The 55,479-nt window shown below is 64.2% G+C and carries 55 protein-coding genes (2 of these 55 cut by a window edge); 39 read left to right on the forward strand and 16 right to left on the reverse strand.

Going from position 1 to position 55,479, the window contains the following annotated elements; all coding sequences use genetic code 11:
* A protein-coding gene (locus ACFQX9_RS18650) for a SlyX family protein (protein ID WP_007606917.1) crosses the window boundary here: on the reverse strand, positions 1-176 show its 5' portion. It extends 43 nt beyond the left edge of the window; only the first 176 of its 219 coding nucleotides appear in the window; its start codon is at positions 174-176; its stop codon lies beyond the left edge, outside the window.
* Complete coding sequence (locus ACFQX9_RS18655) at positions 166-948, reverse strand: rhodanese-related sulfurtransferase (RefSeq protein ID WP_018455015.1); 783 nt, start codon at positions 946-948, stop codon at positions 166-168. Before ACFQX9_RS18655 ends, ACFQX9_RS18650 begins: the two co-directional genes overlap by 11 nt.
* 184 nt (positions 949-1,132) lie before the next feature.
* Here ACFQX9_RS18655 and ggt point away from each other — a divergent pair, with 184 nt between their 5' ends.
* From ggt to ACFQX9_RS18680, 5 genes are all read left to right on the forward strand, one after another.
* On the forward strand, positions 1,133-2,719 hold the full coding sequence (ggt, locus tag ACFQX9_RS18660) for a gamma-glutamyltransferase (RefSeq protein ID WP_018455014.1): 1,587 nt from the start codon (positions 1,133-1,135) through the stop codon (positions 2,717-2,719).
* Between the two features lie 169 nt (positions 2,720-2,888).
* Complete coding sequence (locus ACFQX9_RS18665; RefSeq protein WP_085349950.1) at positions 2,889-3,503, forward strand: (2Fe-2S)-binding protein; 615 nt, start codon at positions 2,889-2,891, stop codon at positions 3,501-3,503.
* Between the two features lie 4 nt (positions 3,504-3,507).
* Complete coding sequence (locus ACFQX9_RS18670; RefSeq protein ID WP_377790018.1) at positions 3,508-4,524, forward strand: FAD binding domain-containing protein; 1,017 nt, start codon at positions 3,508-3,510, stop codon at positions 4,522-4,524.
* Between the two features lie 2 nt (positions 4,525-4,526).
* Positions 4,527-6,818 (forward strand): xanthine dehydrogenase family protein molybdopterin-binding subunit, encoded by a 2,292-nt coding sequence (locus ACFQX9_RS18675; protein WP_377790020.1) that lies wholly within the window; start codon positions 4,527-4,529, stop codon positions 6,816-6,818.
* Between the two features lie 60 nt (positions 6,819-6,878).
* Positions 6,879-7,343 (forward strand): FKBP-type peptidyl-prolyl cis-trans isomerase, encoded by a 465-nt coding sequence (locus tag ACFQX9_RS18680; RefSeq protein ID WP_026232858.1) that lies wholly within the window; start codon positions 6,879-6,881, stop codon positions 7,341-7,343.
* Between the two features lie 58 nt (positions 7,344-7,401).
* Here ACFQX9_RS18680 and ACFQX9_RS18685 read toward each other — a convergent pair whose 3' ends face one another.
* A complete protein-coding gene (locus ACFQX9_RS18685) occupies positions 7,402-7,620 on the reverse strand; it encodes a CsbD family protein (protein WP_007606928.1) in 219 nt (72 codons plus the stop codon).
* A gap of 127 nt (positions 7,621-7,747) precedes the next feature.
* Here ACFQX9_RS18685 and ACFQX9_RS18690 point away from each other — a divergent pair, with 127 nt between their 5' ends.
* From ACFQX9_RS18690 to ACFQX9_RS18700, 3 genes are all read left to right on the forward strand, one after another.
* Positions 7,748-8,260 (forward strand): cupin domain-containing protein, encoded by a 513-nt coding sequence (locus ACFQX9_RS18690; RefSeq protein ID WP_085349946.1) that lies wholly within the window; start codon positions 7,748-7,750, stop codon positions 8,258-8,260.
* Positions 8,261-8,391: 131 nt separating this feature from the next.
* Positions 8,392-8,820, forward strand: coding sequence for a VOC family protein (locus ACFQX9_RS18695; RefSeq protein WP_026232857.1), 429 nt, complete (start codon positions 8,392-8,394; stop codon positions 8,818-8,820).
* 42 nt (positions 8,821-8,862) lie between these two features.
* Complete coding sequence (locus ACFQX9_RS18700; RefSeq protein WP_247372609.1) at positions 8,863-9,351, forward strand: VOC family protein; 489 nt, start codon at positions 8,863-8,865, stop codon at positions 9,349-9,351.
* Between the two features lie 155 nt (positions 9,352-9,506).
* Here ACFQX9_RS18700 and ACFQX9_RS18705 read toward each other — a convergent pair whose 3' ends face one another.
* Together ACFQX9_RS18705 and ACFQX9_RS18710 are read right to left on the reverse strand one after the other, a co-directional pair.
* Positions 9,507-10,667, reverse strand: coding sequence for a hypothetical protein (locus ACFQX9_RS18705; protein WP_377790022.1), 1,161 nt, complete (start codon positions 10,665-10,667; stop codon positions 9,507-9,509).
* Positions 10,668-10,669: 2 nt separating this feature from the next.
* Positions 10,670-11,368, reverse strand: coding sequence for a FecR family protein (locus ACFQX9_RS18710; RefSeq protein WP_346731706.1), 699 nt, complete (start codon positions 11,366-11,368; stop codon positions 10,670-10,672).
* Between the two features lie 51 nt (positions 11,369-11,419).
* Between ACFQX9_RS18710 and ACFQX9_RS18715 the strand changes: the two genes are divergently transcribed.
* Positions 11,420-12,850 (forward strand): phospholipid carrier-dependent glycosyltransferase, encoded by a 1,431-nt coding sequence (locus ACFQX9_RS18715; RefSeq protein ID WP_377790023.1) that lies wholly within the window; start codon positions 11,420-11,422, stop codon positions 12,848-12,850.
* Positions 12,851-12,907: 57 nt separating this feature from the next.
* Here the strand turns inward: ACFQX9_RS18715 and ACFQX9_RS18720 are convergent, their stop codons facing one another.
* Complete coding sequence (locus tag ACFQX9_RS18720) at positions 12,908-13,549, reverse strand: OmpA family protein (protein ID WP_247299603.1); 642 nt, start codon at positions 13,547-13,549, stop codon at positions 12,908-12,910.
* A 512-nt stretch (positions 13,550-14,061) separates the two neighbouring features.
* Here ACFQX9_RS18720 and ACFQX9_RS18725 point away from each other — a divergent pair.
* The 13 genes from ACFQX9_RS18725 to ACFQX9_RS18785 all read left to right on the forward strand — a co-directional run bounded on the left by ACFQX9_RS18725 (position 14,062) and on the right by ACFQX9_RS18785 (position 30,186).
* Positions 14,062-14,307 carry a hypothetical protein gene (locus ACFQX9_RS18725; RefSeq protein WP_018455000.1) on the forward strand — a complete coding sequence of 82 codons (246 nt, stop codon included), beginning with the start codon at positions 14,062-14,064 and terminating at the stop codon, positions 14,305-14,307.
* A gap of 119 nt (positions 14,308-14,426) precedes the next feature.
* A complete protein-coding gene (locus ACFQX9_RS18730; RefSeq protein WP_007595197.1) occupies positions 14,427-14,675 on the forward strand; it encodes a hypothetical protein in 249 nt (82 codons plus the stop codon).
* 108 nt (positions 14,676-14,783) lie between these two features.
* Entirely contained in the window at positions 14,784-15,947 is a 1,164-nt protein-coding gene (locus ACFQX9_RS18735; protein ID WP_018454999.1) for a winged helix-turn-helix domain-containing protein, read from the forward strand.
* Between the two features lie 145 nt (positions 15,948-16,092).
* Positions 16,093-17,424, forward strand: a complete 1,332-nt coding sequence (locus tag ACFQX9_RS18740; RefSeq protein WP_018454998.1) for an MFS transporter — start codon at positions 16,093-16,095, stop codon at positions 17,422-17,424.
* 216 nt (positions 17,425-17,640) lie between these two features.
* Positions 17,641-18,747 (forward strand): efflux RND transporter periplasmic adaptor subunit, encoded by a 1,107-nt coding sequence (locus ACFQX9_RS18745; RefSeq protein ID WP_377790025.1) that lies wholly within the window; start codon positions 17,641-17,643, stop codon positions 18,745-18,747.
* A 179-nt stretch (positions 18,748-18,926) separates the two neighbouring features.
* Positions 18,927-22,064, forward strand: coding sequence for an efflux RND transporter permease subunit (locus ACFQX9_RS18750; RefSeq protein WP_204513810.1), 3,138 nt, complete (start codon positions 18,927-18,929; stop codon positions 22,062-22,064).
* Positions 22,065-22,098: 34 nt separating this feature from the next.
* Entirely contained in the window at positions 22,099-22,698 is a 600-nt protein-coding gene (locus ACFQX9_RS18755) for a TetR/AcrR family transcriptional regulator (RefSeq protein ID WP_377790027.1), read from the forward strand.
* Between the two features lie 178 nt (positions 22,699-22,876).
* The gene (locus tag ACFQX9_RS18760) at positions 22,877-23,500 is read left to right on the forward strand and encodes a flavin reductase family protein (protein WP_026232855.1); all 624 of its coding nucleotides are present in this window, start codon (positions 22,877-22,879) and stop codon (positions 23,498-23,500) included.
* A 176-nt stretch (positions 23,501-23,676) separates the two neighbouring features.
* On the forward strand, positions 23,677-25,944 hold the full coding sequence (locus ACFQX9_RS18765; protein ID WP_377790029.1) for an acyl-CoA dehydrogenase: 2,268 nt from the start codon (positions 23,677-23,679) through the stop codon (positions 25,942-25,944).
* On the forward strand, positions 25,944-27,227 hold the full coding sequence (locus ACFQX9_RS18770; RefSeq protein WP_377790031.1) for an acetyl-CoA C-acetyltransferase: 1,284 nt from the start codon (positions 25,944-25,946) through the stop codon (positions 27,225-27,227). Before ACFQX9_RS18765 ends, ACFQX9_RS18770 begins: the two co-directional genes overlap by 1 nt.
* A gap of 2 nt (positions 27,228-27,229) precedes the next feature.
* Positions 27,230-29,326 carry a 3-hydroxyacyl-CoA dehydrogenase NAD-binding domain-containing protein gene (locus tag ACFQX9_RS18775; RefSeq protein ID WP_377790033.1) on the forward strand — a complete coding sequence of 699 codons (2,097 nt, stop codon included), beginning with the start codon at positions 27,230-27,232 and terminating at the stop codon, positions 29,324-29,326.
* 36 nt (positions 29,327-29,362) lie between these two features.
* Positions 29,363-29,773: an acyl-CoA thioesterase gene (locus tag ACFQX9_RS18780; protein WP_018454990.1), complete on the forward strand. Its 411-nt coding sequence runs from the start codon at positions 29,363-29,365 to the stop codon at positions 29,771-29,773.
* Between the two features lie 221 nt (positions 29,774-29,994).
* On the forward strand, positions 29,995-30,186 hold the full coding sequence (locus ACFQX9_RS18785; RefSeq protein ID WP_018454989.1) for a hypothetical protein: 192 nt from the start codon (positions 29,995-29,997) through the stop codon (positions 30,184-30,186).
* Between the two features lie 230 nt (positions 30,187-30,416).
* Here ACFQX9_RS18785 and ACFQX9_RS18790 read toward each other — a convergent pair whose 3' ends face one another.
* Positions 30,417-30,893 carry a nuclear transport factor 2 family protein gene (locus ACFQX9_RS18790; protein ID WP_026232853.1) on the reverse strand — a complete coding sequence of 159 codons (477 nt, stop codon included), beginning with the start codon at positions 30,891-30,893 and terminating at the stop codon, positions 30,417-30,419.
* A gap of 154 nt (positions 30,894-31,047) precedes the next feature.
* Between ACFQX9_RS18790 and ACFQX9_RS18795 the strand changes: the two genes are divergently transcribed.
* Together ACFQX9_RS18795 and ACFQX9_RS18800 are read left to right on the forward strand one after the other, a co-directional pair.
* Positions 31,048-31,722 (forward strand): HAD family hydrolase, encoded by a 675-nt coding sequence (locus ACFQX9_RS18795; protein WP_377790035.1) that lies wholly within the window; start codon positions 31,048-31,050, stop codon positions 31,720-31,722.
* Positions 31,723-31,813: 91 nt separating this feature from the next.
* Positions 31,814-32,656, forward strand: coding sequence for a DeoR/GlpR family DNA-binding transcription regulator (locus tag ACFQX9_RS18800; RefSeq protein ID WP_018454986.1), 843 nt, complete (start codon positions 31,814-31,816; stop codon positions 32,654-32,656).
* Between the two features lie 2 nt (positions 32,657-32,658).
* Here the strand turns inward: ACFQX9_RS18800 and ACFQX9_RS18805 are convergent, their stop codons facing one another.
* Together ACFQX9_RS18805 and ACFQX9_RS18810 are read right to left on the reverse strand one after the other, a co-directional pair.
* Positions 32,659-33,084: a type II toxin-antitoxin system VapC family toxin gene (locus ACFQX9_RS18805; RefSeq protein WP_018454985.1), complete on the reverse strand. Its 426-nt coding sequence runs from the start codon at positions 33,082-33,084 to the stop codon at positions 32,659-32,661.
* Positions 33,081-33,359: a type II toxin-antitoxin system Phd/YefM family antitoxin gene (locus ACFQX9_RS18810; RefSeq protein ID WP_085352665.1), complete on the reverse strand. Its 279-nt coding sequence runs from the start codon at positions 33,357-33,359 to the stop codon at positions 33,081-33,083. The genes ACFQX9_RS18805 and ACFQX9_RS18810 overlap by 4 nt, the downstream gene beginning before the upstream one ends.
* A 229-nt stretch (positions 33,360-33,588) precedes the next feature.
* On the opposite strand from ACFQX9_RS18810, the gene glpD reads away from it, so the two are divergent.
* The 7 genes from glpD to ACFQX9_RS18845 all read left to right on the forward strand — a co-directional run bounded on the left by glpD (position 33,589) and on the right by ACFQX9_RS18845 (position 41,291).
* Entirely contained in the window at positions 33,589-35,139 is a 1,551-nt protein-coding gene (glpD, locus tag ACFQX9_RS18815; RefSeq protein WP_247391640.1) for a glycerol-3-phosphate dehydrogenase, read from the forward strand.
* On the forward strand, positions 35,136-36,275 hold the full coding sequence (locus tag ACFQX9_RS18820; RefSeq protein WP_018454982.1) for an ABC transporter ATP-binding protein: 1,140 nt from the start codon (positions 35,136-35,138) through the stop codon (positions 36,273-36,275). Before glpD ends, ACFQX9_RS18820 begins: the two co-directional genes overlap by 4 nt.
* Positions 36,276-36,287: 12 nt before the next feature.
* Complete coding sequence (locus tag ACFQX9_RS18825; RefSeq protein ID WP_247391643.1) at positions 36,288-37,373, forward strand: ABC transporter ATP-binding protein; 1,086 nt, start codon at positions 36,288-36,290, stop codon at positions 37,371-37,373.
* Positions 37,373-38,275, forward strand: coding sequence for a carbohydrate ABC transporter permease (locus ACFQX9_RS18830; RefSeq protein WP_085384914.1), 903 nt, complete (start codon positions 37,373-37,375; stop codon positions 38,273-38,275). Before ACFQX9_RS18825 ends, ACFQX9_RS18830 begins: the two co-directional genes overlap by 1 nt.
* Positions 38,275-39,081 carry a carbohydrate ABC transporter permease gene (locus ACFQX9_RS18835; protein WP_018454979.1) on the forward strand — a complete coding sequence of 269 codons (807 nt, stop codon included), beginning with the start codon at positions 38,275-38,277 and terminating at the stop codon, positions 39,079-39,081. The genes ACFQX9_RS18830 and ACFQX9_RS18835 overlap by 1 nt, the downstream gene beginning before the upstream one ends.
* A 10-nt stretch (positions 39,082-39,091) precedes the next feature.
* Positions 39,092-39,421, forward strand: coding sequence for a DUF2160 domain-containing protein (locus ACFQX9_RS18840; protein ID WP_377790038.1), 330 nt, complete (start codon positions 39,092-39,094; stop codon positions 39,419-39,421).
* 127 nt (positions 39,422-39,548) lie between these two features.
* The gene (locus tag ACFQX9_RS18845) at positions 39,549-41,291 is read left to right on the forward strand and encodes an ABC transporter substrate-binding protein (protein WP_039799251.1); all 1,743 of its coding nucleotides are present in this window, start codon (positions 39,549-39,551) and stop codon (positions 41,289-41,291) included.
* A gap of 202 nt (positions 41,292-41,493) precedes the next feature.
* Here the strand turns inward: ACFQX9_RS18845 and ACFQX9_RS18850 are convergent, their stop codons facing one another.
* From ACFQX9_RS18850 to ACFQX9_RS18860, 3 genes are all read right to left on the reverse strand, one after another.
* Entirely contained in the window at positions 41,494-42,594 is a 1,101-nt protein-coding gene (locus ACFQX9_RS18850) for an alkene reductase (RefSeq protein ID WP_085361306.1), read from the reverse strand.
* Between the two features lie 183 nt (positions 42,595-42,777).
* A complete protein-coding gene (locus tag ACFQX9_RS18855) occupies positions 42,778-43,281 on the reverse strand; it encodes a DUF1993 family protein (protein WP_018454975.1) in 504 nt (167 codons plus the stop codon).
* 256 nt (positions 43,282-43,537) lie between these two features.
* Positions 43,538-44,839, reverse strand: coding sequence for a lytic murein transglycosylase (locus ACFQX9_RS18860; RefSeq protein ID WP_377790040.1), 1,302 nt, complete (start codon positions 44,837-44,839; stop codon positions 43,538-43,540).
* Between the two features lie 186 nt (positions 44,840-45,025).
* On the opposite strand from ACFQX9_RS18860, the gene htpX reads away from it, so the two are divergent.
* Positions 45,026-45,958 (forward strand): zinc metalloprotease HtpX, encoded by a 933-nt coding sequence (gene htpX / locus ACFQX9_RS18865; RefSeq protein ID WP_377790042.1) that lies wholly within the window; start codon positions 45,026-45,028, stop codon positions 45,956-45,958.
* A gap of 134 nt (positions 45,959-46,092) precedes the next feature.
* A complete protein-coding gene (locus ACFQX9_RS18870; protein WP_377790044.1) occupies positions 46,093-46,728 on the forward strand; it encodes a tetratricopeptide repeat protein in 636 nt (211 codons plus the stop codon).
* A gap of 194 nt (positions 46,729-46,922) precedes the next feature.
* On the opposite strand, the gene ACFQX9_RS18875 is transcribed toward ACFQX9_RS18870, so the two are convergent.
* Positions 46,923-47,264, reverse strand: coding sequence for a hypothetical protein (locus ACFQX9_RS18875; RefSeq protein WP_018454971.1), 342 nt, complete (start codon positions 47,262-47,264; stop codon positions 46,923-46,925).
* A gap of 164 nt (positions 47,265-47,428) precedes the next feature.
* Entirely contained in the window at positions 47,429-48,235 is an 807-nt protein-coding gene (locus ACFQX9_RS18880) for a hypothetical protein (protein ID WP_377790046.1), read from the reverse strand.
* A gap of 229 nt (positions 48,236-48,464) precedes the next feature.
* Between ACFQX9_RS18880 and ACFQX9_RS18885 the strand changes: the two genes are divergently transcribed.
* Positions 48,465-48,758: an antibiotic biosynthesis monooxygenase gene (locus tag ACFQX9_RS18885; RefSeq protein WP_007607017.1), complete on the forward strand. Its 294-nt coding sequence runs from the start codon at positions 48,465-48,467 to the stop codon at positions 48,756-48,758.
* 138 nt (positions 48,759-48,896) lie between these two features.
* On the opposite strand, the gene ACFQX9_RS18890 is transcribed toward ACFQX9_RS18885, so the two are convergent.
* Positions 48,897-50,342 (reverse strand): short-chain fatty acyl-CoA regulator family protein, encoded by a 1,446-nt coding sequence (locus tag ACFQX9_RS18890; RefSeq protein WP_018454969.1) that lies wholly within the window; start codon positions 50,340-50,342, stop codon positions 48,897-48,899.
* 222 nt (positions 50,343-50,564) lie between these two features.
* Between ACFQX9_RS18890 and ACFQX9_RS18895 the strand changes: the two genes are divergently transcribed.
* The 3 genes from ACFQX9_RS18895 to ACFQX9_RS18905 all read left to right on the forward strand — a co-directional run bounded on the left by ACFQX9_RS18895 (position 50,565) and on the right by ACFQX9_RS18905 (position 53,186).
* Complete coding sequence (locus ACFQX9_RS18895; RefSeq protein WP_018454968.1) at positions 50,565-52,196, forward strand: isocitrate lyase; 1,632 nt, start codon at positions 50,565-50,567, stop codon at positions 52,194-52,196.
* 29 nt (positions 52,197-52,225) lie between these two features.
* Positions 52,226-52,432, forward strand: a complete 207-nt coding sequence (locus ACFQX9_RS18900) for a hypothetical protein (RefSeq protein WP_007595122.1) — start codon at positions 52,226-52,228, stop codon at positions 52,430-52,432.
* Between the two features lie 199 nt (positions 52,433-52,631).
* Complete coding sequence (locus ACFQX9_RS18905; protein WP_018454967.1) at positions 52,632-53,186, forward strand: hypothetical protein; 555 nt, start codon at positions 52,632-52,634, stop codon at positions 53,184-53,186.
* Between the two features lie 39 nt (positions 53,187-53,225).
* Here the strand turns inward: ACFQX9_RS18905 and ACFQX9_RS18910 are convergent, their stop codons facing one another.
* Positions 53,226-54,107, reverse strand: coding sequence for a metallophosphoesterase family protein (locus ACFQX9_RS18910; protein ID WP_377790049.1), 882 nt, complete (start codon positions 54,105-54,107; stop codon positions 53,226-53,228).
* An 80-nt stretch (positions 54,108-54,187) separates the two neighbouring features.
* On the opposite strand from ACFQX9_RS18910, the gene ACFQX9_RS18915 reads away from it, so the two are divergent.
* Positions 54,188-54,679 carry an NUDIX domain-containing protein gene (locus tag ACFQX9_RS18915; RefSeq protein ID WP_018454965.1) on the forward strand — a complete coding sequence of 164 codons (492 nt, stop codon included), beginning with the start codon at positions 54,188-54,190 and terminating at the stop codon, positions 54,677-54,679.
* 62 nt (positions 54,680-54,741) lie between these two features.
* Positions 54,742-55,479 carry the 5' portion of a glycosyltransferase family 2 protein gene (locus ACFQX9_RS18920; RefSeq protein ID WP_026232850.1) on the forward strand. The gene runs 210 nt beyond the window's last position, so the window shows 738 of its 948 coding nt (coding positions 1-738); the start codon lies at positions 54,742-54,744; the stop codon falls past the right edge of the window.

Raw genomic sequence — 55,479 nt, forward strand, 5'->3', positions numbered from 1 at the left:
GCCTCGGCCTCCTGCAGCCGCTCGCCGAGCTCTGCGATTCTCCGCGTCAGCGCGTCGATCTGCTTCCACTGCGCGGTGATGGTCTGGTTCAGCGTCTCAATCGCGTCGTCCTGATAGGCGAGGCGGGTCTCCAGCGTGTCGATGCGCTCGCCGAGCGTCTTGATCTCATTCGTCACGTGCCGCGTCCTTGTCCCGTTCGCGCAATCCAAATTCTTGCAAACCAAGTTGTTGCAAACCGTGGCCGAGCGCGACACGCTCATCGAACACGAAGCATTCGCCGCGCCAGCGACTCTGAGCCTCCGGCACCTCTTCCAGATATTTGAGAATGCCGCCCTTGAGGTGATAGACCTCGGCAAAGCCGCGCGCGAGCAGGTGTGCGCTCGCCTTCTCGCAGCGGATGCCGCCGGTGCAGAACATCGCGATTCTGCGGTGTCTGGCGGGATCGAGCTGCTCGGCCGCAAAATCTTTGAACTGGCCAAAGCTCCTGATGCCGGGGTCGAGCGCGCCCTCGAACGTCCCCATCGCCACCTCGAAGGCGTTCCTGGTGTCGAGCACCAGCGTATCCGGCGCTTCGATGAGCGCGTTCCATTCGGCCGCATCGACATAGGTGCCGACCTGCCGCGTCGGGTCGGCGCTTTCGTCGCCGAGCGTGACGATCTCCTTCTTCAACCGCACCTTGAGCCGGCCGAATGGCATCGTCTCGGCGGTCGAGAACTTCAATTCGAGATTGTTCAACCTGCCGCCGAACATGTCGCCGTGAGCGAGCTCTTGGGTGAGCGCGTCGATGGCCTCGCCCGCGCCCGCGACCGTGCCGTTGATGCCCTCCTGCGCGAGCAGCACGCTGCCCTTTAGCTCCAGGCCGGCGCAGAACGCGCGCAGTGGCTCGCGCAGCTCGCGGTAATCGGGCAGCGCGGCGAATTGGTAGAAGGCGGCGACCTTGTAAATCATGGCGCCCGTTTAGCAGGCGGGGCTCGCCCGGAAAACCCGCATCGAGCAGCTCTATTCCCGGCGGATGGCAGCCATTTCCCTGGCATGCCAGCCTTGCCCCGGCCGGCCGGAATGTGTCATGTAGGCCCGGTTTTTCCGAGATGGCGCGCCATCCGCACCAGACGCCCAATGAGAGCAGAATTCGATGAGAAACTTCCATTTCCCCGGCAGGTCCACGGTCCACGCCACCAACGCGATGGTGGCGACCTCGCATCCGCAGGCGTCGCTTGCCGCGATCGAGGTGCTGCGCGAGGGCGGCACGGCGGTGGACGCGGCCGTCGCGGGTTCGGCCATTCTCGGCGTGATCGAGCCGCAATCGACCGGCATCGGCGGCGACTGCTTTGCGCTGATCCAGCCGCGCGGCGAGGGCAAGATCATCGCCTATAACGGCTCCGGCCGCGCCCCGAAGGCGGCGAACGCCGATTGGTATCTCGAGCGCAAGATCAACTCCGTGCCGCTGACCTCGGCGCATGCGGTCTCGATCCCCGGCGTGATCGACGCCTTTGCAACCGTCTTGCGCGATCACGGCAAGTTCGGCTTCGACCGGCTGCTTCAGCCCGCGATCAAGGCGGCCGAGGAAGGCTACGTCGTCGCCCCCCGCATCGCCTTCGACTGGAAGAACCAGTTCGAGAAGCTGAAGGCCGGCACCAACACGGAGCGGTATCTGCTGCCGCACGGCAAGCCGCCGGTGGCCGGCGACGTCATCCGCCAGGCCGAGCTCGGCAAGACGCTGCGGGCGATCGCCAAGGACGGCCGCGACGCCTTCTACAAGGGCCCGATCGCGGAAGACATGGTGGAGACCCTGCGCGGGATCGGCGGCCTGCACACGCTCGACGATTTCGCCGCGCACACCACTGAGACGACGACGCCGATCGGGACCATGTACAAGGGCTATGACGTCTGGCAGTGCCCGCCGAACGGACCCGGCCTCACCATGCTGCTGATGCTGAACATCCTGTCGCGTTTCGACCTGACGAAATACGCGCCGCTCAGCATCGAGCGCTTCCACCTCGAAGCCGAGGCCGCGCGCATCGCCTACATGCATCGCGAGCTGCATGTCGCCGATCCCGAGCATATGCAGATCGAGGTCGCCAGGATCCTCGCCAAGGAATACTGCAACGAGCACATCGACAAGATCCGCATGGACGGCATGCTCGACCTGCCGAACGTCGCGCCGCCGATGAACCCGTCGACCATCTACATCACCGTCGTGGACAAGGACCGCAACGTCTGCTCCTTCATCAACTCGGTTGCGCATTCCTTCGGCTCGGCGATCGTCTCGAACAAGACCGGCATTTTGCTCCAGAACCGCGCCGGCGGCTTCCGCATCCAGCCCGGCCACCCGAATTGCATCGCCGGCGACAAGCGTCCACTGCACACGATCATGCCAAGCCTGCTCACCAAGGGCGGCCGTTCCGTGATGCCGTTCGCGGTGATGGGCGGACAATATCAGCCGGTTGGCCAGACCCATGTGGTGACCAACATTCTCGATTATGGCTGCGACGTGCAGGAGGCGATCGATATGCCGCGCGGCCTGCATTATGAAGGTCAGTACCAGCTCGAGGACAGCGTGCCGGCCGCCATTGTCGAAGGCCTGAAGAAGCTCGGCCACAAGACCACCAGCGTCGTCGGTCCGCTCGGCGGCGCGCAGGCGATCTGGATCGACTGGGACAAGGGCACGCTCACCGGCGGTTCCGATCCGCGCAAAGACGGTTGCGCGCTCGGATACTGACCACCGCGCACGGAGTTCCCCGCGCGAGATCAGGAAAAGTTGACGAAGGGCGACGCGGCATTTGCTGCGTCGCCCTTTCTCGTTCGGAACGGAGCTCATTGCTTCAGGTTAAGGGCCGATGAGCGGTGCAGGCGTGCGCTGCTCTTTCTCGAAGCGGCGGAGGCCCTCCATGTCCGAAAAATCAGGTTCCGGACCGTCCGGATTCGATCGGCGCGCCTTCATGGCCGGCGTTGCCGGCAGCGCGCTGGTCCCCATGACGGCGCGTGCGGCCGCGCAGGATGCGAGCGTGTCGGCCGCCCAGGATCCGGCGCTTCCTGTCGATGTCACGCTGCGGGTCAACGGCAAGGACAAGCGCCTGCGCATCGACGCCCGCACGACGGTGCTCGACGCGCTGCGGGAGCATCTCAAGCTCACCGGCAGCAAAAAGGGCTGCGACCACGGCCAATGTGGTGCCTGCACGGTACTGATCGACGACCGGCGCGTGGTGTCGTGCCTGACGCTCGCGCTCGCGGCCGAGGGGCAGGAGATCACCACGATCGAGGGCCTTGCCACCGACGATCATTTGCACCCGATGCAGCAGGCCTTCGTCGACAACGATGCGTTTCAATGCGGCTATTGTACGCCGGGCCAGATCATGTCCGCCGTTGCCTGCGTCAAGGAGGGGCATGCGGGCAGCGAGGCCGACATCCGCGAATACATGAGCGGCAACATCTGCCGCTGCGCCGCCTATCCCAACATCGTCGCCGCCGTGAAGCAGGCCGCGCCCGAGATCATGAAAGGCTAGGCGCATGCGACCGTTTTCGTATCAAAGGGCAACAGACCCCGACATGGCGGTGCAGGCGCTCAGTGCTGCCGCAACTGCGAACAATCCGCTGACGAAGGCTACAGCACAGCCGCTCGCGGGCGGCACCACGCTGATCGACCTGATGAAGCTCGACGTGATGCGGCCCGCCGCGATCGTCGATATCAATCCGCTGGCGCGGGGCTGGTCGGCGATCGAGCCCGGCAGTGACGGCTTGCGGCTCGGCGCGCTCGCGAAGATGTCCGACGTGGCCGCGCATGCCGAGATCCAGCGCCACTATCCGGTGATCGCGAATTCCCTGAAGCTCGCCGCCAGCGCCCAACTGCGCAACATGGCGACGCTCGGCGGTAACGTGATGCAGCGAACGCGTTGCAGCTATTTCCGCGACGTTTCCTATGAGAATTGCAACAAGCGCAATCCTGGTTCGGGCTGTGCCGCCATGGACGGCGTCAATCGCATGCATGCGGTGCTCGGTACGTCCGATCAGTGCATCGCGACCTATCCCGGCGATTTTGCGCAGGCGCTGATCGCGCTCGATGCGATGGTCGAGATTACCGGCAGGTCCGGAACGCGCAACCTGCCGTTTGCGGATTTGCACAAGGCACCCGGCAGGACGCCCGATATCGAGACCACGCTTCGGCCCGGTGAGCTGATCTCTGCGTTCTCCGTTCCCGGCCGCTGGCCGCGCTCGGTGTATCTCAAGGCGCGCGACCGGCAGTCCTACGAGTTCGCGCTGTCGTCGGCTGCGGTCGCGCTCGACGTGCAGGATGGCACGATCAGGGACGCGCGTGTCGCGCTCGGCGGCGTCGCCACCGTGCCGTGGCGGGCGCGCGAGGCGGAGGCGCTGCTGAAGGGACAGAAATTCGACGACGGTCTGGCGCAGCGTGTGGCCGATGCCGCGTTTGCGGACGCCCAAGGCCGCCGGCACAACAGCTTCAAGATCGCGCTCGGCAAGCGCGTGGTGGCGCGCGCGCTCCAGCAGGCCGTAACGATGGAGATCTGATCATGACCGCTGCAGCTCCCGAGCCGAAAGCGAACATGGGCAAGCCGGTGCCGCGCTATGACGCGGCCGCAAAGGTCACGGGCCGGGCGACATATGCGTCCGACATGCCGCTCGACAATCCAGCTTACGCGTTCCTGGTCACCAGCGCCATCGCCAAGGGCCGCATCGACAGTTTCGATCTCGACGATGCCAAGCGGGTCCGCAGCGTGATCGACATCGTCACGCACGAGAACGCTCCGAAGCTGAAGGAATCGAAACTGTTCAGCAATGGCGGCTATGCCGGCACCACGATCCAGCCGCTGAAATCGGCCGACATCGCCCATGACGGCCAGATCATCGCCGTCGTCATCGCCGAGAGTTACGAGGCGGCGCGCGAGGCCGCCAATCGCGTCAAGGTCAGCTACACGGCCGCGGCGCCGAGTGCGAGCTTCGACTCGCCGGGGACCACCACGGCAGCGGCAAAGGGGCAGAACGCACAGTTCAAGGAAGACCCGGAGGTCGGCGATTTCGCCAAGGCGTTCGACGCGGCCGAGGTCAAGCTCACCGCCTCTTATGAAACGCCGACCCAGCACCACAATCCGATGGAGCTGTTTACGACGAGCTGCGCCTGGATGGGCGACGAGCTCGTCGTCTACGAGGGCAGCCAGTACGTCTACGGCCTGAAGAACGGCGTCGCCGAGCAGCTCGGTATCGACGCCGACAAGGTCCGTGTCGTCAATCCCTATGTCGGCGGCGGCTTTGGTTCGCGCGGTTCGATGACGTCCCGCACTGCCATCATCGCCGGCATTGCCAAACGCCTGAACCGGCCGATCAAGCTGGTGCCGACCCGCGACCAGGGTTTCACCATCGCCACCTACCGCGCCGAGACGCGCCATGAGATCAGGCTTGGTGCGGGTCGGGACGGCAAGCTGGTGGCTTTGAGGCACGACGGCGCGGAGGTTTCGTCGCGTCCGGATGCCTATTGCGTCGGCGGCACCAAGACGACGACGCGGCTCTATGCCTGCCCGAACGTCGCAAGTCTGGTGTCGATCGTGCGCGCCGACCGCAATACGCCCGGCTTCATGCGCTCGCCGCCGGAGGTGCCGTATCTCTTCGCGCTGGAGAGCGCGATGGACGAGCTCGCTGTGAAGCTGAACATGGACCCCGTCGAGCTCCGCCGCATCAACGACACCACCGTCGAGCCGATCGGCGGCAAGCCCTATACGTCGCGGTCCTTGATGGCGTGCTTCGATGAGGCCGCGAAGGCGTTCGGCTGGGCGCAGCGTTCGCCGCAGCCGAAATCGATGTCGGACGGCGACTGGCTGGTCGGCTATGGCTGTGCTGCCACCTGCTATCCGACGCAGATGGCGCCGTCTGCCGCGCGCGTCCGCCTCCAGCGCGACGGCCGTACCCGGGTCGAGATCGCCGGTCACGAGATCGGCACCGGTGCGTATACCGTCATCGCCCAGACCGCGGCCGAGCGGCTCGGCGTGCCCCTGGAGAAGGTCGCGGTCTTCCTGGGTGACAGCGATCTGCCGCCGGCGCCCGTTGCCGGCGGTTCGAACTCGACTGCCAGCACCTGCTCGGCGGTGATGATGGTGTGCGACCGCATTCGCCAAAGGCTGTTCAAGGCCGTGATGCCGAGCGACAGCCTCGCCGACAAGGCCAAGGAGACTGTCGGCATCAGCCAGGCGCCGAGCACGCAGGCGGCGCAGAGCGATCGTCCACTCGATCTCGAGAAGGCCTTCGACGCGCTCGGCGTCGGCATCGTCGAGGAATACGGCGAGTGGAAGCCCGAAGGCGCGCCGCTGGATTCCTTCACGGCCATGCACAGCGGGCACGCGCGGCTCGTCGGTGGCCATCAGATGAAAGACAAGATCGCCTATGCCTTCGGTGCTGAGTTCGTCGAGGTCCGCGTCAACCGCTTTACCCATGAAATCCGCTGCCCCCGGCTGGTGGGAGCGTTTGCGGCGGGCCGCATCATGAATCCGCGCACGGCGCGCAGCCAGCTCATGGGCGGCCTGATCTGGGGCATGTCCTCGGCGCTGCTGGAGGCCACCGAGATCGACGAGCGCAATGCACGCTACGTCAACGATAATCTCGCCGACTATCTCGTGCCCGTGAATGCCGACGTGCCCGGTGTCGAAGTGATCCTGCTCTCCGAGCAGGACGACCGTATCAACCCGGCCGGCGTGAAAGGCCTTGGCGAGCTCGCCAATGTCGGCACCAATGCGGCGATCTGCAATGCGATCTATCACGCCACGGGCCAGCGCATCCGCAAGCTGCCCGTGCGGCTCGAAAATATCGAGGTGTGAGGGGTGGAAACGGCGTCAGCGTTGCACTAGACACCTTGCGCCTCAAACGGAAGGTCTCTTATGCAGCGTTTACAGCGCATGCTCCTCGCCATCATGTCGGCACTCGCGATCACCGTGATCGCCGGCGTGTCCGATTTCGTTTCCACCACGGCCTCGGCCCAGACCGCAGGGAAGACCATGACAACAGCTTCAGGTTTGCAGATTACCGATAGCGTCGCCGGCACCGGAGCTTCGCCCAAGCCGGGCCAGATCTGCGTGATGCACTACACCGGCTGGCTCTACGAGAACGGCCAGAAGGGCAAGAAATTCGACTCGTCAGTGGATCGCAACGAGCCTTTCGAATTCCCGATCGGCAAGGGCCGCGTCATCGCCGGCTGGGACGAGGGTGTTGCCTCCATGAAGGTCGGCGGCAAGCGCACGCTGATCATTCCGCCGCAGCTCGGCTATGGCGCCCGGGGCGCAGGCGGCGTGATCCCGCCGAACGCGACGCTGATGTTCGACGTGGAATTGCTCGGGGTGAAGTAAGCCCGCAAACAAAAAGACCGGCCTCTCGGCCGGTCTTTTCGCTTTGAGTGCGACGCCGTTACTCCGTCGCGCGCTTGGCCGCAGCGGCTGCGCGATCAACCGCGTCCTTCGCGGCGTCCTTGGCGTCGCCCATGGCCTGCTGGCCCTTGCCCTTCACTTCCTGGACTGCACCTTCACCCTTCAGGCGCTCGGATCCAGTGGCTTCGCCAACGCCCTGCTTGGCCTTGCCCATTGCCTCGTTTGCGGTGCCCTTGATCTTGTCGGTCGTGCTACCCATAAAACTCTCCTGCGGTTTGCTCGCCAAGACAACGTTCGACGGTTATGAGGGTTCCGATTTTGTTATGGCTCGATGTCGCGGCTTTGGGTTAGTTTGCCGCACACGGAACCAATAGAAAGCAAGTCCCATGACCGGCCATGACCATTCGCATTCCCACCATGACCACGATCACCACGATCGCTGGAAACATGACGGCGTGCGCGTCATTCCCGGCAACCAGCTCGATACCAACGTTCCGTCGACGGCGGGCATGGACCGCGCGGCCGCGATCAATTTCGCGCGCGTCGGTGCGCAGAAATTGTGGGCGGGCACGGTCAGCATCAAGCCCGACGCCAAGACCGGCGCGCATCACCACGGCCATCTCGAAAGCGTGATCTATGTGGTGAAGGGCAAGGCGCGGATGCGCTGGGGCGAGAGCCTGCAATTCACCGCAGAGGCCGGCCCCGGTGACTTCATTTTCGTGCCACCCTACGTGCCCCATCAGGAGATCAACGCCAGCGCGGACGAGGTGCTGGAATGCGTGCTGGTGCGCAGCGACGGCGAGGCGGTGGCGATCAACCTCGATATCGAGCCGGTCGAGAAGCCCGAGACCGTCCTGTGGGTCGATCCCATTCACCGCGATCCGAACGAGAAGAAGTGAGGATCGCCTGAAAGCCAGCGGGTTCTGTGTGACAGAACCTCGCGGGCAGGGCTCCAAAAAAGATCCGGAAGCCGTGTCGGATCGCCGCTTGGCCGTCCGTCCTTGGGCAGAACCCCGCCCAAGGAGCTCCGATGCCCAGGATGATTTTCCTCAATCTGCCCGTGACCGACCTCAAGCGCGCCACTGCCTTTTACGAGGCGGTCGGTGCGACCAGGAACCCGCAATTCAGCGACGAAACAGCGAGCTGCATGGTCTTTTCCGAGACCATCTACGCGATGCTGACGACCCACGAGAAATTCCGGCAGTTCACGCCGAAGCCGATCTCGGATGCAAAGACCTCAAACCAGGCGCTGTTCTGCCTGTCCGCCGATAGCCGGACCGAGGTCGACGATATCGTCAGCAAGGCCGCGGCTGCAGGCGGGGTGGCCGATCCCAGCCCGAAGGACGAATACAGCTTCATGTACGGCCGCAGCTTCGAGGATCCGGACGGCCACATGTGGGGCGTGAACTGGATGGACATGGCAGCCTTCGCGGCGCAGTCCGACATGGCGAACGCCTGATCTAACCCCACAACAGCAAGAAACCGAAGAGGAGCATTCAAGATGTCCAAGGTCGTTCCCTGCATGTGGTTCAACGGCGATGCCGAGGAAGCCGCGAAGTTCTACGTCTCGCTCGTGCCGAATTCGGCGATCACGCATGTTCAGCGCAACGTTTCAGATGGCCCGTCCGGCAAGGAAGGCTCCGTGCTCGTCGTCGAATTCTCGGTGGCGGGACAGCCTTTGGTCGCGCTCAACGGCGGCATGAAAATGGAATACACCCACGCGATCTCGCTGATGATCCATTGCGACGATCAGGCCCAGGTCGACAGCGTCTGGAATGCGTTCCTGGCCCATGGCGGCAAGGAAGAGCAGTGCGGCTGGCTCAGGGATCGCTGGGGCGTGGCCTGGCAGGTGGTGCCGAAGGTGATGTTCGAATTCCTCTCCAGCCCCGACAAGGCGGCTGCCGCACGCGCGATGCAGGCCATGATGAAGATGGTGAAGCTGGACGTGGAGGCGCTGCGGCGGGCGTTCGAGGGCAAGTCGGCGGCGTGAAGGGCGTGCCCTTGCCACATCCTCACTGTCATCGCCCGGCTTGACCGGGCGATCCAGTACGCCGAGACGGTCGTTGGTCAATCGATCGGCCGCGGCGTACTGGATGCCCCGGTCGAGCCGGGGCATGACAGCGGAATCTGAGCGAAGGCCCGCCGCTAATAATTGATCCGCAGCCCCACGCCGCCATGGATGGTGTTACCCACCGGCTGCGGGCCGAGCGTGCCGTTGGCGAACAGGTCGACGATCCAGCCCTTCTGCACGCGGAAGCCGAGCCGGCCGCCATATTCGAACCAGCCCTGGTTACCCATGGTCGGCACCACCATGCCGTCACCGGTCACGGTGGCGACGATGCCGCTATGGCTGGCGAATGACTGCACCCAGCCACCGTTAATGTTGGCCTCGATATTGCTGCCGTAGAGATGCGTCCACTGGCCGCCGATCTTGACCAGGCTGGTGCGGTCGGTGCCGGTCGCGATGCTGGCGTCGAACGGATTGAACGCCACTGCGCTGTCGGTATAGCCCGAGACACGCTGCCAGAGCTGCCAGACCTCGATCGAGGCGGCGACCTCGTCGCGGGGCGACACGCGGCTCATCCAGCCGGCGCGGCCATAAACGGCGTAGTTCGAGGCGTTGGTCGAACTCGTGACGTTCACCGGGCCGAGGTTGGTGTTGTAGCTGCGGGTGTAGCGCGCCTTCTCCCACGGCGTCAGGATCGTGCCGACGTCGAAGAACGGGCGCGACGAGCCCCAGTCGGTGAAATCATAGCGCAGCGCGAACGCGGCGATGGGAGCGCTTGTGATGTTGTAGCCGCCCTCGCTGTACTGCGTGTAGGCGATGCCGGCGAGCAGCGACAGATTGTTGGTCAGCTCCTTGCGGCCGTGGATGCCCGCTGAAAACGAGCCTGCGGAGCCGAACGCGCTGACGCAGTTGTTGCAATTGATCTGCTCGTTGACGCCGAGCAGCACCGTGCCAAGCACCCGGTTGGTGATCATCTGGTTGAAGCGCTGATTGGCAAGGACGCCGATCGAGCTGCCGCTTGAATCCGCGCCGGTTGGTGTCGGTGTCGGGCTCGGCGAGGATGACGGATAAGGGCTCGGCGACGATGACGGGGTGGGGCTGGGCGAGGGCGAGGGGCTGTAGGTCGGCGTCGGCGAGGGTGAATAGCTCGGCGCCGGGGTGGGCGTCGGCCCTCCGCACTCGGACTCGCAAATCGTGGCGGCTGCCGCCGGACGGGCCTCGACCGCGATCAACGCAAACGCAGCCACGACGGTCAGCACGCTCGCGAGCATGAAGCGCCTGACGTTGAATACTTCCATCGTTAGCGCCCGCACAGCATGCCGTCGTCTTGGGCGGGCGTGATGGTCGGCGACGCGTCCGCATATTGGCTGACCGCGCACAGTCCCGCGCTCGCGGCGCAGGTCGCGGCAAAGGTCCAGGGCGGCGTATTGGTCTTACTGATGGAGATCTTGCCGCCGGTCGAGGTGATGATTGCGGTGTCGCCGGGCTGGGTGAGCTGCACACACTGTTGGCTCGTCGTGCAGACACTGGCGGCGCCGTCCTGCAGCACGACGACCGAGCGGCCGCGCTGGGACAGGATATCGAGAGTGGTACCGCGCACGCCGATGGTCGCGAGCGGGGTCGTGATCTTGTAGGCGGTCTTCTCGGAATGTCCCGTGACGAAACGGAATGCGCCGGTCGTCATGCGGATCGCGACGTCGCGATAGCTGTGCTCGTCGTTGAAGACGGTGCGGTCGAGCTTGAGCGTGGCGCTCGGACCGAGCGACAGATTGGTGCTGTCCGCCATCACGAAGCGAGCCGCGCTGCCGGCGCCGGTGCGCACGGTCTCGTCCCGCAGCATGCTGTCGCCGACGCTGATCGGCGTCGTGGTCGAGGCCACGCGAACGACTTCATTCTGGATCAAGACGGCTTCACCGACGCGCGTCTGGGCTTGGGCGCAAGGGGCCGCGCACAAGAGGGTCGACAACAGCGTGGAGAAAAGCCAGAAACGCAAATTCATTTCGCAACCGATCGATGTGTCCCTGATCGTACCGGATCACGCGCGCTTGCGATGTGGCGGAATTATCACAAGCAGCGCGAGACCTGCGTTATGCTTAGTGACAGTTGCGGCAGAATGCGTTCAATGAAAACCGCGATCTCTATTATTCTCCGCGGTGACGCAAAATTGCCACGCAAGACATCCCCACAAACGCGACTTGACTTGCCTGCGGTTCCGAAGGTGTCGCGGAGCGCAGTGATTGCTGTCGCGATTTTCCTGGTCGCGCATCTTGCCCTGCTGATTGGCCTGACGACGCCGGAGAAGTTCGTCTTCGACGAAGTGCACTACGTGCCGGCGGCGCGGCAGATGCTGGCACCAGCGGTGTCGCAATCGATGCTCAATCCGATGCATCCACCTTTGGCGAAAGAGCTGATCGCGCTATCGATCGCGGCCTTTGGCGACAGCGCGCTGGGCTGGCGCTATCCCGCGACATTGTTCGGCGCGCTCGCGATCGTCGCGATCTATCTGTGCGGCCTCGCGCTGTTCGCCGCGCAAGGGCCTGCGATCGCCGCCGCGCTGATCGCCGCCTGCAACCAGATGCTGTACGTGCAGGCGCGCGTCGCGATGCTCGACATTTTTGCACTCGGCTTCGGCCTGCTCGCGATTGCCGCCTTCATGCATGGCTTTCGAAAGGATCGTCCCCATGCATTATTCGCGGCTGCCGGCAGCCTGTTCGGCTGTGCGGCCGCCTGCAAATGGAGCGGCCTGTTTCCGCTCGGAATCTGCATCGTCATCGTCGCGGTGATCCGCCTGATGCAGGGCTGGCACACCCTGTTTGCCGACGCGAAGCCGGGGGATTGGTACCGGCCTGATCTCTGGCCCGACTTCAGATTACATCACGTCGTGCTCTGCTTCACCGTCCTGCCCGCGATGACATATCTTGCGGCCTTCGTCCCACTCCACGGCGTGTCGCTGCCGGATCTGGTCGAGGCGCAGCGCCGGATCTTCGCGGACAACACCACCACTGCCATCGCCGGCCACACTTATATGAGCGCCTGGCCGTCATGGCCGCTGCTCGCGCGCCCGGTGTGGTTCCTGTTCGACAAGACCGTGGACGACAATGTCTCCGCGATCGTCTTTCTCGGTAACCCCCTGGTGCTGTGGCCGACGCTGCTCGCGCTCGCCGTCGTGCTGCGCGATTTCGTCGTCGCGCGTCGCCGGGATGCGTTCCTGATCGCGGTCTTCTATTTCGGGTCCTGGCTCGCCTGGGCGTTGCTGCCGCGTACGCTCGCCTTCATCTATTACTATCTGCCGGCTGCGACCGTGGCGTCGCTCGCGCTGGTCTACGTGCTGCGGCGGGACGGTCTACCGGGCTGGCTGTTGTGGGCCTATGTCGGGGTCGTCGCGATCGGCTTTGCCGCCATGCTGCCGATCTCGGCGGCCTTCGTCGGCACATCGATGCAGACCTTCAATCGGCTGATGCTCTTCCAAAGCTGGATATGAAATCGCCGCCCGCCGGGAGAACGGCAGGCGGCGTCTTGATGGGCGACAATTTGGGAATTACTTCGACGCGGTCTTGGTGTCCATGTTCACGACCTGGACGCGGCGGTTGATCGGGTCGGCGCCGTTGGCGGCGTCCTTCAGCTTGGTCTTGCCGTAGCCGACGGTGACGAGATCGGTACCGGTGAGACCGTAGTTCTGCACCAGGTATTTCTTGATGGTGTCGGCCCGCCGCTCGGAGAGCCCCTGATTGTAGGCCTCGGTGCCGACCGCATCGGTGTGGCCGGCGACGACGAAGGTCGAGCCCTTCAACGAGGGATCGGACAGCGCCTTGCCGAGCGCCTGTACCGACGGCACCGACGTCTTGGCGATGTCGGCCGAGTTGTAGTCGAACTGGATCTCCAGATCGATCTTCGGCTTGGTCGCGGCGAGTTCGGCAATCTGCTCGCGCTCGCCCGTCGACAGCGACCGCGTCGAGCGGTTGCGCACGGTGTTCAGGAACGTCGATTCCTTGGCCTGGACCGCCGGATCAACCTGCGGACCTGCGGACAGACCCCGGGTCACGGGCTTCGGCTTCAGTGCATCCAGGATCTGGTTGGTAGAGACATTGCCGTCGCCGGCCATCGCCAGGCCGGCTGTCATCGACAGAATTGCCGAGAGGGTCACCGCCTTCAGTGCAAAAGACTTATTGAAACGGGTCATTGTCGTATCCTCGTTGTGACGCCTGATGGCTATTTGATGCTGCGAGCATAGGGCAGGTTCAAAAGCCCTGGTGTGATCTTGGTCACGGTGGAAACGGGGCCGTCCTGGACCACGGCAGCGTATTTCAAGCGGTTTCGGTTCATAGAGAGCCGACCCGCGGTCCGCTCCGAGGAGGGGCGCCAGCGCGGGAAGAGAAGTGGTCGCACACCTCTCCGGCGATGGTTCGAGCCGTCGCAGTCCTGTCGTGATCCGCATCACTGAGGACCGCCGCGCCGAGGTGCCGCTCGGGCGGCGGGGCCGGTTCACTCCAGGAAACCCATGCTCACCGATTGTCGCAAAGCCGTCGCGTGTTGGCCTGTCTGTGAACAATTTTTCGGCCAGATGGACGCCTAGCAGGGCACAGCCTCCGACAAGCGCAAACGAAGGGAGCCGAGTTCCACCCAGTGCCGAGGCCAAGTGATTATCAGTTCTATCGCAGTGGCCCGCCGGATCGGACCGTGTCCCTGAGCTCCATGCCCATCTATATCGGGGCGGCGATGATCGCGGTGGCGATCCTGCTGTCGACACTGATCACGGGGCTGACCTCCCGCTATGTCGGGCTTCAAGCGCCAACCGACGAGAACATGTGGCTGGTCGATCGTCTCACCGGCAACGTCTATCGCTGCCAGGCGGAGGAGCGCGGCAAGGCCTCGTGCGAACCCGATGTCGCAACAGGCAGCGTCGGCGACCGGTCCAAAGCCCCGAAAGCCGGCCGATGAGTCCTCCCGTCTTCGCACCGCAGCAAGAAATTGTCTTCTCCACAAAACGTCTTCGCCGGAGAATACGTATTGCGAAGGCCGGCATGACGCCGGTTTCGTTTTACGGAGGAGACTTTTCGATGAAAATCTTGCTCACAGCTGCAGCTTTGGTCGCGTTCGCCGTTTCCCCTGCATCTGCCGCGATGATGGCGTGCACCAGCGACAATATGATGAAGTCCGCCGCCATGATGGGCGGCACGGCGGATACGCCGGCCAAGACGGCCATGAACAAGGAAATGGCCATGGCCAACACCGACATGAGCAACGGCAAGATGAAAAGCGCCTGCATGCATTACATGAAGGCGCAGAAGGCCATGTCGATGAAGTAGCAAGCGCCTTCCGACCGCGCTGTCAGCAGATGGCGGCGCGGTTTTTCCTTGTCCGCTCCTGGATCGGCTTCTTGGCTGGATGCGAATCCCGCTACACTGCATTCCGCAATGTCCCGCGCGCCCAAACCGATTCCACTCACCACGACACAGGCCCGGCAAATCTGGCTTCATGCCCAGCGGCTGGACGAGCGCGCGCCGTTCGGTGACGGCGCGCAAGCCGTCTCCGACGCGGTCGCCCATCTCGGCTATGTGCAGATCGACACCATCAACGTGATCGAGCGCTGCCATCATCACATCCTGTTCAGCCGGATTCCGTCCTACCGGCGCGCCGACCTGCGCCATGCCCAGAGCGTCGACAAGAGCGTCTTTGAATATTGGACGCATGCGCTGTCTTACGTGCCGGCCGGCGACTTCCGCTTCTTCCTGCCGGCGATGTGCGAGCACCGCCGCGAGGGGCACAAATGGTTCGCCTCGGTGAAACCTGCCGACATGCGCAAGGTGATGCGGCTGGTGCGCGCCGGCCCGCTGACGATCCGCGACATCGAGGACGACGTGCTCACCGAGAAGGAGCATCTCTGGCAAAGCCGAAAACCCTCGAAGCGGGCATTGCAGCTCGCCTTCTACATGGGTGCCGTGACCGTCAGCGAGCGCCAGGGCATGCTCAAGACTTATGAGCTGATGACGCGCCATTTCGGCTGGGACAAGCTGCCGAAGCCGGCGTCGGCAAAGGACATCACGGTCTATCTGCTCGATCGCGCGCTGCGATCGCAAGGTGTCGTGAGCCTCGATTCGGTCTGCCATCTCAACGCGCCGCGCAAGCCGGCGGTGGCTGCCCTGATCGGCTCGCGCGTCCGCCGTGGCGAGCTCGTGCCTGTCGCCATCGACGGTGCCGGCAAGCAGGAGCACTGGGCAGTGCCGGCTGCGCTCGAGCCGGGCGAGTGCGCGCCGCCGGATCTGGTCCATATCCTGTCGCCGTTCGATCCGCTGATCATCCAGCGCAAGCGCACCAATCTCATTTTCGGTTACAACCATTTGTTCGAGGCCTATGTGCCGAAGGCCAAACGCAAGCTCGGCTATTTCGCGCTGCCCGTGCTGGTCGGCGACGAGATCGTCGCCGCGCTCGATCTGAAGACCGACCGGCAGGCGAAGAAGCTGCTGATGCAGAAATGGACCTGGGTCGGCGAGGGGAAGAAGACCGCGGGGCGCAAGGAGCTCAAACGGAAGATCGAGGAGGAGCTCGATCGCTTTGCGAAGTTTCAATTGGCAGAGTAGTTGTGCGCGGCGGGGATCACCGAGCTCTGTCGTAGCGCAACGTGGTGGCCGGCTGCGCCCCTTGCATTGCTTGCTCCATTGACTCTTTCGCGGCGATGCTCAAAACCCCGGATCAGCCCATAAAAGCAACAACCCGGGGGAAGCCATGAGCCAGACCACGACCTATGCCGGTTCGACCGGCGCAGCCAAGTCGGAAATCGAGACCTCGACGATCCGCGCCATCTCCTGGCGCCTGATCCCGTTCCTGGTGCTGGCCTATTTCTTCTCCTATCTCGACCGCGTCAATCTCGGCTTCGCCGCGCTGACCATGAATGCCGAGCTGAAATTCACGCCGCTGATCTTCTCCTGGGGCGCCGGCATCTTCTTCATCGGCTATTTCATCTTCGAGGTGCCGAGCAATCTGGCGCTGGAGAAGTTCGGCGCCAGCCGCTGGATCGCCCGCATCATGGTGACCTGGGGCATCATCTCGGCGCTGATGGCGCTCACGAGCGGGGTCACGAGCTTCTACGTGCTGCGCTTCCTGCTCGGCGTCGCCGAAGCCGGCTTCTTCCCGGGCATCATCCTCTATCTCACTTATTGGTATCCGGCCGAATATCGCGCCCGCTTCCTCGCGGCCTTCGCCATCGCCGTTCCGGTCTCCACCGTGATCGGCGCGCCGGTCTCTGGCCTGCTGCTCGGCCTCGACGGGGCCATGGGCCTGAAGGGCTGGCAGTGGCTGTTCATCATTGAGGGCATTCCCTCCGTGCTGCTCGGCATCGTCACCTGGTTCTATCTCACCGACAGGCCAGAGAAGGCGGATTGGCTCTCGGCCGAGCAGAAGGCCTGGCTCAAGACCAAGCTCGATGCCGAGATCGCGGCCAAGCAGGCGGTGAAGCATATGTCGCTCGGCGAGGCGCTGACCTCACCTAAGGTGATCATGCTGAGCCTCGTCTATTTCGGCTTCGTCGGCGCGCTCTATGGCATGCAGTTCTGGCTGCCGCAGATCGTCAAGGCGTTCGGCCTCACCAACGCCCAGACCGGCTTCGTCACCGCGATTCCGTATCTGTTCGGCACCATCGCAATGATCCTGTGGGCGCGGCATTCCGATGCCACGCGCGAGCGCGTGATGCATGTCGGCGCGCCGTTGCTGCTCACCGCCGTCGCTCTCGGCGTCTCCAGCTATCTCACCGACCCCACCCTGACGATGATCGTGCTGACGGTTGCCGCGATCGGCGTGTTCTGCTGCTTCGGCGTGTTCTGGACCCTGCCGACGGCCTGGCTCTCCGGCACGGCGGCGGCCGGCGCCATCGCTCTGATCAACTCGATCGGCAATCTCGCCGGGTTCGGCGGACCGTATCTGATCGGCTGGGTCAAGGAAGCCACCGGGCAGACCTCGACCGGACTGCTCGTGCTCGCGGTGCTGCCGCTGATCGCCGGCATCCTGGTCTTCATCGGTGGCCACGACAGCAAGCACGAGTTCGCCGAACAGGGGCGGTAGCCTCGAAATGTCGCCCTGGCGAAAGCCAGGCCCATTCCGTGCGGTCCCTCTGGGCCGCGGCGCGACGCTCTCTTCCAACAGTCCGGGCTTTCCGCCAAGGGCAGCGGGGAGGTTACCACCTCTTAACGATCACGCTTTCCTGATGACTGACGATTATTGACTTTCATCAGTGATTAGTCGACATTCCTCTCATTGCAGCCGAGGGAGTGTCCTCCGATGTTCGTCCGATCCGTTTTGTCCAGCTATTCGAGGCTTTTGGCCGGTGTTTCGCTGGCGCTGATGGCTGCCGCCCTCGCTGGGTGCAATGACACCGTCGCTGAAAAGGCCGACCCGCCGCGGCCGGTCCTGGTCGCCACCGCCCACTACGATGCCGAAAAGCCCGAGCGCAGCTTCGTCGGCACGATCAGGCCGCGGATCGAGAGCGATCTGGGCTTTCGGGTCGCGGGCAAGGTCGCCAAGCGTCTGGTCGAAGTTGGCCAGACCGTCGAGATCGGTCAGCCGCTCGCGGTCCTCGATGAGGTCGATCTGAAGCTCCAGGCCGAGCAAGCCGTCGCCGAACAGACCGCTGCGACCGGCGTGCTGGCCCAGGCCGCCGCGGCCGAGCAGCGCGCCAAGGATTTGAAGGCCAAGGGCTGGACCACCGACGCGCAGCTGGATTCGAGCCGCGCCGCTGCCGACGAGGCCCGCGCCCGCCTGAACCGGGCCGAGCGCTCGGTCGAGCTGACCAACAATTCCCTTTCCTACGCGACGCTCAACGCCGACGCCCGTGGCGTCGTCACCGCAACGCTGATCGAGCCTGGCCAGGTGGTTGCCGCAGGCCAGACCTCGATCCGTGTCGCCCGCTTTGCCGAAAAGGAAGCGGTCGTCGCGATCCCTGAGACGCTGGTCGGACGTGCCAAATCGGGCGCCGCCAGCGTCACTCTTTGGTCGGAGCCGGGCAAAAAGTACACGGCCAAGCTGCGCGAGATCGCGCCCACCGCGGATCCCGCCACGCGCACCTATCTTGCCAAGTTTTCGCTGCCCGAGGCCGACGACAAGGTCTCGCTCGGCATGACCGCGACGCTGACGCTGTCGGACGCCGCCACCGAACGCGTCGCGCGGCTGCCGCTGTCGGCGCTGTTCAACGAAGGCGGCAAGCCGTCCTTCTACGTCGTCGACGACAACGGCGCGGTCACGCTGAAGCCGGTCGTGGTGAAGTCCTACGAGAGCAACGACGTCGTCATCACCGGTGGTGTCGAAGAGGGCGCCAAGATCGTCGCCCTCGGCGTTCAGAAGCTCGATCCGGGCCAGAGGGTGCGGATCGTGTCGTCACTGTCCTTTTAAGTCTCGCTTACGAGTTACGTCGTGTGAGGTGAGTTTCGGCCCGAGCGCAAATGCTGGGGCTGAAGCGGCGAAGCGATCCAGAACCTGCCCAGCCCCCTGGATTGCTTCGCTGCCTCGCGACGACGCGTTCAACAGAGTGGCTGTGGTTTTTTGCAACCGGATCATCTTTGGAGAGTGCGATGAAGCGCTTCAATCTTTCGGCCTGGGCCGTCAGCCATCCGACGCTGATCCTGTTCCTGATGCTCATACTCGGCGTCGCCGGATTCTTCTCCTATCAGAAGCTCGGTCGCGCCGAGGATCCGTTCTTCACGGTGAAGGTGGTCAACGTCTCCGTGCTGTGGCCGGGCGCGACAGCGCAGGAAATGCAGGCGCAGGTCGCCGATCCCATCGAGAAGAAGATCCAGGAGCTGCCCTACTTCGAGAAGGTGCAGACCTATTCCAAGCCCGGATTCACTGCGCTCCAGGTGACCTTCCGCGATTCTACGCCGCCGAAGGACGTGCCGTATCTCTTTTATCTGCTGCGCAAGAAGCTGGTCGACGTGCAGGGCCAGCTGCCCGCAGGGATTCTCGGGCCCGTCGTCAACGACGAATTCTCCGACGTCGATTCCATCCTCTACATGATGACGGGCGACGGCGCCGACTACGCCCAGCTCAAGAAGGTCTCGGAAGGTTTCCGTCAGCGCCTTCTGAAGGTGCCGGGCGTGACCAAGGTCGACGTTTACGGCAACCAGGATGAGCGCATCTTCGTCGAGTTCAGCCATGCCAAGCTCGCCACGCTCGGCATCACGCCGCAGGCGCTGTTCGATTCGCTCGCCAAGCAGAACAACGTGACGCCGGCCGGCACGGTCGAGACCTCGTCGCAGCGCGTGCCGCTGCGCGTCACCGGTGCGCTCGACGGCGCCAAGGCCGTCGCCGAAACCCCGGTCGAGAGCAACGGCCGCGTGTTCCGCCTCGGCGACATCGCCACCGTCACCCATGGCTATGTCGACCCGCCGAGCTTCATCGTGCGCCAGGAAGGCAAGGCCGCGATCGGCATCGGCGTCGTCACCGCCAAGGGCGCCAACATCCTCGATCTCGGCAAGGAGGTCGAGAAGGCGACGGCTGAATTCATGAAGGCGGTGCCGCAGGGCGTCGACGTCAAACTGATCGCCGACCAGCCCAAGGTGGTCGAGCACGCGGTCGGCGAGTTCGTACACTCTTTCATGGAAGCCCTCGTCATCGTGCTGTTCGTGTCGTTCCTGGCGCTTGGCTGGCGCACCGGCATCGTGGTCGCATTGTCGGTGCCCCTGGTGCTCGGCATCGTCTTCGTCGTCATGAACACGATGTCGCTCGACCTGCACCGCATCACGCTCGGTGCGCTGATCATCGCGCTCGGCCTGCTGGTGGATGACGCCATCATTGCCGTCGAGATGATGGTGGTGAAGATGGAGCAGGGCTGGGACCGCATGCGTGCGGCGTCCTTTGCCTGGGAATCCACTGCGTTTCCGATGCTCACGGGAACGCTGGTCACGGCCGCTGGCTTCCTCCCCATCGGCTTTGCCAATTCCGCGGTCGGCGAATATGCCGGCAGCATCTTCTGGATCGTGGCGATCGCGCTGGTCGCGTCCTGGTTCGTGGCGGTGATCTTCACGCCCTATATCGGCGTCATGCTGCTGCCCAACATCAAGGTGCACCACAATCACGATCCGCACGCGGTCTACGAGACCCGCATGTATCGGGGCCTGCGCGCCATCGTGCAGTGGTGCGTCGACCACCGCATCACCGTGGTGGTCGCGACCGTCGGCGTCTTCATCGCCTCGATCGTCGGTTTCGGCCACGTCCAGCAGCAGTTCTTCCCGCTGTCCGAGCGTCCCGAGCTGTTCCTCCAGCTTCGCCTGCCCGAGGGCACCGCCTTCAACGTCACCGAAAAGGCGGTGAAGAAGGCCGAGACCATGCTCAAGGACGACAAGGACATCGAGACCTACACGGCCTATGTCGGACAGGGCTCGCCGCGCTTCTGGCTCGGCCTCAATCCGCAGCTTCCGAACGAGGCTTTTGCCGAAATCGTCATCGTCGCGAAGGGCGTCGAGGCGCGCGAGCGCATCAAGGCTAAGCTTGAAAACGCCGTTGCCGACGGCGCGCTCAACGAGGCCCGCGTGCGCGTCGACCGCTTCAATTTCGGTCCCCCCGTTGGTTTTCCCGTGCAGTTTCGCGTCATCGGACCCGACGCCAACAAGGTGCGCGAGATCGCCTACCAGGTCCGCGACGTCATGCGGCAGAACAAGAGCGTCAAGGACGTCCAGCTCGACTGGAACGAGCAGTCGCCTTACCTCAAGCTTGTCGTCGACCAGGATCGCGCACGCGCCATGGGCCTGACCCCGCAGGACGTGTCGCAGGCGCTGTCGATGCTGATCTCGGGCTCGCAGGTGACGACCGTGCGCGACGGCATCGAAAAGGTCGGCGTGGTCGCGCGCGCCGTCTCGTCCGAGCGGCTCGACCTCGGCGCCGTCGGCGATCTCACCATCACCTCGCGCAACGGCGTGGCCGTGCCGCTGCAGCAGATCGCCAAGATCGAGTATGCGCACGAGGAACCGATCATGTGGCGGCGTAACCGCGACATGGCGATCACCGTGCGCTCCGACGTCGTCGACGGCGTGCAGGCGCCCGACGTCACCGGCCAGATCGCGCCGAAGCTGAAGGCGATCAAGGACAACCTGGAGCCGGCCTACCGCATCGAGGCGGGCGGCGCGTTCGAGGAATCCGCCAAGGGCAACGCCTCGATCTTCATTCTCTTCCCGCTGATGGTCATGGTGATGCTGACGCTGCTGATGTTCCAGCTGCAGAGCTTCTCGCGCCTGATCCTGGTGTTTCTGACTGCGCCGCTCGGCATTGTCGGCGCCTCGTTCGGGCTCAACATCGCCAACGCCCCGTTCGGCTTCGTGGCGCTGCTCGGCCTGATCGCGCTTGCCGGCATGATCATGCGCAACGCGGTCATCTTGGTGGATCAGATCGAGACCGACGTCTCGCACGGCCTGACCCGCCGCGAGGCGATCGTGGAGGCCACCGTCCGCCGCGCCCGTCCGGTGGTGCTGACGGCGCTTGCCGCCATCCTCGCCATGATCCCGCTGTCGCGCTCGGCGTTCTGGGGGCCGATGGCGATCACCATCATGGGTGGCTTGTTCGTCGCGACCTTCCTGACGCTGCTGTACCTGCCGGGCCTCTACGCCCTCTGGTTCCGCAAGAGCCTGGATGAGGCGGGCACGCCCGAGCAGCCTGCCGCGCCGCAGCATGGGAGCGATGACCAGAACGCAATTCCGCTTGCTGAGGCGGCTGAATAAGTGAAGATGAACTGCTGATTGACGAGTCTGACAGATGACACTGGTTTCGGAACATATCGAAGGCGACACCCGGGAACGCATTCTCGAGGTGGCCGAGAGGCTGTTCCGCCAGATCGGCTATCTCAAGACCACGGTCGGCGACATCGCCAAGGAGCTCAAGATGAGCCCCGCCAACGTCTATCGCTTCTTCGAATCGAAGAAGGCGATCCATCAGGCGGTGGCCCGTTCGCTAATGGGCGAGGTCGAGCTGGAAGCGCAGCGGATCGTGGCCAGGCCCGGTCCGGTACTGCCGCGATTCCGTGAGCTGCTCACCACCATCAATCGCATGAACACCGAGCGCTATGTCGGCGACAATAAGCTGCACGAGATGGTCGAGATCGCGATGCAGGAGGACTGGGACGTCTGCGTCAACCACATGGAGTGCATTGCCGGGGTCATCGGCCAGATGATCACGCAAGGCGTGGCTTCCGGCGAGTTCGAGGCGCCGGACCTGCAACTGGCTGCGCTGTGCGCCTGCACCGCGATGATGCGCTTTTTCCCCCCCCAGATGATCGCCCAGTGCGCTACCAAGCCGGGCCCGACCATCGACCAGATGATCGATTTCGTCATCGCGGGATTGTCCCCGCGCCACTGACGCGGCGGCGGATTTCCTCCTATAAGCAGGCCGACCGCCACGGAATGACGGCTGATGGCGGGCAAGGACGGATCAACAAACTCCGTCATTGCGAGCTTTGCGAAGCAATCCAGACTGTCTCTGCGGAGGGATTTTGGATTGCTTCGCTGCGCTCGCAATGACGAGAAGGAAACAGCGCGTGACCGACAAAGACCTGCACTTCTACGAGCCCGCCAAGGGCCACGGCCTCAAGCACGATCCCTTCAACGCCATCGTCGCGCCGCGGCCGATCGGCTGGATTTCGTCGCGCGACACCAACGGCCACGTCAACCTCGCGCCCTACAGCTTCTTCAACGCTTTCTGCTACGTCCCCCCGATCATCGGCTTCTCCTCCACCAACTGGAAGGACACGGTCGAAAACATCCAGCAGACCGGCGAGTTCGTCTGGAACCTCGCCACCATGGACCTGGCCAGGCACATGAACGCGACTGCGGCGCATGTTGGCCCTGAGGTCGACGAGTTCAAAGTTGCGGGCCTCACCGCCGTGCCCGGCAGGCTCGTCAACGTGCCGCGCGTCGGCGAGAGTCCCGTCGCCTTCGAATGCAAGGTGTCCGATATCGTCCGCCTCAAGGGCGCCGACGGCAAGGAAGCCAATGCCTGGCTGACGCTCGGCGAGGTCGTTGCCGTCCACATCGACAAGGCCATGATCAAGGACGGCGTCTACCAGACCGCCGCCGCCCGCCCGATCGTACGCGCCGGCCGCAGCGGGGATTATTTCGAAATCAAGCCGGAAAACATGTTCGAGATGGTGCGGCCGGATTAGACCGGCCGACCGCGAAGCCATCCCCTCCCGGAACTGCCACCACGCCTCGGCCGTTATGGCCCCTGGGCGGCTGCCCGGCCGCGTCAATTCGCGTCTTTCCGCAGGCGAAGTCTTCACCGCCGCCGGCCACTTTCCGCTAAAATGCCCGATCACCGCGCCGATGCATGAGGTCCGCCATGAGCTTCCGCCGCGACACCCTGACCAAGCCGATTTTCTCCTGGGCGCGCGGCGTGCTGCCGGCGATGTCGGACACCGAGCGCGAGGCGCTGGAGGCCGGCGACGTCTGGTGGGACGCCGATCTCTTCACCGGCAACCCCGATTGGTCGAAGCTGCTGAAGGTCCCGCAGGCAACGCTGACCGAAGAGGAGCGGGCCTTCCTCAACGGCCCCGTCGACGAGCTTTGCGCCATGCTCGACGAGTGGAAGATCTTTTGGGAATGGCGCGACCTGCCGCCCGATGTCTGGCACTTCGTCAAGCGCGAAAAATTCTTCGGCATGATCATTCCGAAGGAGTTCGGCGGCCTCGGCTTCTCGCCCTATGCGCATTCGGAAGTGGTGCGCAAGATATCGACCCGCTCGATCGCCGCCGCGGTGACGGTGATGGTGCCGAACTCGTTGGGCCCCGGCGAGCTCCTGATGCACTTCGGCACGAAGGAGCAGCAGCAGCGCTGGCTGCCGCGTCTTGCCGATGGCCGCGACATTCCCTGCTTCGGCCTCACCAGCCCCGAGGCCGGCTCTGATGCCGCCTCGATGGTCGACACCGGCATCATCTGCAAAGGCACCTTCGAGGGCCAGGAGGTGCTGGGCCTGAAGCTCAACTGGCACAAGCGCTACATCACGCTCGGCCCCGTCGCGACGCTGCTTGGCCTCGCCTTCAAGGCCTATGATCCCGATCATCTCGTCGGCGACCAGGAAGAGCTCGGCATCAGCGTGGCGCTGATCCCGACCAATCTTCCCGGCGTCGAAATCGGCAAACGCCATTTGCCCTCGATGCAGGTCTTCCAGAACGGTCCGAACTGGGGCCGCGACGTTTTCATTCCGCTCGACTACGTCATCGGCGGCCAGGCGCGGCTGGGGCAGGGCTGGAAGATGCTGATGACGGCGCTCGCCGCCGGCCGCGGCATCTCGTTGCCGTCGCTCTCCGCCGCCGGCGCCGCCTATGCCGCCCGCACCACCGGCGCCTATGCCCGCATCCGCGAGCAGTTCGGCATCTCCATCTCCAAATTCGAGGGCGTCGAGGAGCCGCTCGCCCGCATTGTCGCCACTGCCTATCAGCTCGACGCGGCGCGACGGCTGACCTGCGCGGCACTGAATGCCGGGATCCATCCCGCCGTCATCTCGGGCATCATGAAGCTGCACGCGACCGAGCGGATGCGCACCGCGGTCGACGACGCTATGGACATCCATGGCGGCAAGGCCGTGATCGACGGTCCGCAAAACTATCTCGGCAATCTCCACCGCGCCGTTCCGGTCGGCATCACCGTCGAGGGCGCCAATATCCTCACCCGCAATCTCATCGTGTTCGGACAGGGCGCCATCCGCGCCCATCCTTATCTGCTCGACGAGATGAATGCGCTTGCCGATGCCGATCGCGAGCGCGGGCTCACCGCCTTCGACAAGGTGTTCTGGAAACATGTCGGCCACAGCTTCGAGACACTCTTGCGCGCGTTCGGCCGGAGCTGGAGCTTTGGTGTCTTCGCGCTTGCACCCGATGCGGGTGACGCCAGACCATTCTATCGTCAGCTCTCGCGCTACTCGGCGGCTTTTGCCCTCTGCGCCGATATGGCGCTGTTGACGCTCGGCGGCGCGCTCAAGCGCAAAGAGATGCTGTCGGCGCGCTTCGGCGACATCCTGTCCGAGCTGTATCTGCTCTCTGCCGCGCTGAAGCGCTGGCAGGACGAGGGCCGGCAGAAGGAGGATTTTGCTGCGCTCGAATGGTGCATGGCGACGGGCTTTCGGACCATCGAGAACCGGCTTGCCGAGATTCTCGCCAATCTGCCGAACCGCTTCGTCGCAGGCATCCTCAAATTCGTGGTCCAGCCCTTCGGCGCCCGCGTGCTGGGTCCCTCCGACCGGGTCGTGCATCAATGCGCGAGCCTCGTGCTGGAGCTGTCGGCCGCGCGCGACCGCCTCACGCCCGATCTCGCTTATGTCGACGACGATGGCGGCTTCGCCCGGCTGGAGCGCGCGTTCAACCTGATCGCAGGTACGGACGCCATCGCCAGGCGCATGCGCGCGGCTCATCTGAGCGACTGGAAGGATGCGGTGGCCAAGGGTGTGATCACGCAGGCGGAGGGCGAGCAGCTGGCCGCGGCCCGCGAAGCCGTTACAAAGGTGATCGAGGTCGACGATTTTGCGCCGGAGGCGCTGTCGCCGATTTACAAGAAAACCGGCGACGTGCATCAGTTCTTCCAGGAACTCGGTGAACAGAGGGCGGCGAGCTGATGGCACGACCGGTTTTCATCGTCGACGGCAGTCGGACGCCGTTTTTGAAGGCGCGTTCGGGGCCGGGGCCGTTCACGCCGGTCGATCTCGCCGTGCAATGCGGTCGGCCACTGCTGGCGCGTCAGCCGTTTTCGCCTGATACCTTCGACAAGGTCATCCTCGGCTGCGTCAACGTGATCGCGGACGAAATGAACCCGGCTCGCGTCGCCGCGCTCCGGCTCGGCATGGGCGAGGACATGGTCGCCTTCACCGTTCAGATCAATTGCGGATCCGGCATGCAGTCGATCGACACCGCGTACCGCTACATCCGCGAGGGCCATGCCGACATGATCCTGGCCGGCGGCACCGAGGCCTTGAGCCACGCGCCGCTGGTCTGGCCCAATTCCGGCGTGCGCTGGTTCGCCGGCCTCGCCACCGCCAAGGGCGTCGCCGCGAAGCTTGCCGCGGCCTTCAAGCTGCGGCCGCGCGATCTCAAACCGATCATCGGCCTCGAGCGCGGGCTGACCGATCCCATTACTGATCTGAACATGGGCCAGACGGCCGAAGTCGTCGGCCATCTCTTCGGCATCACCCGTGCGCAGTCCGATGCCTATGCCGCCGAGAGCCATCGCCGGCTCGCGCATGCGCAGGCGGAAGGTTTTCTCAAGGGCGAAGTCGAAACCGCGTTCTCCCGCGACGGAAAATTCTTCGACCATGATGATGGCGTGCGTCCGGACTCGACGGCCGAGAGGCTCGCAAAACTCCGGCCCGTGTTCGAGCGTCCCTGGGGCCAGGTCACCGCCGGCAATTCCTCGCAGATCACCGATGGCGCGTCCTGGGTGATCCTGGCGTCCGACGAAGCGGTCGCCAGGCACAAGCTGACGCCGAAGGCCGTCATCGTCGACAGCAACTGGGCCGCACTCGATCCAAGCATCATGGGTCTCGGTCCTGTGATGTCGGCGACGCCGTTACTGAAGCGCAATGATCTCACCATCCAGGACGTCGAGACCTGGGAGCTCAACGAGGCGTTCGCCACCCAAGTGCTCGGCTGCCTCGCCGCCTGGAATGACGACAAGTTCTGCCGCGAGATTTTGGGACTGGACGGCGCTGCCGGCGAGGTCGACCGCGACAAACTCAACGTCGATGGCGGCGCTATCTCGCTCGGGCATCCCGTCGGCACGTCCGGCAATCGCATCGTGCTGCATCTCGTCAACACCATGAAGCGGCTCGGCACGCGGCGCGGCGTTGCCACCGAATGCATCGGGGGCGGGCTCGGCGGCGCCATGCTGATCGAGGCGGTATGACCATGGATTCCAGGATCATGACCGCGCTCGGCGACCGCGTGCTGGAGCTCGGGCCCAAGCCCGCCGCCGATCGTCCCTACAAGCACTTCCAGCTGACGCGCGACGCCGACGGTGTCGCCTGGCTGCTGTTTGACCGCACTGACGCCAGCGCCAACACGCTGTCCTCGGAGGTGATGGAGGAGTTCGACGCCGTGCTGGCGGCGATCGAGACCGAGCGCCCTGCCGGCGTCGTGATCCGCTCCGCAAAGCCGTCCGGCTTCATCGCGGGCGCCGACGTCAACGAATTTCGCGGCGCCAGTGACGCCGGGATGGTGGAGACGCGGATCCGCGCCGCCCATGCGGTGGTCGATCATCTTGAAGCGCTGAAGCTGCCGACGGTCGCGGTGATCCACGGCTTCTGCCTCGGCGGCGGGCTCGAAGTCGCGCTCGCCTGCCAATCGCGCATCGCGATCGACGGCGCGCGCTTCGGTTTCCCTGAGGTGATGCTGGGGCTACATCCCGGTCTCGGCGGCACCGCGCGTTTCACTGCGCTGGTCAATCCGACACAATCGATGGCCCTGATGCTGACCGGCCGCACCATCGATGCCCGCCGCGCCAGATCGCTCGGCCTCGTCGACACCGTGACGCAGGAGCGCCACGTTCGCAATGCCGTCAAGGATGCGCTGTTCGGCCGCCTCAAGCGGGCGCGGCCGGGTTTTCTGACGCGTGCGGCGAATTTCGGCCCGGTGCGCGGGCTGCTGGCCAAACGGATGCGATCGGAGGCGGCGAAGGCCGCGTCCCGCGAGCATTATCCGGCGCCCTATGCCTTGATCGATCTCTGGGAGACCCATGGCGGCAGCAAGGCCGCGATGCTCGGGGCAGAGCAGGCCTCGTTCGCCAAGCTGATGGTGACGCCGACCGCGCAGAATTTGATCCGCGTGTTCTTCCTGCGCGAGCAGATGAAGAAAGCGGCAGGCTCCGGCAACACGATCAGGCATGCCCACGTCATCGGCGCGGGCGCCATGGGCGGCGACATCGCGGCCTGGTGCGCGGGGCAGGGGGTGCGCGTCTCGCTCGCCGACATGAAGGCGGAGCCGATCGCGGGCGCAGTCAAGCGCGCCGCCGAGCTCTACGGCAAGATCATCCGCAAGCCCACGGAGGTGCGCGACGCGCTCGATCGCCTCATGCCTGACATGGATGGCGAAGGTGTTCGCAACGCCGATCTCATCATTGAGGCGGTCCCGGAGAAGCTCGAGCTGAAGCAGAAGGTCTATGCCGGCCTCGAGCCGCGAATGAAGCCGGGCGCGATCCTCGCGACCAACACGTCGAGCATTCCGCTCCAGGATTTGCGCACCACGCTGGCGCGGCCGGAGCGGCTGGTCGGCCTTCACTTCTTCAACCCGGTGTCGCGGTTGCAACTGGTCGAAGTCGTCAGCCATGACGGTAACGATACGCAGGTGCTGAAGGAGGCACTCGCCTTCGTCGGCGCGATCGATCGGCTGTCGTTGCCGGTGAAGAGCTCGCCGGGCTTCCTCGTCAACCGCGCGCTGACGCCTTACATGCTGGAAGCGATGGTGATGCTGGACGAGAAGATCGACCAGCGCCTGATCGACGCCGCCGCGGAGCAGTTCGGCATGCCGATGGGGCCGATCGAACTGGCCGACCAGGTCGGGCTCGACATTTGTCTCGATGTCGGCGACATGCTGCGCACCAAGTTCGGCGATCTGCTGCCGCCGACGCCGGCCTGGCTGCGCGAGAAGGTCGCCAAGGGCGAACTCGGCCGCAAGACCGGCAAGGGCTTTTACGTCTGGCGTGACGGCAAGGCCGAGAAGGCGCCGTTGCCCGAGACCGGTCCGCGCGTCACCGACCAGATGATCGACCGCCTGGTGCTGCCGATGTCCAACGTCTGCGTCGCGGCGCTTCGCGAGGGTATCGTGGATGATGCCGACATGGTCGACGGCGCCATGATCTTCGGCACCGGTTATGCACCGTTCCGTGGCGGCCCGTTGAATTATGCGCGCACGCGTGGCGTGGATCATGTCGTATCCACCTTGCGCGCGCTGGCCGGAAGATTCGGCGAGCGCTTTGCGCCGGATCCGGGCTGGGACAATTTCAAGTGAGCAATTTCAAGTGAGCAATCTTCAAGTGAGAGCGGCATGAACGAGCAAGCCGATGCCGGGCCGGGCGGCGATCTCTGCATTCGCACGCTGGCGATGCCTGCCGACACCAACGCCAACGGTGACATCTTCGGCGGCTGGCTGCTCAGCCAGATGGACGTCGGCGGCGGCGTGTTTGCGTCAAAGGTCGCGAAGTCGCGCACCGTGACCGTCGCCATCGAGGCGATGAACTTCCGCAAGGCCGTCTATGTCGGCGATCTCGTTTCGGTCCACGCCCACCTCGTTCGCGTCGGGCGCACCTCCATCACCGTGCATCTGGAAGCATGGGCGCTGCGCCGCGGCGAGCAGCAACCGTTCCTCGTCACCGACGGCAATTTCACCTACGTCTCGATCGACGAGCACGGCCGCCCGCAGCCGGTTCGCCCGACCGACACCGCGATCGCGACGTAATCGCGCGCGGCGTTGCGCCTCATCTGTCTGATGCGTGCGGCAACGCCAAACGCGGCGCGACTGAGTCACGGCGCCGCGGCTTTGCCAAGAACCAGTCATAAAACGGATGAGGTCCCGGCGTACTCCGTCGCGTGTCGATCCGGGGTGGAACGGCGTCAAAATGCCCAGGAACCTTTGGGCAGAACTGCCGTTGTTTGCCCGCACTGAGGAATCCACGGACCATGCCGGACAGCTACATCATCGAAGTCGATTCGCAGACCGCAGGTATCGTCGTTCGTTCCCAGGGAGGCTACTGCTTTTTCGCCTCGTCCAGCCGCTTCAACCGTCTCGAAGGCCAGCTCTTCCGCAACGCCCGCGAAGCCGAGCGCGCCGCGCGCAAGCTGGTTAACGGTGATGTGAAGGAAGCGGCTTAGTCCTCCCGCGGGTCATTCCGGGCCGCGTGTGGCCCGAGAGGTGGGAATCTTTTGCCGCGAACTCTGCCTTCCCTTCTCGCCTTGTTGGAGAAGGTGGCGCGTAGCGCCGGATGAGGGGTCGTCTCCGCGAATTCCAATGCGAGAGGATTCGTTGTCGGACAGAAACCCCTCACCCGACTTCGCTTCGCGAAGCCACCCTCTCCCGCAACGGAGAGGGGAAGAGCCGTTGTTCACAACTTCGTCGCCGCCCGTGAGAGCAGCTTCCAGTCGTCGCCCTGCTTCTGCCAGTTCATCAGGATGTGAAGGTTGGTCGGCACTTTTTTCCCATCAGCCGCCATCTCTTGTTCCGCCACCCAGTGGAAGCGCACGATCGCGGCGGGGCCGACGACCTTGATGGTCGGGTCCTTGTACTCGATCGACAGGAATTTGGATTTGCCGTCGGTGGCGTTGGCGATGAAGGTCGCCTTGTCCTCGACCTTGCCGCTGGAATGGCTGTAGCTCACCTCTTCGGCGCAGAGTGCGCCGAGCGCCTTGGGATCGGCCGCGATCTGGGCGAGACGGAACGCCTCGACCTTCTTCGCCACGGCTTCCTCGTCGGCCGAGGCCGCCAGCACCGGTGTCGTGAGCGCTGAAACTGCAAGAGTGGAGACGGCAAGAGCTGGGACGGCAAGAGTCGAGAGAGCGAGATCGCGTCGGTTGATCGTCATCGTTTCCTCCTTTTTGGTCTTGCATGGAGTGTTGCAGTCGCACGCGACTTTGTCGAGGGTCGCGTATTGGTCATGCACGTGCGTCATTGCGCGATTGACGCTGTATTGATACGGCTTTCGTATTGATGCGTCATATATTCGGGAAAGTACGGACATGATCGAGGCTATCGGCAGGGCGTTGCTGTTCGACATCGACGGTACGCTCGCCAACACCGATCCGCTGCACTTGAAGGCGTTCAATCTGGTGCTCGGCCCTCGCGGCCACGTCTTCGATCACGCGCGCTTCTCCAGAGAGCTGCAAGGCTTCGCGAATGTATCGATCGGCGAGCGTTTTCTGCCCGACGAGGCGCCCGAACGGCGTGCCTTGATCCTCGATGAGAAGGAGGAAGTCTTCCGCACGCTTGTTGCCGGGCAGATCGAGCCGCTGCCGGGCCTGATAGCGCTGCTCGACAGGGCGGATGCGGCCGGTATTCCCATGGTTGCCGTGACCAATGCCCCGCGGCTCAATGCGGAGCTGCTGCTGTCCGGCCTCGGCATCACGCACCGCTTCAAGGCGCTCGTGATCGGTGCCGAGCTGTTGCACGGCAAGCCGCATCCGCTGCCTTATCAGGAAGGGTTGCGCTTTGCCGGCGCCAGCGCCATGGCCTCGATCGCGTTCGAGGACTCCCGCACCGGCGTGCAATCGGCCGCAGCGGCCGGCATTCCGACCATCGGTATCCGGACCAGCCTCAGCCATGCTGATCTCGTCGCCGCCGGGGCCATCGCCTCCGCCAGCGCCTTCGACGATCCGGAGCTGCTGGCGCGTCTCGCCGCCGCGATGGCATGGTGAGGACCTTCGTCCGTTAACCGTGATCGGCGCGCGCATTGACCGAGCGCGCGAACCGCCGCACCATGCAGCTTCCTGACTTGAGGCCATCGCCGTGACCGGACTGACTCATCGACAAGCCGAAATCCTCAACATCGCGCGAGCCTCGGGCCGCGTCATGGTCGAGGAGCTGGCGCGCCGGTTCGAGGTCTCGGCGCAGACCATCCGCAAGGATCTCAACGACCTCTGTGAGCGGCGCTCGCTGACCCGCATTCATGGCGGCGCCATCATCGCATCCGGCGTCGAAAACCTCGCCTACGAGGCGCGGCGCTTCGTCGCCGCCGACGAGAAGAAGGCGATTGGAGCCGCGGCCGCCTCGCTGATCCCGAACGGCTGCTCGCTCTTCATCAACATCGGCACCACGACCGAGGAGGTCGCGAGCGCGCTGACCTCGCACGAGGACCTCCTCGTTATCACCAACAATCTGAACGTCGCCATGCTGCTCTATCGTCATCCCCGCATCGAGGTGGTGGTCGCCGGCGGCACGGTGCGGCGCGCCGACGGCGCGGTGGTCGGCTCGACCGCGACGCAGCTGATCGGCCAGTTCAAGGTCGACTATGCCATCATCGGAGCGTCCGCGATCGACGAGGAGGGCGCGCTGCTCGACTTCGACTATCGCGAGGTGCAGGTGGCGCAGGCCATCATCGCCAACGCCCGCAGCGTCATGCTGGTCGCTGATTCCACCAAGCTCCGGCGCAGCGCGCCGGTCCGCATCGCGCATATCAGCCAGATCCAGACCTTCGTCACCGACCAGGAATTGCCAGAGCGCCTCGCCACCATCTGCCACGGCAAGGGCATCGAGGTGATGGCCGCGATGCCGAAGGGGGCGGACGTCGATGAGGCTCAGGCCGAGGCACAAGAAGCGCCCGAGGCCGCGCCGGTGGTGCGGCTGAGGTAGGACTATGGGTTGTCCCACGGGTTCAGCAGCGGCACGCCGAATACCGCAAAATCCTTCACATTGCGCGTGACGAGCATGAGGTTGTTTGCCAGCGCGGTCGCGGCAAAGAAGCCGTCCATGACAGACAATGCGAGGCCGCTTCTGCGACTCTGAGCCATCAGGTCACCCCAGCGTTCCGCGACCGCGTGGTCGATCGGCAGTGTGCGCCCGGCAAAACGCTCCGGCAGATCGCGGGCAAGCCAGGCGGCCAGTGCTGCACGGCGACGGCCGTCCTCCAGCAACGCGATGCCGCGACGAAGCTCGGCGATCGATGCCGCGCTGATGAACGCACGATCCTCGTCGATCGTATCAAGCCATGACAAGACTTTCGGCGAAGGGGCGGGCCTCTGGACCTCCGACAACACGTTGGTGTCGAGCAGTAGATTCACGGCAGCTCGTCGTGCGGCGCGTCGTGCACGCGTTCAAGCTCGAGGTCGCCGCTGCGCAGCGGCGAAGCCAGCAGGAATTCGGCCAAGGTACCTTTGCGCGCCGTCTTGCGCGCCCATTCCTCGACGGAAACGATCACCGCGTTGGGCTTGCCGTGTCGGGTGATGATTTGCGGGCCGACTTGGGCACGATCGATCACCTCGGAGAGCCGGGCCTTGGCGTTGGCAAGCGTCCACGAGTCCGTCGCGGGTGAATCTGGTGCAGTGTGTTCTGTCATGCAATAACGACCAATATGACTATTTTTACTAATAAGGGTCATCGACGACTATTCAAGAGCAATAATGCCGCTCAAATCCCGCCTGAACTGCCTATTTCGCCCCCCGTGTGCCCACTTAAAAGTTCCGCTTTCACTTCGTTTCTCTCCTCTTTCATCTTGCTTTCGTTTTTTGGTGTGATCTAATCAAAAGCGAAAGTAACCGCTCGATTGAACGGGCGGTCGCCGGGGGATGCGTCTGTTGGATCGTATTTTCGACCTCGCCATTATTGGAGGCGGTGTTAACGGCTGCGGCATCGCGCGCGACGCGGTGGGCCGCGGCAACGCGGTTTTCCTGTGCGAAATGAACGATCTGGCGAGCGGGACGTCGTCCTGGTCGACCAAGCTGGTGCATGGCGGCCTGCGCTATCTCGAATATTACGAGTTCCGGCTGGTTCGCGAGGCGCTGATCGAGCGCGAGATTCTCTGGGGCATCGCGCCGCACATCATTCGCCCCCTGCGTTTCGTTTTGCCGCACCATGCGGGCCTGCGGCCAGCCTGGCTGCTGCGCCTCGGCCTCTTTCTCTATGACCACATCGGTGGCCGTCATCTGTTGCCGGCGACGCGCTCGGTTGACCTCCGACGCGACGAGGTCGGCCGCCCGCTGATCCCGAACCGCTACGGCCGCGCGTTCGAATATTCCGACTGCTTCGTCGACGACGCCCGTCTCGTCGTGCTCAACGCACGCGATGCCGCCGATAAGGGCGCCGAGATCCGCACCCGCACTCGCGCGACGGATATCAAACAGTCAGACGGCATCTGGACCGTCAGCATGATCGACACGCTGACAGGCGCGCGCTCGTCGATCCAGGCCCGTGCGGTTGTCAATGCCGGCGGGCCCTGGGTCGAGGATGTGCTCGGCCGCGGCGCCGGCGTCAACGCGAAAGCCAAGGTGCGCCTGGTGCAGGGCTCGCACATCGTCGTGAAAAAACTCTACGACCACGACCGCGCCTACATGTTCCAGAATGCAGATGGCCGCATCATCTTCGTCATTCCCTATCAGGACGATTTTACGCTGATCGGCACCACCGACCGCGACTATGACGGCGATCCCGCCAAGGTGAAGGCGACGGCCGAAGAGATCCAGTATCTCTGCACGGCGGCGAGCGAATATCTGGCCAAGCCTGTCACGCCCGATGACGTGGTTTGGACCTACTCCGGCGTACGTCCGCTCTATGACGACGGGGCCAGCGAAGCCAAGGCCGCGACGCGCGACTATGTGTTCGAGCTCGACACGTCCGGCGGCGTGCCGCTGCTGTCGATCTATGGCGGCAAGATCACGACCTATCGCCGTCTCGCCGAGGAGGCGCTGGAGCGGCTCGCGCCCTATCTTCGCAGTGCGAAAGCACGCGAAGGCTGGACCGGCAAATGGCCGCTGCCCGGCGGCGACATGGGCGTGTCCGATGTCGACGGCCTGATCGCCGAGCTTCAGCGCGGCTATCCTTTCCTCAGCCACGAGCATGCGCGGCGCCTGGCGCGCTCCTATGGCACGAGGGCGATCAAGCTGCTTGGGGATGCGAAATCGGCGGTCGATCTCGGCCAAGCCTTCGGTGCGACGCTGACCGAGCGCGAAGTCCGCTATCTCATCGCCAACGAATGGGCCGTTACTGCCGAAGATATCGTCTGGCGCCGTTCCAAGCTCGGCCTGCGACTAAGTGCCGACGAGATCGCGGCGCTGGACGACTGGATCAGGACCCACGCCGTGCAGCAAAGTCCCCTGCTGGAAGCCGGAGGACGCTCATGACGGTGACACTCGATCACGTGACCCGGACTGTCGACGGGGTCCCACACATCCGCGACGTCTCGCTGACGCTCGAGAGCGGCACGCTCAACGTGCTGCTCGGGCCGACGCTGTCGGGCAAGACCTCGATCATGCGGCTGCTCGCTGGCCTGGACAAACCGACATCGGGCAAGCTGCTGGTCAACGGCAAGGACGTCACCGGGGTCGACGTGCGCCAGCGCTCGGTCGCCATGGTCTATCAGCAGTTCATCAACTACCCCTCGCTGTCGGTCTACGAGAACATCGCTTCGCCTTTGCGCGTGCAGGGCAAGCCGCGCGCCGAAATCGAGGCGCGCGTTGCGGAAGCCGCCCGGCTGCTCCGGCTCGAGCCGTTCCTGAAGCGCACGCCGCTCCAGCTTTCCGGCGGCCAGCAGCAGCGAACTGCGATGGCGCGCGCGCTGGTGAAGGGCGCCGACCTCGTGCTGCTCGACGAGCCGCTCGCCAATCTCGACTACAAGCTGCGCGAGGAACTGCGCACCGAGCTGCCGCGCATCTTCGAGGCCTCCGGCGCGATCTTCGTCTATGCCACCACCGAGCCGACCGAGGCGCTGCTGCTCGGCGGCAACACGGTGTGCATGTGGCAGGGAGAGGCGCTCCAGATCGGCGAGACTCCAAAGGTCTACCGTCATCCGCAGACCTTGCGGGTCGCGCAGGTGTTCTCCGATCCGCCGCTGAATCTCGTCGGCATCGAGAAGAAGAACGGTTCCGTGCAATATGCGGGCGGCATTGCCGCGCCGGCGTCCGGTCTCTATTCCTCGCTCGCGGACGGCGCCTATCGCGTCGGATTTCGCGCCCATCAGCTCGCACTTGCCAATGGCGAGACTGACCGCCACGCCTTCCATGCCACGGTAACGGTGACCGAGATCACCGGTTCGGAGAGTTTCGTGCATCTGACCCGCGACGGATCGAACTGGGTGGCGGTGCTGCACGGCGTGCACGAATTCGAGCCCGGCCAGACGCTCGATGCCGTGCTCGATCCCAACGACGTGTTCGTTTTCGATGCTGCCGACCGGCTGGTCGCGGCACCCGGTCCCATAGCGTTTTCAAGCGAAGTGCCGAGCGGTTCGCGTGAAGAAAACGCGTCAAAGAAAAAAGCCTGAGGGGGATGCGACATGGCCCGCATTGACCTCGTCGATCTCGCCCACTCCTACGGCGGCAATGATGCCCCGCAGGACAGCTTTGCTCTCAAGCCTGTCACCATGACCTGGCGGCAGGGCGGCGCCTATGCGCTGCTCGGGCCGTCCGGCTGCGGCAAGACCACGCTGCTCAACGTCATCTCCGGCATCATCACGCCGTCGCGGGGGAAAATCCTGTTCGACGGCGAGGACATCACACCGCTGTCAACCCAGAAGCGCAACATCGCCCAGGTGTTCCAGTTTCCGGTGATCTACGACACCATGACGGTGGGGCAAAATTTGGCGTTCCCTCTGAAGAACCGCGGCGTGCCGAAGGCTGAGATCGACAAGCGGGTCGCCGAGATCGGCCGCTTGCTCGACCTCGAGCCCTATCTGAACCGCAAGGCGACGCGGCTCACGGCCGATGCCAAGCAGAAGATCTCGCTCGGCCGCGGCCTGGTACGCTCCGACGTTGCCGCCGTGCTGTTCGACGAGCCGCTCACCGTGATCGACCCCGAGCTGAAATGGCAGCTCCGCTCCAAGTTGAAGGCGCTGCATCGCGAGCTCGACCTGACGATGATCTACGTCACCCACGACCAGACCGAGGCGCTGACCTTCGCCGACACCGTGGTAGTCATGCATGACGGCCGCGTGGTGCAGAGCGGCACGCCGGCCGAGTTGTTCGACAAGCCGGCGCACACGTTCGTCGGCTATTTCATCGGCTCGCCCGGCATGAACATCCTGCCGGCCGAGGTGAGGGGCCGTGAGGCCAAGATCGGCGGTCACGTCATTGCGCTCAACCGCAGCTACGACAAGCTGCCTGCTGGCGCGAAGATCGAGATCGGCGTCCGTCCGGAATTCGTTGAGGTCGTGGCGCCGGCGCCCGGCCTGCTCAGTGCGAAGATCGAACGCGTCGACGACCTCGGCCGGATCCGCTTCGCGCGCGCGCGGCTCGGTGACGCCAAGCTAGCGGCGCGCGCGCCGGCCGGCTTCACCAGCCCGGACGGCACGGCCGGCCTGAAATTCGATCCGTCGCACGTCCACGTCTATGCCGACAGCCTTCTGGTGGAGGGAGCCGCCTGATGGACAAGACTATCAACCAAAAAGCCTGGTTCCTGGTGCTGCCGGTGTTCCTGGTCGTCGCCTTCTCGGCAGTGCTGCCGTTGATGACGGTGGTGAACTATTCGATGCAGGACACCTTCGGCAACAACCAGTTCTTCTGGAACGGTGTCGGCTGGTTCAAGGAATTGCTCGATCCTTCGACCGATCTCGGCGGCCGCTTCCTGGCTTCGCTCGGCCGCAATCTGTTCTTCTCGCTGGTGATCCTCGCGATCGAGGTGCCGCTCGGCATCGTCGTCGCGCTGTCGATGCCGCGCCAGGGCTGGACGGTTGCGGCCTGCCTCGTCATCCTCGCGTTGCCGCTGCTGATCCCGTGGAACGTGGTCGGCACGATCTGGCAGATCTTTGGCCGTCCCGACATCGGCCTGCTCGGCTATGTCCTCAATGCGACCGGCATCGATTATAATTACGTCTCCAACGACATCGACGCCTGGGTCACGGTCATCGTGATGGACGTCTGGCACTGGACCAGCCTGGTCGCGCTGCTGTGCTATGCCGGACTTAAGTCGATCCCGGAGGCTTATTACCAGGCGGCGCAGATCGATGGCGCCTCGCGTTGGGCCGTGTTCAAGGCGATCCAGCTGCCGAAGATGAACCGCGTGCTGCTGATCGCGGTGCTGCTGCGCTTCATGGACAGTTTCATGATCTACACCGAACCGTTCGTGGTGACTGGTGGGGGGCCCGGCAATTCGACGACTTTCGTCTCGATCGAGCTGGTCAAGATCGCGCTCGGCCAGTTCGACCTCGGCAAGGCCGCCGCGCTGTCGCTGGTCTACAACCTCATCATCCTGATCGTCTGCTGGATCTTCTACACCGTCATGACCAATGCCGGCGCCGAGCGGAAGCCGCAGGAAGGAGCCGCGTGATGCATTCGATCCCCGGCCGTCGCCTCATCATGGCGCTGTTTTTGATCTTCCTGCTGTTGCCGATCTACTGGCTCGTCAACATGAGCTTCAAGACCAACGCCGAGATCGTCTCGACGATGACGCTGTGGCCGCACGCGCCGACGCTCCAGCACTACAAGCGCATCTTCACCGATGAGAGCTGGTATTCCGGCTATATCAACTCGCTGGAATATGTCGTCCTCAACACCATCATCTCGATCTCGGTGGCGCTGCCGGCGGCCTACGCGTTCTCGCGCTACCGTTTCCTCGGCGACAAGCATCTGTTCTTCTGGCTGCTCTCGAACCGCATGGCGCCGGCCGCGGTCTATGCCCTGCCGTTCTTCAATCTCTATTCGGCGATCGGGCTGTTCGATACGCCCTGGGCGGTCGCGCTCGCGCACTGCATCTTCAACGTCCCGCTGGCGGTGTGGATCCTGGAAGGCTTCGTCTCCGGCGTGCCGCGCGAGATCGACGAGACCGCCTTCCTCGACGGCTATTCCTTCCCGCGCTTCTTCATCAAGATCCTGGTGCCGCTGATTGCGAGCGGCATCGGCGTCGCCGCCTTCTTCTGCTTCATGTTCTCCTGGGTCGAGCTGCTGCTCGCGCGCACGCTGACCTCGGTCTCGGCCAAGCCGATCGCGGCGATCATGACGCGCACGGTGTCGGCTGCGGGCATGGACTGGGGCCTGCTGGCGGCAGCCGGCGTGCTGACGATCATCCCGGGCGCACTCGTGATCTGGTTCGTCCGCAATTATATCGCGAGCGGTTTCGCGCTCGGTCGGGTCTAGGGAGGCATCAATGGAATGGATTGCATGGATGGCCTGGACGCCGCCGACGGCGATCTTTTTTGTCGCGCTCGCCTGCACGCTGGCTGTGATGACCTGGCTCGGGGCGGCTTATCCCGAAGCCGAGCGCGTCGGCGTGCTGCGCATCCCGACCACGCGCGGCGACCGCCTGTTCATCTCCCTGATCACGGCGGCGGTCATCCACTTGCTGTGGATCGCCTTCGCCGGCACCGACCCCCTCGCCACGCTGCCGATCGGCGAGGACGGAGTTGAAATTTCGCGCCTTTGGATCGCATCAGGAATTTCGCTGGCCACGGCCGTACTCATTTTCCGCACGGTCTAGCCCGCGAAGGAACGGCCAGATCCGGGACCAACCCGGGCCTGTAAAAAGTTTGTCGCTGCAACGGAGGAATAACATGCGGCAGTTTAGGAGAAGGGAACGTCCATTGACCAAGAATAGCTTTCTGACGATGTCCAGCGTCGCCGCCATCGTCGCGGTGTCGCTGGCCGTCTCGGCGCCGGTGCGCGCCGCCGACGACGCCGCGATCCAGAAGTGGATCGCGGAATTCCAGCCCTCGACGCTGTCGAAGGAAGACCAGAAGAAGGAGCTGGAGTGGTTCGCCAAGGCCGCCGAGCCCTTCAAGGGAATGGAGATCAACGTGGTCTCCGAAACCATCACGACCCACGAATATGAGTCGCAGACGCTGGCCAAGGCGTTCTCCGAGCTCACCGGCATCAAGCTCAAGCACGACATCATCCAGGAAGGTGACGTCGTCGAGAAGCTGCAGACCCAGATGCAGTCCGGCAAGAACGTGTACGACGGCTGGATCAACGATTCCGATCTGATCGGCACCCACTTCCGCTACGGCCAGACCATCGCGCTGTCGGACTATATGACCGGCGAGGGCAAGGACGTCACCGACCCCATGCTCGACGTCAACGACTTCATCGGCAAGTCGTTCGGCACGGCGCCGGACGGCAAGCTCTATCAGCTGCCCGACCAGCAGTTCGCGAACCTTTACTGGTTCCGCTACGACTGGTTCACCAACGCCGACTACAAGGCCAAGTTCAAGGCCAAGTATGGCTACGAGCTTGGCGTGCCCGTGAACTGGTCAGCCTACGAAGACATCGCCGAGTTCTTCACCAACGACATCAAGGAGATCAACGGCGTCAAGGTCTATGGCCATATGGACTATGGCAAGAAGGACCCGTCGCTCGGCTGGCGTTTCACCGACGCCTGGCTGTCGATGGCCGGTAACGGCGACAAGGGCATCCCGAACGGTCTGCCGGTCGACGAATGGGGCATCCGCATGGAAGGCTGCCGTCCGGTCGGCTCCTCGGTCGAGCGTGGCGGCGACACCAACGGTCCGGCCGCGGTCTACTCGATCACCAAGTACCTCGAGTGGATGAAGAAGTATGCTCCGCCGCAGGCCCAGGGCATGACCTTCTCCGAGTCGGGTCCGGTGCCGGCGCAGGGCAACATCGCCCAGCAGATGTTCTGGTACACCGCCTTCACCGCCGACATGGTGAAGCCGGGCATCGCCGTGATGAACGCGGACGGTACGCCGAAGTGGCGTATGGCTCCGTCGCCGCACGGTTCGTACTGGAAGGAAGGCATGAAGCTCGGCTACCAGGATGCGGGTTCGGCGACGCTGCTGAAATCGACTCCCCCGGATCGCCGCAAGGCGGCCTGGCTCTATCTCCAGTTCATCGTCTCCAAGACGGTGTCGCTGAAGAAGAGCCATGTCGGTCTCACGTTCATCCGTGAATCCGACATCTGGGACAAGTCGTTCACCGAGCGTGCGCCGAAGCTCGGCGGCCTGATCGAGTTCTACCGCTCGCCCGCGCGCGTGCAGTGGACCCCGACCGGCAACAACGTGCCCGACTATCCGAAGCTGGCGCAGCTGTGGTGGCAGAACATCGGCGATGCGTCGTCCGGTGCCAAGACGCCGCAGGCCGCGATGGACTCGCTTGCCGCGGCCCAGGACTCCGTCATGGAGCGTCTGGAGAAGTCGGGCGTGCAGGGCGCCTGCGGTCCGAAGCTGCACAAGAAGGAGTCGGCCGAGTTCTGGTTCGCCAAGGCCCAGAAGGACGGCACGATTGCCCCGCAGCGCAAGCTCGCCAACGAGAAGCCGAAGGGTGAGACGGTCGACTACGACACTCTGATCAAGTCGTGGCCGGCACAGCCCCCGAAGCGCGCTTCGCTGCAGTAAGGCACATCAGCATAACGACGAAAGGCCGGGAGCAATCCCGGCCTTTTTTCTTTGTGGCACACACTTTCAACATTCTCGGTGTCATCGTCCGCGAAGGCGGACGATCCAGTATTCCAGAGACGGGCGTGGTCGAACCCGGAAGCCACAGATTACTGGATGCCCCGCCTTCGCGGGGCATGACAGCGCATGCGTGGAGAAGAGGCTATTCCGCGGGTTCAGCGGCCAGCGTCGGGTAATCCGTGTATCCCTTCGCGCCGCCGCCGTAGAACGTGTTCTTGTCCCAGTCGTTCAGCGCCGCGCCCTGCTTCAGCCGCTCGACCAGATCGGGATTGGAGATGAACGGCTTGCCGAAGGCGATGAGATCGGCCGCGTTCGCCTCGAGCACCTTGGCAGCGAGCTCGAAATCATAGCCGTTGTTGGCGATGTAGGCGCCGGGGAAGCGCTTGCGCAGGCCCGCATAGTCGAACGGCGCGATGTCGCGCGGACCGCCGGTGGCGCCTTCGACGACGTGGAGATAGACGAGCTTCAGCGCGGCGAGGCCGTCGACGATATGGTCGTAGAGGGCCTGCGGGTTCGAATCCGAGATGTCGTTGGCCGGCGTCACCGGCGAGATGCGGATGCCGGTGCGATCGGCGCCAGCCTCCGCTACAACGGCCCTGGAGATTTCCAGCATCAGCCGCGCGCGGTTTTCAATGGAGCCGCCATAGGCGTCGGTACGCTTGTTGGTGCCGTCCTTGGCGAATTGTTCGAGCAGATAGCCGTTGGCGCCGTGGATCTCGACGCCATCGAAGCCGGCTTCGAGCGCATTCTTCGTGGCGCGCCTGAAATCGTCGATGATCCCTGGAATTTCGGAGAGTTCGAGCGCACGGGGCTCGGAGACATCGGCGAAAGTGCCGTTGACGAAGGTCTTGCCCTTGGCGCGGATCGCGCTCGGCGCCACCGGCGCTGCGCCATTGGCCTGAAGGTCCACATGCGAGATGCGGCCGACATGCCAGAGCTGGATGAAGACTTTGCCGCCGCGCTGATGCACCTGATCGGTGACCTTGCGCCAGCCGGCGACCTGGTCCTTTGAGTAGATGCCGGGGGTGTCCTGGTAGCCTTGGCCCTGCTGTGAGACCTGGCTCGCTTCGGTAATCAGAAGCCCCGCCGAGGCACGCTGGGCGTAATAGTCAGCGGCGAGCGCGCCCGGTACGAAGGTGCCGGGAACGGCGCGGTTGCGCGTCAGCGGCGCCATCACGAAACGGTTCGCCAGCGTGATCGGGCCGAGCTTGTAGGTCTCAAACAATTTGGTCGAACGGCTCATGAGAATGCTTCCAGGCGGTGAGAGATCCGGAACACTTGTGCATTGCGGCAATCAGCGCAAGGGAGGAGCCATACAGAAACTGCAGGCGAGATGCGCAGCCGAGCCGCGCAGCATAGAGCATGTGCAATTTCAGCCGCAGCAGCAGATTCGATCTCCCGCCGCGGCCGTCTGAATAATCGCCTTTCAGTTCGCGCCGAGGAAATCGCGCTTGCCGATCTCGACGCCGGCGTGGCGCAGAAGGCCGTGGGCGGTTGCGGCGTGGAAATAGAAGTTCGGCAGCGAGAACGCGCTCAGGAATTGCTGGCCCTTCATGGTGATGGACTTGTCGGGGCCGGCCGGGAAGGTGACGTCCTTGGTGTCGGCGCCCTCGAACTGCTCGGGCTTGAACGATTTCACGTAGTCGATGGTCTTCGCCAGGCGCTGCTTCAACTCCGCAAAGCTGGTCTCGGTGTCCGGTGTGGAGGGCACGTCGCTATGGGTCAGCCGGGCGCAACCTTTGGCTGCGAAATCGCTGACCAGCTGGATCTGCTTCGAGAGCGGCAGCATGTCCGGAAACAGGCGGGAGCCCAGCAGGACGCTGGGGTCGACCTTCTTGGCCGCACAATGCGCTTCGGCTTTCGTGAGCAGGCCGATCAGGCTGTTCAACATTTGCAAATAGGCGGGAACGACGGCGTCGTGGAAGGACATGTGATGCTCGCTTCAAAAGTGGGAAATCTCAGGAGAAACCTGAGCTACTCACATGGGAACGTCATGGAAAAATACAATCGCCGGAGGGGCTTGTGCAGTGCGAAAATTCTACCGAGCGGGCTGTGGTGCTATCGGCGTCATACCCTCGTGTCATCGCCCGGTTGACCGGGCGATCCAGTACTCCGAGCAGCTGTGATTGAAGGCCGCAGCGTACTGGATGCCCCGCTTTCGCGGGGCATGACAGCGATCCTGGTGCTTACCGGATCGTCCCCACTGGCTGCGCCTGTGCCGTGCCCCCACGCATGCGAGCGAGCAGTTCGGCCGTAGGCCAGGAATCGGCCGGCAGACCGTATTTGATCTGCATCGCCTTCACCGCGGCGCGGCTTTGCTGGCCCAGCACGCCGTCGACCTTGCCGACATTGAAGCCAGCCTGGACCAGAAGCTGCTGCAATTGCTTGAGCTCGTTGAATGGCAGCTGCGCGACCGGTGTGGACGGCTTTCGCATCGGAGCCGCGCCCGCGATGCGGGTGGCGAGATAGCCCGCGGTGGTCGAATAGATCAGCGAGTTATTCCACTCGGTGTAGGCCGCGAAATTCGGGTATGCCATGAAGGCCGGACCGAAGCGTCCCATCGGCAGCAGCACGGAGGCCGCGAGATTGTCGTTCGGCAGCGGCCGGCCGTCGGGATAGGTAACCCCGAGCTGCGCCCATTTTGAGCGCGGCAGCTGCACCGTGAGGTCGGTCTGATCCCACGGCAGGTTCTGCGGCACCTTGATCTCCTCCAGCCACGGCTCGCCGCGCCGCCACTTCAAGCCGTTGGCGATGTAGTTCGCGGTCGAGCCGATCACGTCGTCCTCGCTGCGGAGGAGATCGCGTCGGCCGTCGCCGTCATAGTCGACGGCATAGTTGACGTAATGCACGGGCAGGAACTGGGTCTGACCGAGCTCGCCGGCCCAGGAGCCGACCATCTCGTCCGGATGCAGGTCGCCCCGGTCGATGATCTTCAGCGCGGCGATGGTCTCGTTCACGAACATCTCCGAGCGGCGGCAATCATAGGCCAGCGACACCAGCGATTTCAGTGTCGGCAGATTACCCATGTTGACGCCGAAATCGCTCTCCAGTCCCCAGAACGCGGCGATCACTGCCGGCGGCACACCGTATTCCTTTTCCGCGCGCGCGAACGCGGCCGCATGTTGCTTGATATGTTGCTGGGCGTTCTGCATGCGATAGGGCGCGGCCATGCGGCCGGCAAATTCGGTGAAGAGCTGGCCGAACACGCGCTGGCCGCGGTCGCGATTGACGATGCCCTGGTCGTAGACGAGGTAAGGCGAGGCCGCCGCGATCGTCCGCTGCGACACGCCGGCGGCAACGGCCTGCTGTTTCACGTCGACCAGGAAGCGATCGAAGTTCGCCCCGTTATGGCACGACGCCGCGCGCGGCGAGGGCCCAGTGGCCCTGGGAGCCGCGGGCTTTGCCGGCGGCGGCGCGAACTGGGCAGAGGCGGGAAGGGCGAGCGTGAGCAGGGCGGCGGCCGCGATCGCAAATCGGGTCTGGAGCATGAGGTTTCCGCAAGGGGAGGAGACGCTTGGATTCTCGGCCAAGCTTAATGGAACGATTGACCTCAAACCAGTGCCGCGGCTCCGCGACGCACCTTGAAACCTTGCGGGCGGGCCGGGGTCATCCCTACCTCATGCTCGCCGGCCCGCAACGCCTCCAGCGGCTACGGCCGGCCTCGGGAGACGGCCATGAATTATCTTCGTACCGCAATGCTGCTCGCAGGCCTCACCGCCCTGTTCATGGGCGTCGGCTATCTGATCGGCGGTGCCGGCGGCGCCATGATTGCGCTCGTCATTGCCGCGGCGACCAATCTCTTCACCTACTGGAACTCCGACCGGATGGTGCTGTCCATGTATGGCGCCCATGAGGTCGACCGCAGCAGCGCACCGGAGCTGGTCGGGCTCGTGGCCGAGCTAGCGGCCCGCGCCGGCTTGCCGACGCCGCGCGTGTTCCTGATGGACGAGCCGCAGCCCAACGCGTTTGCGACCGGTCGCAATCCCGAGAATGCCGCGGTTGCGGTCACCACCGGGTTGATGCACCAGCTCAGCCGCGAGGAGCTTGCGGGCGTGATCGCGCACGAGCTCGCTCATATCAAGCACCACGACACGCTACTGATGACTGTGACCGCGACCATTGCCGGTGCGATCTCGATGCTGGCGCAGTTCGGCATGTTCTTCGGCGGCAACCGCGACAACAACGGCCCGGGCATCGTCGGCTCGATCCTGATGATGATCCTCGCCCCGATCGGCGCCATGCTGGTGCAGATGGCGATCAGCCGCACCCGCGAATACGCCGCGGACAATCTCGGCGCACGCATCGCCGGTCAGCCGATGTGGCTGGCATCGGCGCTGGTGAAGATCGAAGGCGCGGCGCATCAGGTCCCGAACGCCGAGGCGGAACGAAATCCCGCCACCGCGCACATGTTCATCATCAACCCGCTGTCGGGCCACGGCGTGGACAATCTGTTTGCCACCCATCCCTCGACGCAGAATCGCATCGCGGCGCTTCAGGAGCTCGCAGCCGAGCTCGGTGCGCAGGCGTCGCCGTCGGTCGGCGCCAATGAGAACTATCCGCCGCGGAGCCCGTGGGGCCGCTCCTCCTCGCGCGGGCCTTGGGGCTGACGCAGCAGCGGCTCTAATTTGCACGCTTTGTGACCTGTCGCACACAGGACGGTCCCGGCCGGTGTTAACACCCTGCCGTGACAGTTCCTGCGAAAGGGGATGCGTGGCCGGCCCTCTGCCTGCCACCGTCGAAGATGACCAAAGCTGCAGTACCATTGTTGATCGTCGTGGGCGTGCTGATTGGCCTGTCCACGCACACCGTCGTCAATTGCGGAGACGAGGACGAGCCCGACATCTGTTCGGCGGTGATCGGCTTCTCGCCGCTGCGCGGCTCGCTGATCGCGTTCGCCTATGAGGGGCGCGGACGGATCGCGTTGCGCCACGGCGACTGGCGGCGGGCGATCGCGGATTTCGACGAGGCCATCCATCTCAATCCCAACCGTGCCTCGCTCTATCGCGATCGGGCGCTGGCGCGCCGGCAGAACGGCGACCTCGAACTTGCCATCGAGGATTACGACGAGGCGATCGCGCATGATCCCAGGCACGCCGCGCCCTATCACCAGCGCGGTCTCGCGCTCGCGGCCGCCGGCGATCTCGATCGCGCGATCCTGAGCTACAACACCGCGGTCCGCCTCGACCCCTCCGATGCGCAGCCTCGGCTCGATCGCGGCCTCGCCTTCCTGGCGCGTGGCCAGGCGAATGAAGCGCGCGCCGATTTCGAAGCCGCGCTGGCGCTGCCCGCCGGCAAGGATGCCCGCACCCGCGACGCGGCACGCGCAAAACTCGCTGAACTCGCGAGCGCCGAGCCGACTCGGCCGCCAGGGCGGTAGAGATATCTAGAGCTGCGTGCGCCGCTGCAACCCTCTCCCCTTGTGGGAGAGGGTGGCTCGCCGCGAAGCGGCGAGACGGGTGAGGGGTATCTCTCCGCGCGTGAGTCTGCTGCAGTTGAATTCGCGGAAACAACCCCTCGTCCGGCGCTTCACGCCACCTTCTCCCACAAGGGGAGAAGGAAGAAAGTGCGCTCCTACTTCTTGGTTTTGGCCTTCTTCGCCTTCTTCACCGGCTTTTCCTTGGGCGCCTTCTTCTCCACCTTCACCGCGACCGGTGTGCTGGCGGCGATCCGCATCGACCGCGCGTAGCTGTCGGCGACGTTGTCGGCGGACATCTGCAGGCGCTTGGCGGCGGCAACGGCCTGCTCCATGGTGGCCTTGGCCATCATCTTGAAGCGGTCGCCGGTCTCCTTGCCCTTGGCCTTGGCCGCAAGGCCGTTGAATCGATCCCGGCGCTCCTTGGCGCGGGTCATCAGGCCCGTATGCAGCTGTCTGGCCAGTTGCCGGATCACGACATCCAGGTCGGCGTCCGCCATGTTGTTCTATCCTCTTCGAAAACGGTATCGATGCGGGCGGGACTATGCAGATCGGGCCCCACCTTGGCAATTCCCGGCCGCGCGTCATCCGCAGCTTCCGGTGACCAAAACAAAAAAGCCGCGCTGTGCGCGCGGCTCTCTGCCTTGGTTTTGCGCTGTCTGTCTTACTTCAGCGAGGCGACCGGGCCGCTCGCAGCTGCCGGATCGGGGTCGAAGCCGAACACCCCCACCAGATACTTGTAATAGTCCGGCAACTTCTCCTTGAGCGCCTCGCGCGACTTCGGGTCGTGGAATTCGCTCTTCCCGGCCAGGAAGATGCTGGCGGTCACCGCAAAGAATTCCATGTGATTCTTCAGCGCATAGGATTCCTTGGGCAGGAGATCCTTGGACTTGGCGTAGGCGTAATAGCCGATCACGCCTTTGTTGGCGTAGCCGTCCGGCAACAGCCGCGCATGGTAGGCGTGCAGGAGCTCGTGCAGCAGCACCGCTTCCTTTTCGTAACGGATCATATCCGGCCGCAGCATGATCACGCCGAGGCCGGAATCGACCGCGAGGTCGACGGCGTTCGGATTGCTCCAGCGCTGCTTGTTGGGGTCCCAGACCGTCAGCGTGCGGGGAGCGGTGCGCTGGATGTCAGGCGTGACCCGGCCGTAGCACGCGGTCGCGGCGCCTTCGTCGAGGCAGGCCAGCTCGCTGGCGATGATCGGGACGGTGCGGAAGAAGCGCAGCACGCGCGGCGAGAGGCCGGCAGCCTCGACCACGTCGATCTGGCTCTTCACATTGTCGGTGAGCTTGTCGACATCCTTGCGGTCGGAATTCTCCGACAGGTCGAACATGTAGCCGCGGTAGCTCTGGAAGCCCGGCGGTAACGCCTGCGCTGCGCCGGAGGACGCATCCAGCGGTCCGGCATGGGATGGATTGGCAAAGAGCGCGCCGACAATGGTCGCGGTCAGCAGCAACGCAATGCGCATGATGAACCCCCTGATGTCACTTCACGCGGCAGAATAAGCCGCCGTTGTTTGCGAAAAGTGAGTGGGGCGAGACTAAGGCAGCGATGTTGAGGCGTGCTTAATCGATCGTTGCGGATCGCGGAACTGAATTAGCGCCGAGTTAACCAAGCGTGGATTGCCCGCGTGCTTCGGCGTAGCATGCGGTCCGGGCACCAAGCCCTCAAACCAGATAGCCGGAAGCGAGGATGCCATGTATGCCGCCATCCGTCAGGCCAAGGCAAAAAGCGGGAGCGCCGAAGAGCTGGCGCGCCGTATCAAGGAAGGCGCCGTTCCGATCATCAGCGACGTCGACGGCTTCCGCGCCTATTACGTCGTCTATGCCGGTGACGACACGGTCACGGCGATTTCGATCTTCGACAAATTCGAGCAGGCGGAGGAGGCGAACAGGCGTGCGATCGCCTGGATCGAGAAGGATCTGGGCGCGCTGCTTGCAGGCGACGCCCGCGCCGCCGCCGGGCCGGTGATCGTGCATACGCTGGCGTAGGGATTGGGTGCAGCCGCACATTCAACTGTCATCGCCCGGCTTGACCGGGCGTCCAGTACTCCGAGACGGCAGGGATTGAACCGATAAGCCGCGGCGTACTGGATGCCCCGCCTTCGCGGGGCATGACAGCGGTGTGCTTTACAGCTCCCTCGCATTCGAGAATGCAAAGCTCGACACCCGCCGCGTCGTCTCGTCCAGGATCAGGGTGCGCGTGATCGGCGGCTCGGCGCGCTGGGCGCAGTTTTCGCGCTCGCAGAGACGGCAGTTGACGCCGATCGGCGTGCCCTCCGTTTTCTCCAGATCGATGCCGGCAGCGTAGACGAGGCGCGCGGCGTGACGGATCTCGCAGCCGAGGCCAATGGCGAAGCGCGGCTGTGGCAGCGGGTGCGGCGCGACGGGGCGGCGCACCATCTGCGCGATCGAGAAATAGCGCGTACCGTCCGGCAGCTCGATCACCTGCTTCAGCAGGCGGTCAGGCGTGTCGAAGGTCGAGTGCACGTTCCACAACGGACACGTGCCGCCGAATTTCGAGAACGGGAACGTGCCCGACGAAAATCGCTTCGAGACATTGCCTGCATTGTCGACGCGCAAGAGGAAGAACGGGATGCCGCGCGCGTTCGGCCGCTGCAGGGTGGTGAGCCGATGGCAGACCTGCTCGAAGCCGGAATTGAAGCGCTGCGCCAGCAGATGGATGTCGTAGTTCAACGCTTCTGCCGCGGCCAGGAAGGCCGGGTAGGGCATCATCACCGCGGCCGCAAAGTAGTTGCCGAGCGTGATCCGGAATAGGCGGCGCGGTGTGTCGTCGAGCGCGCCGGCGCGGCCGATGATGGTCTCCAGATGCTGCGCGCATTCAACGAGGCCGAGCTGAAAGGCGAGCTGGAACGCGCGGCCGGGCGGGTCGACCAGTTCGGAGATCAGGAGCTGGCGCCGATGGCGGTCGAAGCGCCTCAGCGTCTCGCGCATCACGTCCACCGGCATGATGCGGGTCTGGATCGAATGCTTTTCGCGCAGCCGTGCCGCCAGTGCCGCATAAAGCTCTTCGGCCGGCACGTTCAGTCCGTCGCGCAGAGTCTCCGCGGCCTGCTCGAGTTCCGGAAAGTAGTTGCGGTTGGCCTCGATCAGCTCGCGGACGCGCTCGACCGGATTGGCCTCATAGCGGGTGCCGACGTCGCGGTCGGCCATTTGCGCCGCGGCCAGCGTCTCGCCCTGGCGGGCCTCGGTATAGGCGGCATAGAGCCGTTGCAGCGCATGGGTGACGCCGGGGCAAAGCTCGGCCAGATCGCGCAGTTCCTGCTTGGGAACGTCGATCTGGCGGAACAGCGGGTCGGAGAAGATCTCGTTGAGTTCGGCGAAGAAGCGGTCCTCGTCGGCGGTCGCGAGGTCGCGCAGGTCGAGGTCGTAGGTTTCGGCCAGCCGTAGCAGGATCTGCGCAGTCACCGGACGCTGGTTGCGCTCGATCAAGTTGACATAGCTCGGCGAGATCCCGAGCCCCTCGGCGATCTGAGTCTGCGACAGCCCCAATTGCTGCCGGATCCGCCGGAAGCGCGGGCCGACGAAGAGCTTCTTACCGGATCCGGCGGGCATTCTCAGGTCTCCAAAGTCGTAAGGCAGTCTTACTGACCTATATTCTTTACAAGTTTTACAAAGTGACATTTATTACAATCACCTATGTTACATGACATCACCATTCAAATACAAGACTACTATACGAGCTAGGCTTTCTCGCGTTTAGCTTCTGACACGCATCTCGCAATGCATTGTCAAGAATGTCGATGGCGGTGCCATCGTCGTGAAAGGATCAGGCACATGAATTACCAGCCCCGCGGCATCAGCACCTTCCAGGCCCCTGCCTCGTATCAGAGTGAGGTCGAGGCGGCCCGGTCGCTCCTTGAGACCCAGCCGACCTGGAACGGGGTGTCGGCCGAGGCCGTCGCCCGCATGCGCCTGCAGAATCGCTTCAAGACCGGCCTCGACGTCGCTCGCTACACCGCGGCGCTGATGCGGGCCGACATGGCCGCCTACGACGGCGACCCCACCAAGTACACGCAGTCGTTGGGCTGCTGGCACGGCTTCATCGCCCAGCAGAAGCTGATCTCGGTCAAGAAGCACTTTGGCAAGACCGATCGCACCTATCTGTACCTGTCCGGCTGGATGATCGCGGCGCTGCGCTCCGAGTTCGGCCCGCTGCCGGACCAGTCGATGCACGAGAAGACCTCGGTGCCGGCGCTGATCGAAGAGCTCTACACCTTCCTGCGTCAGGCCGATTCGCGCGAGCTGAACGATATCTTCCGCAACCTCGATAAGGCCCGCAAGGAAGGCGACAAGACCAGAGAGAAGGAGCTGATCGAGAAGATCGATAACTTCCAGACCCATGTCGTGCCCGTCATCGCCGACATCGACGCCGGCTTCGGCAATGCGGAGGCCACCTATCTGCTCGCCAAGAAGATGATCGAGGCGGGTGCCTGCGCGCTCCAGATCGAGAACCAGGTCTCGGACGAAAAGCAGTGCGGCCACCAGGACGGCAAGGTCACCGTGCCGCACGAGGTGTTCCTGGCCAAGATCCGGGCCTGCCGTCACGCCTTCCTCGAACTCGGCGTTGAAGACGGCATCGTCGTGACCCGCACCGACTCGCTCGGTGCCGGCCTGACCCAGCAGATCGCGGTCAGCCACAAGCCCGGCGACCTCGGCGACCAGTACAACAGCTTCCTGGATTGCGAGGAAGTGACCGCGGAGAACGCCCGCAACGGCGACGTCATCATCAACCGTAACGGCAAGATGATGCGTCCGAAGCGCCTGCCCTCCAATCTCTATCAGTTCCGCCCGGGCACCGGCGAAGACCGCTGCGTGCTGGATTGCATCACCTCGCTGCAGAACGGCGCCGACCTGCTCTGGATCGAAACCGAGAAGCCGCATATCGAGCAGATCGCCAAGATGGTCGACCGGATCCGCAAGGTGGTTCCGAACGCGAAGCTGGCCTACAACAACTCGCCCTCGTTCAACTGGACCCTCAACTTCCGTTGGCAGGTCTACGACGCCATGAAGGAAGCCGGGAAGGACGTCAGCAAGTACAATCGTGCCGAGCTGATGAAGCCGGAATACGACGATACGCCGCTGGGGAAGGAAGCCGACGAGCGCATCCGTACCTTCCAGGCGGATTCGGCCAAGCGTGCCGGCATCTTCCACCACCTGATCACGTTGCCGACCTATCACACGGCGGCGCTATCGACGGACAATCTGGCGAAGGAATATTTCGGCGACCAGGGAATGCTCGGCTATGTCAAGAACGTCCAGCGCGCCGAGATCCGTCAGGGTATCGCCTGCGCCAAGCATCAGAACATGGCCGGCTCCGACATCGGCGACGACCACAAGGAATACTTCGCCGGCGAGGCTGCCCTGAAGGCGGGCGGTGCCCACAACACGATGAACCAGTTCGGCTAACGCATCACGCTAATCGACAGGAGACGACAATGACCAACAGCAATTTCTGGGTGATCGGCGGCGAGTTCGGTTCGATGAACTTCCACAAGCTCGTGGAAGGTTCGGCCCAGGTGCAGGGTCCGTTCAAGACCCGCAAGGAGGCCGAGGACGCCTGGCGCTCGGTCTCGGAAGAGAACCGCCACAAGGCGGGCGTCCGCTTCTCGATCGTGGAAGAGCCGTCGCGGGTCTCGGCGTGACAATCTGAACTTGCATGCCAATCTGAATAAGAAGACGTCCAAGGACGGAGGGTCCCATCCGGCGCAAGCCGGGTGGGACCGTCTGTTTTTGGCACAGGTGAAAGATTTGTGGGCGTCGTAAGTCACTGGAATTGTAGGCCCTTTGCGGACACTTTGGTTGCTGATAGGTTAATCCCGCCAAGTGAGGACGAGGCCGCCAATGTCAGAGCCCGAGACCAGCGGGATCCATCCCAGCCAGCCGCGCCCGGTGCGGCTGCGCGATGCGCTGTTGCGCGCGCGGATCGAGGCCGCCGACCGGACCGGCGTCGTCGTCGATTTGCGCGATGCCGAGGTGGCGCGGCTCGAGATCCTCAACGATTCGCTCGATCCCCTGTTCGCGCAGGTGCCCGATCAGATCGACCTGTTCGACCGTGGCATCAGCCAGGGCGACACGCCCAGGCTCTGGATCGACGTCGTCGCGCATATCTTGATGGGGCGTGACAAGCGAATGTACCGCTTCGTGCAGGACACCCGCTTCGGCCGCATCGTGCTCGCCGAATCGCACGACACCGCTGTCATCGTCGAGGCCGTGACTGATTATGTCGCCCGCCGCATGATCGAACGCGAGCATGCGATGGTGGTCCCGCCCGAGCCGAAGCCCGAGCTAGCGCCGCCGCGGCGCCGCTCGCGCGTGTGGCCGTTCGTGTTCGGATTTGTGCTCGGCGCCGCCGCGCTGTTCGGTGTTGCCGTGCTCGCGGCGCTGCGGAGCTGGTGAGACGTTCGCCGTCGTCATTGCGAGCAATGACGGGCGGCCTCAAATCAATCTCACATGCTTGATCTGTCCGATCTGAAGTCCAACCCCCAGGCTCCGCACCGTCTGCTCGCAACGCCAGCCGGCCTTGTCCTTCTCGATCGTGAACAGATTGTAGGCCGCAGCCGGGGTGCGGCCGTGCGCGAGCGCGGAGGCCGACGGCACGCCGAGGGCCGGAATATTGCCGTTGGGTCCCTCGAACCACATCGTCGAATGAATGTGGTCGTGTCCATGCAGGATCAACTCGACGCCGTGGCGTTTCAAAAGCGTCAGCAGCCCGGCGGAGTCAGTCATGCGCTTGTGGCGCGCGCCGGACTTCAGGGGATGATGCACCAGCAGCACGCGAAAGACGTCCTCGGTTGCGAGCCGCTCGAGCACCTCTTCGAGCGCCGCGAGCTGTTCGCGTCCGAGCGCGCCTGTCGCCATCAACGGCAAGGTGGGCACCGCCGTGGACAGGCTGATCAGTGCGAGCGGCCCGCGCCGGCGCAGGCTCGGAAAGCCGATACGGCCATCGTCGCCCGCAAGATAGGGCGCGAAGGTTTCGCCGAAGCGATGAAAGGTAGCGCGGACATAAGCGTCGTGATTGCCGGGAATCGTGGTGACGCGGTCGGGCGGACCGACGCCGTCGAGCCAGGCGCGCGCCGGCGCGAACTCCGCCTCCAGCGCCAGATTGACGAGATCGCCTGTGACCGCGATGTGGTCGGGACCTTGCGCCTTCACGTCGGCGACAAGGGCGTCGAGCACCTCGCGGCGCTGGTATTTGTGACGGTTGCGCGTCCAGTTGACATAGCCGAACGCGCGCTTGCCGGCGAGCTCGATCAGCCGCGGCTTCGGCAGCGGCGGCAGATGCGGGTCGGACAGATGGGCGAGCGTGAAGGGAGCCATGGGGGGCGATTGCCTCGCTATTCGTCCGCTGTAATGGCAAGGTCGCAGGCTAGGTGCAAGCGGGGCATCAAGGGAGCCCGATGGGGGAACGTCTGAACAGCGTCCGACGGAAATTCGAGCCGCTGCTGCGGCGAATCTTCCACGCCTATTTCCTGCTGGTCCGCGGGATGACGCTCGGCGTCCGCGCCGTGGTGGTGGATGCCGACACCAGGGTGTTCCTGGTCAGGCACAGCTACGTCACGGGCTGGTATCTGCCCGGCGGCGGCGTCGATCTCGGCGAGACCATGGAGCACGCGATGCGCCGCGAGCTCAAGGAGGAGGGGGATATCGATCTCACCGGCGACGCCGTGCTGCACGGCATCTTCCTCAACAGCCACGTCTCCCGCCGCGACCATGTCGCGGTCTACGTCGTCAGGCAGTTCAAGCAGGATCGCCTGCCCGCGCCCAACCGCGAGATCGCGGAGTGCGGATTCTTCGCGGTCACTGCGCTGCCCGAAGGGACCACGCCGGGCACGCGGCTGCGGATCGCCGAAGTGCTGGACGGCAGGCCGCGGATTGCGACGTGGCGATGATGGCTGCCCGTGCTAGTAGATCGCCGCGCCTGCAGTGTCGGCGCATGGACGAGGGATGAAGATTGTCTGAATCGACGACGTCATGGCCATTTCGGGTCGCCGTGCTGGTGCCCTGCTACAATGAGGAAGCCGCCGTCGCGACGGTCGTCGCCGATTTCCGCAAGGCCCTGCCTGCGGCCGAGGTCTACGTGTACGACAACAATTCGACCGACCGTACCGCGGCGGTCGCGCGCGAGGCGGGAGCGATCGTGCGCAGCGAACGGCGCCAGGGCAAAGGCCACGTCGTTCGCCGCATGTTCGCAGACATCGAAGCCGACATCTACGTGCTCGTCGATGGCGATGCGACCTACGACGCGCCGAGCGCGTCGCGCATGATCGACCAGCTCCTCGACGAGCATCTGGATATGGTTGTCGGCCTGCGTGTCGATCAATCGCAAGCGGCCTACCGGCGCGGTCATCGCATCGGCAATCGGCTGTTCACCGGTTTCCTGGCATCGACTTTCGGCCACACCTTCAAGGACATCTTGTCCGGTTACCGCGTGTTCTCCCGCCGCTTCGTCAAATCCTTTCCCGTCCTGTCCGGCGGTTTCGAGATCGAGACCGAGTTCGCGGTCTATGCGCTGGAATTGTCGCTGCCGGTCGCCGAGGTCGGGACGCCCTATTATGCGCGCCCGGAAGGCTCCTTCTCCAAGCTCAATACTTGGCAGGATGGGTTGCGCATCTTCAACACGATGCTGAAGCTCAACCGGTTGGAGCGGCCGCTGCGCTTCTTTTCGGCGATCGGCATCGTCTTCGCGCTG

Origin of the sequence: Bradyrhizobium sp. GCM10028915 (assembly GCF_042666195.1) — a bacterium.
GTDB classification, from domain to species: Bacteria; Pseudomonadota; Alphaproteobacteria; order Rhizobiales; family Xanthobacteraceae; genus Bradyrhizobium; species Bradyrhizobium canariense_D.

Coding starts and splice junctions, on each gene's coding strand:
- ACFQX9_RS18655 (WP_018455015.1), bottom strand. CDS start 948: ATGATTTACAAGGTCGCCGCCTTCTACCAATTCGCCGCGCTGCCCGAT.
- ggt (WP_018455014.1), top strand. CDS start 1,133: ATGAGAAACTTCCATTTCCCCGGCAGGTCCACGGTCCACGCCACCAAC.
- ACFQX9_RS18665 (WP_085349950.1), top strand. CDS start 2,889: ATGTCCGAAAAATCAGGTTCCGGACCGTCCGGATTCGATCGGCGCGCC.
- ACFQX9_RS18670 (WP_377790018.1), top strand. CDS start 3,508: ATGCGACCGTTTTCGTATCAAAGGGCAACAGACCCCGACATGGCGGTG.
- ACFQX9_RS18675 (WP_377790020.1), top strand. CDS start 4,527: ATGACCGCTGCAGCTCCCGAGCCGAAAGCGAACATGGGCAAGCCGGTG.
- ACFQX9_RS18680 (WP_026232858.1), top strand. CDS start 6,879: ATGCAGCGTTTACAGCGCATGCTCCTCGCCATCATGTCGGCACTCGCG.
- ACFQX9_RS18685 (WP_007606928.1), bottom strand. CDS start 7,620: ATGGGTAGCACGACCGACAAGATCAAGGGCACCGCAAACGAGGCAATG.
- ACFQX9_RS18690 (WP_085349946.1), top strand. CDS start 7,748: ATGACCGGCCATGACCATTCGCATTCCCACCATGACCACGATCACCAC.
- ACFQX9_RS18695 (WP_026232857.1), top strand. CDS start 8,392: ATGCCCAGGATGATTTTCCTCAATCTGCCCGTGACCGACCTCAAGCGC.
- ACFQX9_RS18700 (WP_247372609.1), top strand. CDS start 8,863: ATGTCCAAGGTCGTTCCCTGCATGTGGTTCAACGGCGATGCCGAGGAA.
- ACFQX9_RS18705 (WP_377790022.1), bottom strand. CDS start 10,667: ATGGAAGTATTCAACGTCAGGCGCTTCATGCTCGCGAGCGTGCTGACC.
- ACFQX9_RS18710 (WP_346731706.1), bottom strand. CDS start 11,368: ATGAATTTGCGTTTCTGGCTTTTCTCCACGCTGTTGTCGACCCTCTTG.
- ACFQX9_RS18715 (WP_377790023.1), top strand. CDS start 11,420: ATGTGGCGGAATTATCACAAGCAGCGCGAGACCTGCGTTATGCTTAGT.
- ACFQX9_RS18720 (WP_247299603.1), bottom strand. CDS start 13,549: ATGACCCGTTTCAATAAGTCTTTTGCACTGAAGGCGGTGACCCTCTCG.
- ACFQX9_RS18725 (WP_018455000.1), top strand. CDS start 14,062: ATGCCCATCTATATCGGGGCGGCGATGATCGCGGTGGCGATCCTGCTG.
- ACFQX9_RS18730 (WP_007595197.1), top strand. CDS start 14,427: ATGAAAATCTTGCTCACAGCTGCAGCTTTGGTCGCGTTCGCCGTTTCC.
- ACFQX9_RS18735 (WP_018454999.1), top strand. CDS start 14,784: ATGTCCCGCGCGCCCAAACCGATTCCACTCACCACGACACAGGCCCGG.
- ACFQX9_RS18740 (WP_018454998.1), top strand. CDS start 16,093: ATGAGCCAGACCACGACCTATGCCGGTTCGACCGGCGCAGCCAAGTCG.
- ACFQX9_RS18745 (WP_377790025.1), top strand. CDS start 17,641: ATGTTCGTCCGATCCGTTTTGTCCAGCTATTCGAGGCTTTTGGCCGGT.
- ACFQX9_RS18750 (WP_204513810.1), top strand. CDS start 18,927: ATGAAGCGCTTCAATCTTTCGGCCTGGGCCGTCAGCCATCCGACGCTG.
- ACFQX9_RS18755 (WP_377790027.1), top strand. CDS start 22,099: ATGACACTGGTTTCGGAACATATCGAAGGCGACACCCGGGAACGCATT.
- ACFQX9_RS18765 (WP_377790029.1), top strand. CDS start 23,677: ATGAGCTTCCGCCGCGACACCCTGACCAAGCCGATTTTCTCCTGGGCG.
- ACFQX9_RS18770 (WP_377790031.1), top strand. CDS start 25,944: ATGGCACGACCGGTTTTCATCGTCGACGGCAGTCGGACGCCGTTTTTG.
- ACFQX9_RS18775 (WP_377790033.1), top strand. CDS start 27,230: ATGGATTCCAGGATCATGACCGCGCTCGGCGACCGCGTGCTGGAGCTC.
- ACFQX9_RS18780 (WP_018454990.1), top strand. CDS start 29,363: ATGAACGAGCAAGCCGATGCCGGGCCGGGCGGCGATCTCTGCATTCGC.
- ACFQX9_RS18785 (WP_018454989.1), top strand. CDS start 29,995: ATGCCGGACAGCTACATCATCGAAGTCGATTCGCAGACCGCAGGTATC.
- ACFQX9_RS18790 (WP_026232853.1), bottom strand. CDS start 30,893: ATGACGATCAACCGACGCGATCTCGCTCTCTCGACTCTTGCCGTCCCA.
- ACFQX9_RS18795 (WP_377790035.1), top strand. CDS start 31,048: ATGATCGAGGCTATCGGCAGGGCGTTGCTGTTCGACATCGACGGTACG.
- ACFQX9_RS18810 (WP_085352665.1), bottom strand. CDS start 33,359: ATGACAGAACACACTGCACCAGATTCACCCGCGACGGACTCGTGGACG.
- glpD (WP_247391640.1), top strand. CDS start 33,589: ATGCGTCTGTTGGATCGTATTTTCGACCTCGCCATTATTGGAGGCGGT.
- ACFQX9_RS18820 (WP_018454982.1), top strand. CDS start 35,136: ATGACGGTGACACTCGATCACGTGACCCGGACTGTCGACGGGGTCCCA.
- ACFQX9_RS18825 (WP_247391643.1), top strand. CDS start 36,288: ATGGCCCGCATTGACCTCGTCGATCTCGCCCACTCCTACGGCGGCAAT.
- ACFQX9_RS18830 (WP_085384914.1), top strand. CDS start 37,373: ATGGACAAGACTATCAACCAAAAAGCCTGGTTCCTGGTGCTGCCGGTG.
- ACFQX9_RS18835 (WP_018454979.1), top strand. CDS start 38,275: ATGCATTCGATCCCCGGCCGTCGCCTCATCATGGCGCTGTTTTTGATC.
- ACFQX9_RS18840 (WP_377790038.1), top strand. CDS start 39,092: ATGGAATGGATTGCATGGATGGCCTGGACGCCGCCGACGGCGATCTTT.
- ACFQX9_RS18845 (WP_039799251.1), top strand. CDS start 39,549: ATGTCCAGCGTCGCCGCCATCGTCGCGGTGTCGCTGGCCGTCTCGGCG.
- ACFQX9_RS18850 (WP_085361306.1), bottom strand. CDS start 42,594: ATGAGCCGTTCGACCAAATTGTTTGAGACCTACAAGCTCGGCCCGATC.
- ACFQX9_RS18855 (WP_018454975.1), bottom strand. CDS start 43,281: ATGTCCTTCCACGACGCCGTCGTTCCCGCCTATTTGCAAATGTTGAAC.
- ACFQX9_RS18860 (WP_377790040.1), bottom strand. CDS start 44,839: ATGCTCCAGACCCGATTTGCGATCGCGGCCGCCGCCCTGCTCACGCTC.
- htpX (WP_377790042.1), top strand. CDS start 45,026: ATGAATTATCTTCGTACCGCAATGCTGCTCGCAGGCCTCACCGCCCTG.
- ACFQX9_RS18870 (WP_377790044.1), top strand. CDS start 46,093: ATGACCAAAGCTGCAGTACCATTGTTGATCGTCGTGGGCGTGCTGATT.
- ACFQX9_RS18875 (WP_018454971.1), bottom strand. CDS start 47,264: ATGGCGGACGCCGACCTGGATGTCGTGATCCGGCAACTGGCCAGACAG.
- ACFQX9_RS18880 (WP_377790046.1), bottom strand. CDS start 48,235: ATGCGCATTGCGTTGCTGCTGACCGCGACCATTGTCGGCGCGCTCTTT.
- ACFQX9_RS18885 (WP_007607017.1), top strand. CDS start 48,465: ATGTATGCCGCCATCCGTCAGGCCAAGGCAAAAAGCGGGAGCGCCGAA.
- ACFQX9_RS18890 (WP_018454969.1), bottom strand. CDS start 50,342: ATGCCCGCCGGATCCGGTAAGAAGCTCTTCGTCGGCCCGCGCTTCCGG.
- ACFQX9_RS18895 (WP_018454968.1), top strand. CDS start 50,565: ATGAATTACCAGCCCCGCGGCATCAGCACCTTCCAGGCCCCTGCCTCG.
- ACFQX9_RS18900 (WP_007595122.1), top strand. CDS start 52,226: ATGACCAACAGCAATTTCTGGGTGATCGGCGGCGAGTTCGGTTCGATG.
- ACFQX9_RS18905 (WP_018454967.1), top strand. CDS start 52,632: ATGTCAGAGCCCGAGACCAGCGGGATCCATCCCAGCCAGCCGCGCCCG.
- ACFQX9_RS18910 (WP_377790049.1), bottom strand. CDS start 54,107: ATGGCTCCCTTCACGCTCGCCCATCTGTCCGACCCGCATCTGCCGCCG.
- ACFQX9_RS18915 (WP_018454965.1), top strand. CDS start 54,188: ATGGGGGAACGTCTGAACAGCGTCCGACGGAAATTCGAGCCGCTGCTG.